Origin of the sequence: Massilia sp. KIM (assembly GCF_002007115.1) — a bacterium.
Lineage (GTDB): Bacteria > Pseudomonadota > Gammaproteobacteria > Burkholderiales > Burkholderiaceae_D > Telluria.
In genome coordinates this window covers 1,188,424-1,236,307 of the sequence record NZ_MVAD01000002.1, presented here as the reverse complement: position 1 = coordinate 1,236,307, position 47,884 = coordinate 1,188,424, and the positions used below count along the sequence as shown (strand labels likewise).

Here is a 47,884-nt window from a genome sequence, read left to right as displayed (position 1 = left end):
AGGATTCGCGATCCTGCCCGCGCCTTTGACCGGTTGGCAGCGCCTCTTGTCGTTTCGCGCTGCCATGGAAAGCATATTACATAGCTCGCGATCTAATTGCAAGCGATTAGTGTAACAAGGTGTAACAAAAGCTTTGCCCTCCCCTGCCTCAATGACCAACTTCGGCGGACGATGGACGAAAAAAAAGCGGAGCCGCAGCTCCGCTTTCCGTTCGTCCGAGGAAGGCGAATCACATGATGTGGGTGCCGATCCACCAGGCCACCGCCGCCATGAAGGCCGACGCGGGAATGGTGAAGATCCAGGCCCAGACGATGTTGCCGGCCACGCCCCAGCGCACCGCCGAGGCCTTCTGCGAGGCGCCCACGCCGACGATCGCGCCGGTGATGGTGTGGGTGGTCGAGACCGGGATGCCGAAGAAGCTCGCCATCAGCAGCGTCATCGCGCCGCCGGTCTCCGCGCAGAAGCCGCCGACCGGCTTGAGCTTGGTGATCTTCTGGCCCATGGTCTTGACGATGCGCCAGCCGCCGAACAGGGTGCCGAAGGCGATCGCCGCGTAGCAGGAAATGATGACCCAGGCCGGCGGCAGCGCGTCGTCCGGGCTGGTCACGCCGGCGGCGATCAGGAGCATCCAGATGATGCCCATAGTCTTCTGCGCGTCATTGCCGCCGTGGCCGAGCGAGTAGCCGGCCGCCGATGCCAGCTGCAGGCGGCGGAACCAGACGTCGACCTTGCGCGGCGTCGACTTCACGAAGATCCAGGACACGATCAGCATGATCGTCGAGCCCAGGATGAAGCCCAGCAGCGGCGCGACCACGATGAACACCACGGTCTTGATCAGGCCACCGGCGATCAGCGCGCCCGTGCCCGACTTGGCGACGGCCGCGCCCACCAGGCCGCCGATCAGGGCGTGCGAGGAGGACGACGGGATGCCGTAGTACCAGGTGATGATGTTCCAGGTGATTGCGCCGACGAGGGCGCCGAAGATCACGTAATGGTCGACCACATGCGGATCGATGGTGCCCTTGCCGATGGTCTGGGCCACCTTCATGCTGACCACGAAGATCGCGATGAAGTTGAAGAAGGCCGCCATCGCCACCGCGGTCTGCGGTTTCAGCACGCCGGTCGAGACCACGGTGGCGATCGAGTTCGCCGAATCGTGGAAGCCGTTCATGAAGTCGAAGACCAGCGCCAGCAGCACCAGCATACCCAGCACGTAAATGCTGATTTGTATGTGTTCCATAATTGTTCTTGTTATGTGGCCGCGTTAGGCGTTTTCGACAATGATGCCTTCGATGATGTTGGCGACGTCTTCGCAGCGGTCGGTCACGGTCTCGAGGATTTCGTAGATGGCCTTCATCTTGATCAGGTTGCGCACGTCCGGTTCGTCGCGGAACAGCTTGGACATGGCGGCGCGCATCACGTGGTCGGCGTCCGACTCGAAGCGGTCGATCTCTTCGCAGATGGCGACGATCTTCTGGGCGTTGTCCATGTTGTGCAGCAGGGCCACGGCTTCCTGCACCTTCAGGCAGCAGGACAGGCACAGCTCGGCCAGGCGCTTGGCTTCCGGGGTCACCGCGTGCAGGTCGTACAGCGAGATGGTCTGGGCCGCGTCTTCCATCATGTCGAGGATGTCGTCCATGCGGGTGATCAGCTTGTGGATGTCGTCGCGGTCGAGCGGGGTGATGAAGGTCTTGTGCAGCAGGTCGACGCAGGCATAGGTGATCTTGTCCGCCTGTTTTTCGATGCTCTCCACAGCGTGGGTGCGGTTTTCCAGGTCGTCGAAGTTGGTCATCAGGCCAACCATTTCTTGCGCACCCTTCACGCACAGCGCGGCGTGCTGGTTGAACAGGTCAAAAAACTTGCCCTCCTGGGGCATGAGGCGTCCAAACATGTTTTTCTCCGTTGTAAATCTCTGGGGACTTCGAAACCGCCGCACCGGACAGGCGGCGGGTAGTGGTGATTGCTGCGCGGTTTAGTCGCCCTGGTAGATGGCGAGGTTACCGCTGTAATTGCCGAATTTGGTGTACTGGCCGATCCAGGTCAGGCGCACCGCGCCGATCGGACCGTTACGCTGCTTGCCGATGATGATCTCGGCGGTTCCCTTGTCGGGCGAGTCCGGGTTATAGACCTCGTCGCGATACAGGAAGATGATGACGTCCGCATCCTGTTCGATAGCGCCGGATTCGCGCAGGTCGGACATGACGGGCCGCTTGTTCGGTCGCTGTTCCAGCGAGCGGTTCAGCTGGGACAGGGCGATGACGGGGCAGTGCAATTCCTTGGCCAGGCCCTTGAGCGAACGCGAGATCTCGGAGATCTCGGCCGCACGGTTGTCGCCCGGCTGGCTGCCCTGCATCAGCTGCAGGTAGTCGACGATGATCAGGCCCAGTTTGCCGCACTGGCGGGCCAGGCGGCGCGCGCGTGCGCGCATCTCGATCGGGTTCAGCGCCGGCGTCTCGTCGATGTAGAGCTGGGCGTCGTTCATCTTCTGGATCGCGTGGGTCAGGCGCGGCCAGTCTTCGTCGTTCAGGCGGCCGGTACGCAGGCGGTGCTGGTCGAGCTGGCCGACCGAGCCGAGCATACGCATGGCCAGCTGGGCGCCGCCCATCTCCATCGAGAACACGGCCACCGGCAGGCCGGCTTCGATCGCGACGTTCTCGCCGATGTTGACCGAGAAGGCGGTCTTGCCCATCGAGGGACGGCCGGCGACGATGACCAGGTCGCCCGGCTGCAGGCCCGAGGTCATGCGGTCGAGGTCGATGAAGCCGGTCGGCACGCCGGTGATCTCGCCCTGGTTCTCGCGCGAATAGAGTTCGTCGATGCGCTCGACCACTTGCGTGAGCAGCGGCTGCACCGGGACCCAGCCCTGGGCGCCGCGGGCGCCCTGCTCGGCGATGGCGAAGATCTTGGATTCGGCTTCGTCGAGGATCTGCTTGACCTCGGCGCCCTGCGGATTGAAGGCCTTGCCCGAGACCTCGTCGGCCACGGTGATGAGCTTGCGCAGGATGCCGCGGTCGCGCACGATCTCGGCGTAGCGGCGGATGTTGGCGGCGGACGGCGTGTTCTGCGCCATCGCGTTCAGGTACTGCAGCCCGCCGACCTCCTCGGCCTTGCCGAGCTGGTTGCAGGCTTCGTAGACGGTGATCACGTCCGCCGGCTTGCCGGCGTTGATCAGGCGGATCATCTGTTCGAAGATGATGCGGTGGTCGTAGCGGTAGAAGTCGTCCGCGTGCATGAAATCGGCGATGCGGTCCCACGCCGCGTTATCGCGCAGCAGGCCGCCGATGACGGACTGTTCTGCTTCGATGGAATGCGGGGGGATGCGCAGGGATTCGAGCTGCGGATCGGCGGGGGCTGCGTTCATGGCGGGCATTATACCTGCTCCTGTCACACGGCTGTAATAATGGGTGAGATTTACAGTAAAAAAGCCGGGCTAGCCCGGCTTTTTCAGGTACTACACGACCAGCTGAAAAACGCTGATTATGCAGCTTCGCCCACGACGGCGACGGTGATTTCCGACACCACGTCGGTGTGCAGCGCGACGGCAACCGGGAATTCGCCGGTCGTCTTCAGCGGGCCGGTCGGCATGCGGACCTGGGCCTTCTCGACCGGGAAGCCTTGCTTGCTCAGGGCTTCGGCGATGTCGAAGTTGGTCACCGAACCGAACAGACGGCCGTCCACGCCCGCCTTCTGGGCGATGGTGACGGTCATGCCGCCCAGCTTGTCGCCTTGCGCCTGGGCTGCGGCCAGCTTCTCGGCAGCAGCTTTTTCCAGTTCAGCGCGCTTGGCTTCGAACTCGGCCACGGCAGCTTGGGTAGCGCGGCGGGCCATCTTTTGCGGGATCAGGAAGTTACGTGCGTAACCGTCCTTGACTTTCACCACGTCGCCCAGGTTGCCGACGTTGACCACTTTTTCCAACAGAATAACTTGCATGTTTTATCTCCAGGATATCTGACTGTGCCGACGATTAGGCGTTGTGCAGGTCGGTGTACGGCAGCAGCGCGAGGTAGCGTGCGCGCTTGATCGCGGTGTCGACCTGGCGCTGGTAGTGCGCCTTGGTGCCGGTCAGGCGTGCCGGCATGATCTTGCCGTTTTCCTGGACGAAGTCCTTCAGGGTGTCGATGTCCTTGTAGTCCACTTGCTCAACGCCGGCGGCGGTGAAGCGGCAGAACTTCTTGCGCTTGAACAGCGGGTTTTGCTGTTTGCGCTTCTCTTTGAGCTTAGCTTTGTTTTTGTCGAACTTTTTACCGAATGCCATTTTGAGGCTCCTGTATCTATCTAGTGCCGACTAGGCGGCTTGGAAATCAATGATGTGAAACACCAGGGCTTTGCTGTTGCGGTTTTTCCGTGCGAGGAATCCGGTGAACTGGTAGCTGGCGCCGAGTTCGGCGCTGCCGAACCTGCCCGAGATCTCCCCCGCGGCGAACGCGGGAATCTCGAACTCCACGAGTCTTGCGACACCGGCTTCTTCCTGCTGCCCCGAGTGCATCAGGATGGCGGACACGATGGGCACGCCGGCCGGGGTGTAACGCAGGACATCACGCTCGGCGATGGTCGCGACGAGCTGGAGCTGGTTCACTACCTGTTACTTCGAATTCCTGGGAAAAACTCAGGCAGCTGCGGCCGGAGCAGCGGCTGCTGCTTCTGCGCGGTGGCTCTTGGCTGCGTCTTCGCGCTGCACCGACTTCATCATCGGCGACGGTGCGGTTTCGGCCTTCTTCATCTTAACGGTCAGATGACGCAGGACGGCATCATTGAATTTGAATGCGGTTTCCAGCTCGACCAGGGTCTCGTTGTCGCACTCGATGTTCATGCAGATGTAGTGTGCCTTCGGCAGCTTCTGGATCTGGTAAGCCATCTGGCGACGGCCCCAGTCTTCCACGCGATGGATGTTACCGCCGCGGCTGGTCACCGTGGTCTTGTAACGCTCGATCATCGCCGGAACTTGCTCGCTCTGGTCCGGGTGGACGATAAAAACGATTTCATAATGACGCATGCAACACTCCTTGAGGACGTTTAAACAAATGCCCACCTCGGCGTCAAGACGAGTGTGGGAAGGGAAAGCCTTCGATTATAGCCTGAAAAATGGGCGAATGGGAAATGGAATCTTGGCCCGGAGGGGCTGGCGGCGGCTTCCGAAGGGCGCGTTTTGCGGGCAAACCACGCCGATCTGGGCTTCCTGGCCGCGATTGCACGGTTTTTTTACACTTTTCGTGCGTTTCCCCTTGCGCATAGCAGAATACTGTACAAAAATACAGTCTACTCCTACAACCATATGCCGTAAGACATCCATGCTCAAGCTCACTGCAAGGCAAGAACAGATCCTTAACCTGATCAAGGAAGCGATCGAGAACACCGGTTTCCCGCCGACACGCGCCGAGATCGCGGCCGAACTGGGCTTCAAGTCGGCCAATGCGGCCGAGGAGCATCTGCAGGCGCTGGCGCGCAAGGGCGCCATCGAAATCTCGCCGGGCACTTCGCGCGGCATCCGCCTGGTCGGCGCGACGGTCGAGCAGATCCCGATGCCGCCGCCGGCCATGATGATGTCCCTGCCCCTGGTCGGCCGCGTGGCCGCCGGCTCGCCTATCCTGGCCCAGGAGCACGTGGAAGCCACCTACAGCGTCGACGCCGCGATGTTCTCGGCCCGGCCTGACTTCCTGCTGAAGGTCAAGGGCTGGTCGATGCGCGACGCGGGCATCTGCGACGGCGACTTCCTGGCGGTGAAGAAGATCGACAGCGCCAAGAACGGGCAGATCGTGGTGGCGCGCCTGGGCGACGAGGTGACGGTCAAGCGTTATCGCAAGACGGGGGATACGGTGGAGCTCTTGCCGGAGAATCCGGACTTCAAGGTGATCCGCGTCGAACCGGGCGACGAGTTCGCGCTCGAGGGGCTGGCGGTGGGCTTGATGCGCAGCTGGCATTGAGCTGCGGCGCGGTGCCGTAACCCTGCGCTGCGAAGGCCGCTGCGGGTTGCTGTAACACTGCGCTGCGAATGCCACTGCGGGTTGCTGTAACACTGCGCTGCGAACTTGGATCCCCGCCTTCGCGGGGATGACGTTGGTTAAGTCAGGGAAGCGTTGGTGTGTGTGTGACTTCGGCCACGTACCCAAACACGTCGTCCCCGCGGAGGCGGGGACCCAAGTTTGCGCGAACCACCCCAAGCGTATTACTTGCCCTTCTCCGCCGCCGCATCCTTGATCATGGCATTGTGCTGCAACATATAGACCCCGGCCGCCGCCTTCCACGCCGCGAAACTTGGGTCCCGGCCTTCGCCGGGACGACGTTGGTTGAGGGTGCGGAGCACTCCGGCGAAGCGACTTCGGCCTCCGGCGCCAGCACGTCGTCCCGGCGCAGGCCGGGACCCAAGTTTGCCTGAACCACCCCCAGCGTATTACTTGCCCTTCTCCGCCGCCGCATTCTTGATCATGGCATTGTGCTGCAGCACGTAGGCCTCGGTCGCCGCCTTCCACGCCGCGAAGTCCGCCAGGATCAGCTTCGAGCTCACTTTCGCCTCCTCCGCGACGTTCTCTCGCACCCGTTCCAGGTGGGCCGCCGAGGCCTCGGTTTCCTGCTTGTTCATGAGCTTGGCGATATCCGCAGGAATCTTCTTGGTCAGCGGCGAATTCGCGTTCAGGTTGGTGACGAACTTGTTGTAGCAGTTCTGCCAGGTATTCACCGCCGCACCCACCCGGTCGATCTCTTCGTTGATCTTGGACATGGCCGGAATGCGCGGCGCCGGGCAACGGAATTCGCCCGACTTCAGGTCGGCGCCGTCATAGCCCTTGACCCAGTAATCGATGTCCGCGCGCCGCTCGACGCGCTGCTTCATCACGTCCAGCGAGGCAGCCGCCACCTTGTTGCCCTTGGCCGCCGCCTTGCGGAACAGCGCCTCGGCCTTGGCCTCGTCCACCTCCCCCGCCTCACCGTACCAGTACATCTGCCCCAGGTGCTGCTGGGCTTCCGGATTGCCCGCGTTGGCCAGCTTGGTGTAGAGCTTGAGCGCGGTCGCGTAATCCTTCTTCTCGAAGGCGGCGTGCGCGTCTTCGAGCTCGCCGGCGAAGGCCTGGGTGGACAGCAGCAGGGACAGGGTCAGGATGGAAAGCGAACGTTTCATGGGGTTGTCGTAAAAGGCCGATCGAACACCCATGATAGCGGTATTCCGCTGCTGCGCTCAACCGCCAAAACACAACGCCGGCATGAAGCCGGCCGCGTATTGACGAAGCGGATACGGCTCAGGCGTCGAGCGCCTGGCGGAAGTCCGCCAGCAGGTCGTCCGTGTCCTCGATCCCGACCGAGACCCGGATCAGGGACTCGGCGATGCCCATGCTGGCGCGGCGCTCCGGTCCCATCTCGAAGAAGATGGTGTGCGCCACCGGAATCACCAGGGTGCGGGTGTCGCCCAGGTTGCTGGCCGGGATGCCGAGCTTGAGCCGGTTCAGGTAATCGAAGCAGTCGATGCCGTCCTTGAGCTCGAAGGACATCAGCGAGCCCGCCGAACGGAACAGCTCCTTCGTGATCCCGTGCTGGGGATGCGAGGCGAGGCCCGGATAATGCACCGCCGCCACCCGCTCGTCGGCTTCCAGCATGGAGGCCAGCGCCAGCGCATTGGCGCTGGTGCGTTCCATGCGCAGGGCCAGGGTCTCGGCGCCGACCGCGATGTGGTGGGCCGCCTCCGGCCCCAGGGCCGCGCCGAAGTCGCGGAGGGCCTTGGCACGCAGCTGGGCCATGCCCTGGGCCTGGGCCGGCTGCTTGCGGAAGTTCGGGGCGATGTTCGGATAGGCGCTCCAGTCGAACAGGCCGGTGTCGGTCAGGGCGCCGCCCAGGGCGATGCCGTGGCCGCCGATCGACTTGGTCAGCGAGTTCACCACCAGGCCCGCGCCGACCGACTTCGGACGGAACAGATAGGGCGTGGTCATGGTGTTGTCCACTACGTAGAGGATGCCGCGCTCGCGGCACAGCTGGCCGATGCGCGCCAGGTCGGCCACCTGGGTGCGCGGGTTGGCGATGGTCTCGACGAACACCAGGCGGGTGTTCGGCGTCAGCGCCGCTTCCACGTTGGCGACCTCGGTCGCGTCCACGAAGGCCACGTCCACGCCCTGCCCCGCCACGGTCTGCCACAGGCTGTTGGTGTTCCCGAACAGGAAGGACGAGGAGACCACGTGGTCGCCCGCCCTGAGCAGCGCCTGGAACAGCGCACCGATGGCGCCCATGCCGGTGGCGAAGCAGAGCGAGGCAACCCCGTCTTCCATCTTCGTGATCTTGTCCTCGAGCGCGCTGACGGTCGGGTTGCCCTGGCGGCCGTAGCGGAAGCCCGGCTCCTTGCCCTGGAAGACGCTGGCCAGCTGGCGCGCGTCGCCGTAGCCGAAGGCCACCGAGGTATGCACCGGCTTGTGCAGCGAGCCCTGCTCGATCGCCTTGCGGCGGTCGTTGTGCAGGATGGTCGTGGTGAAGCCGTAGCTGGAGGACTTGGACGTCTCGCTCATCGGCTTACTCCGCGGCGACAGGCGGGTTCAGGTTGAGCTGGGTGCGCACCGCGTCCTCGGCGCCCTTCTTGCTCGGCTTGTGGCGCGCGGCTTCCAGGCTGTCGAGGTAGGCCGGGGTCACGTCGCCGGTCACGTAGATGCCGTCGAAGCAGGAGGCCTCGAAGCTCTTCAGCGCCGGATTCACGCTCGAGATGGCGCGCTTGAGCGCGTCCACGTCCTGGTAGACCACGCGGTCGGCGGTGATCTCCTTGCACACTTCCTCGACGGTGCGGCCGTGGGCGATCAGCTCGTCGCGGGTCGGCATGTCGATGCCGTACACGTTCGGGTAGAGCACCGGCGGCGCGGCCGAGGCGAAGAAGACCTTGCGGGCGCCGGCTTCGCGCGCCATCTGCACGATCTCGCGGCTGGTGGTGCCGCGCACGATCGAGTCGTCCACCAGCAGCACGTTCTTGTCCTTGAATTCGGAGCTGATCGCGTTGAGCTTCTGGCGCACCGACTTCTTGCGCATGCCCTGGCCCGGCATGATGAAGGTGCGGCCGATGTAGCGGTTCTTGATGAAGCCTTCGCGGTATTCCACGCCCAGCTTGAGGGCCAGCTGGATCGCCGCCGGACGCGAGGAATCGGGGATCGGCATCACGACGTCGATCTCCTCGACCGGGATCTCCTTGCGGATCTTGTCGGCCAGGTACTCGCCCATCTTGAGGCGGGTGGCGTAGACCGAGGCGCCGTCGATCACCGAGTCCGGGCGGGCCAGGTAGACGAATTCGAAGGCGCAGGGATTCAGGCTCGGGTTCTCGGCGCACTGGCGCTCGTGCAGATTGCCGTCGTTGTCGATGAAGACCGCTTCGCCCGGCGCGATGTCGCGCACAAAGCGGAAGCCCAGGCCTTCCAGGGCCACCGATTCGCTGGCCACCAGGTATTCGGTACCCTGCTCGCCTTCGTTGACGCCGATGCACAGCGGACGGATGCCGAAGGGGTCGCGGAAGGCCAGCATGCCGTGGCCGGCGATCTGGGCCACCACCGCATAGGCGCCGCGCACGCGGCGGTGCACCGCGGCGACCGCCTTGAAGATGGCGTCGGTGCTCAGGGTATAGCCGTCGGCCGCTTCCTGGACTTCGTGGGCCAGCACGTTGAGCAGCACTTCGGAGTCGGAATCGGTATTGATGTGGCGGCGGTCCTTGCGGAACAGCTCTTCCTTGAGCTCGGCCTGGTTGGTCAGGTTGCCGTTGTGGGCCAGGGTGATGCCGAAAGGCGCGTTCACGTAGAACGGCTGGGCTTCTTCCTCGCTCGAGGAGCCGGCGGTCGGGTAGCGGCAATGGCCGATACCGGTATTGCCGTGCAGCGAACGCATGTTACGGGTACGGAACACGTCACGTACCAGGCCGTTGGCCTTGAACATGGAAAACATGCTGCTGTGATTGGTCGCAATGCCCGCCGCATCCTGGCCGCGGTGCTGCAAGAGCAGCAAGGCGTCATAGAGAAGCTGGTTGACGGGGGAATGCGAGACGACGCCGACGATGCCACACATGGTGTGCTCCTAAAAGCTGGACTACTTGATTGCTAAAAAGTTCAAAGTTCAGAATTTCACGTGCTGCGCCAACGCAGCAGGAAGGAAGGGCTTGACGGTGCGCGCGCCGGTTTCCGCCATGGGCGAGAGCAGCGCATCTCTCCAGAACGCCTGTTGCGGGATGGACGTCATCCCACACAATATGACGGCGGACAGCACGATTACAATGCCTCGCGCCAAGCCAAACAATCCTCCGAGGCCGCGGTCGGCGAGGCTGAGCCCGGTGGCTTCCACCAGGGCGCCGATCGCCAGCGACAGCAGGCCCATCAATATTCTTACGCCCAGGAACAGCAGCACGAAGGCCACGATCAGGCGGGTCGTGCCGCCGGGCAGCATATCCGGCAACATGGGCGCCAGGGCTGCGCCGTAGGCATTGGCCACCACGAAGGCGACGATCCAGCCCAGCAGCGACAGGATTTCCTTCACCAGCCCGCGCAGGGTGCTGATGACGACGGACGAGACCAGCACGAACAGGACAAGATAATCGAAAATCGTCACGCCTGCTCAACCCTGCTTCAGAGCGGCACCATCGTGCCCGACATGCCGATGCCGCCCAGCTTGGCGCGCACCCTCTCCGCCTCTTCCTTGCTGAAGGGGCCGACGCGCACACGGATCAGCTCGCCGTTCTTCTGGGTGAAGGAGGAAATGCCGGCCGCGCTCAGGCGGCTGCGCAGTTCGGCCACCTTCTCTTCGCTGGCCAGGGCCGCGACCTGGACCACGTAGCGCGGCGCCGGGCCTTCGGCCTTGTCGGCCGCCTTGCCCTCGAGGATGGCCATGGCGCGCGCGCTGTCGTCGGCGCGGGCCGGCTTGGCGGCGGCGGGTTTCTCGTTTTTTTCCTTGTCGGCCGGCTTGGCCTCGGCCAGCTTGGGCTTTTTCTCCGGCTCGGGCTTCTTCTCCGGCTCGGGCTTTTTCTCCGGCTTGGGCGTCTCGTGCTTCGGTTCGGTCACGACCGGCTTGGCCTCGACGCTGCGCACCGGCGGCGGCTCGGCCGCGGGCATGGCAGCGGCGGCCGGCTTGGCGGCGGGCGCGGCAGCAGCGGGCGCCGGGGCGTCGACGATCTCCTCGCCGCTGTCCACGCTGTCCTCCGCCGCCACCGGCGCGGCTGGCGCAGGCGCGGGCTCGGACGGCACCGGCAGCGGCGCGGCCTTGTCCTTGGAAGGGATGTTGATGGCGATGTCGCCGGCCAGCGGCTTGGGCTCGGAGTCGAGCAGCATCGGCAGGCCGACGGCGGCCGCCAGGGCCAGGGCGACGGCGCCGACCAGGCGGCGGCGTGCGCGTTTCTTTTCTGGCAAGACCGGATCCGGTCCGCGCCCGCGGCGCGCGCCCTCGCCGGCGCTGGAAGCGCGCTTGGAGCGGGCGCGCTCGGTGAAGGCGGCATCGTCGTCCTTGACGAAATGCCCGCTGTCCCGGACAGTTTCTTGCTTGTTTTTATTGCCGAACGAGAACAAGCCCATGCGTTTTGTCGATCAGTGAAGAGAAGATTTGCGGGCCGCCATCACGCCTGCGACCGTGTAGAACGAGCCAAAGACCACAATTCTATCATTCTCCCCTGCACGGCTGAGGGCATTCGCATAGGCCTCGGCCGGGTTGGCGAAGGGGGTGACGGAAAAGTCGCCTTCCTTGGCGCCGGCCGGCCTGTGGGCCTGCAGCGTCGCGGCCAGGTCGCCGGCCTTGGCCGAGCGCGGGGAGTCGAGGTCGGCCACGCACCAGTGGTCGACGTACTGCAGCATGGGTGCGATCACGCCTTCGATATCCTTGTCCTGCATGATGCCGAACACCGCATAGGTGTAGCGGTGGAAGCCCATGTTGCCCAGGTTCAGGGCCAGGGTCGCGGCGGCGTGTGGGTTGTGGGCCACGTCCAGCACCTGGGTCGGGCGGCCCGGCAGCACCTGGAAACGGCCCGGCAGCTCGACCATGGCCAGGCCGGCGCGCACTTCCTGGGCGCCGCAGGGCAGTTGCATGCGCAGGGCTTCGAGCGCGGCCAGCGCGGCCGAGGCGTTGAGCAGCTGGTTAGCGCCGCGCAGGGCCGGATAGGCCAGCGAGTTGCGGCGCTGGCTGCGTCCGCCATAGCTCCACTGCTGCTGGTCGCCCTGGTAGTTGAAGTCGCGGCCCAGCAGCCAGAGGTCGGCGCCGATGCTTTCCGCGTGCTGGATCAGGGACTGCGGGGGCACCGGGTCGCTGCAGATCGCGGTCTTGCCCGGGCGGAAGATGCCGGCCTTCTCGAAGCCGATCTGTTCGCGGGTGTCGCCCAGGTAGGCGGCATGGTCGATGTCGATGCTGGTGACGATGGACACGTCGGCGTCGATGACGTTGACCGCGTCCAGGCGTCCGCCCAGGCCCACCTCGAGGATGGCGACGTCGACGCCGGCCTGCGCGATCAGGTGCATGATGGCCAGCGTGGTGAACTCGAAATAGGTCAGCGAGACTTCGCCGCGCGCCGCCTCCACCGCGTTGAAGGCCGCGACCAGGGCTTCGTCGCTAGCCATCTCGCCGTTGATGCGGGCGCGCTCGTTGAAGTCGAGGAAATGGGGCTTGATGTAGAGGCCCACGCGGTAGCCGCATTGCAGCAGCATCGACTCCAGCATGGCGCAGGTCGAGCCCTTGCCATTGGTGCCGGCGACCATGATCACGGGGCAGGAAAAGGCGAGCTGCATGCGTTCCTTGACGGTGCGCACGCGCTCGAGGCCCATGTCGATATGGGTTTCGGCGTGGCGCGACTCGATCAGCGCGAGCCAGTCGGGCAAGGTGGTCGGGAGAGTGGACATAGCGGGACGTTTGGCCGGCGCGTTGTAGAAACGCGATGCGGCGCGCCGGGGCGCACCGCAAGGGGATCAATCAGGCAAGCAGGGTCAGGCAAGTAAAGTCAGGCGATGACTTCGGCGGCCTGGTTCTGCAGCAGGGCCAGCAGGCGCGCGATTTCTTCGCGCATCTTGCGGCGGTCGACGATCATGTCGACGGCGCCCTTCTGGACCAGGAACTCGGCGCGCTGGAAGCCTTCCGGCAGTTTCTCGCGCACGGTGTTCTCGATCACGCGCGGGCCGGCGAAGCCGATCAGGGCCTTGGGTTCGGCGATCACCACGTCGCCCATGAAGGCGAAGGAGGCCGAGACGCCGCCCATGGTCGGGTCGGTCAGCACGCTAATGAAGGGCAGCTTCTTTTCCGACAGCTTGGTCAGCATGGCGGTGGTCTTGGCCATCTGCATCAGCGACAGCAGGCCTTCCTGCATGCGCGCGCCGCCGGTGGCGGTGATGCAGATGAAGGGGACCTTCTGCTCCAGGGCCACCTGGGCGCCGCGCACGAAGCGCTCGCCGACGACCGAGCCCATGGAACCGCCCATGAATTCGAACTCGAAGCAGGCCACCACGACCGGCAGGCTCATGATCGAGCCGCCCTGGACCACGAGGGCATCGGTTTCGCCGGTGGCGTCCATGGCCTGCTTGAGGCGGTCCGGGTACTTCTTGCTGTCCTTGAACTTCAGGGTATCGACCGGCAGGGCTTCCTGGCCGATGTCATAGCGACCGCCTTCGTCGAGCAGGGCATCGAGGCGCTCGCGGGCGCGGATGCGCATGTGGTGGGAGCACTTGGGGCAGACGTGCAGGTTGGACTCGAGGTCCGCGCGGTACAGGACCGACTCACAGGACGGGCACTTGACCCACAGCCCTTCGGGCATCGTCTTGCGGTTGGCGGCGTCGGAGCGCTGGATCCGAGGGGGCAGCAATTTTTCCAACCAACTCATCTTATCTCCTTTGCGGCAAATCTTTCAGGTCGCGGTAGTGTATCCGCTCAAGTGCCGCTTGTCGAATCGTAGCAAGCCGACAATTGCCATTTTGACAGCCCGCCAAAGCCCGCCCTTTCAGGCTCAGGAGCGTTCGCCCACCTCCGCCGTAGTGAACTCGAAACCGCCGATGCGCGCCGCCACGAGGTTATAGATCCAGGCGCCAACCAGGGTGAACACGAAGCCGATGACGCAGTACAGGATCGGCATCAGCACCAGCACGAGAATCGACATCGGCTGCTCTCCCATCAGCATCGGGACCGCCATCAGCAAGCCGAAGGGAATCGACAGCACCAGATAAATTGCGGCCATAACCTTAGCCGACTGCATCGCCGAAATATGCACCACCTGTTTTTTCATGATGAGATAGAGAATGACATGCCACATGGCATTCCCACTCTACTCCACCGACGAAGCGCGGAGAATATCGCGCCCCGACTATATGCACCCCGCCTAAGTGCGAGCCTTCAGCAAAACCAAAACTAGGGTCGGAGTCGAATTTTTTGACAACTTTTCTCAGCCGACACGCGGCCGCTCAGCCGTCACCCGGCCGCGTCACAAAGAAATCACTCAAAAAATCGACTCCGACCCTACTTTTGAAGAAGATCGAGACAATTTCTCCGAAATTCGACTCCGACCCTACTTTTGAATCAATTGATCAGGTAGGACTACAGCGGTGGAGCCTCAGAAGATTTGTCTGAGAAGGGTTGCCAGGGAACGAACAATTTCTTGGCGAGTAAATTTGAAGATCAGGACGAGCTGGCGTCCAAAAAGAGAAATAGGGTCGGAGTCGAATTCTTTGACAACTTTGAGGAATTGCCCAAAAAGTCGACTCCGACCCTATTTTTGTTGAAGGTGGTTTGGTGGCGGGAAATGAGGGTCGGTGTCGAGTTTCTGGCAATTCGGGGGAATTGCTCGAAAAGTCGACTCCGACCCCGGTTTTATTTGCGCTCGTCGAGGGCGCTGCGGATGCCGGACGTGAAGCGGCGGACTGCCTCGACGGCTTGCTCCTTGGGCACGGATTCGAGTTCCTGGATGATGCGGCTGCCGATGACCACGGCGTCGGCGACCTCGGCCACGGCTTTGGCGGTCGCGGCGTCGCGGATGCCGAAGCCGACGCCGATCGGGAGCTTGACGTGCTCGCGGATCGCGCCGACCCGACGCGCCACGTCGGCAGTGTCGATGCTGCCGGCGCCGGTTACGCCCTTGAGCGAGACGTAGTAGCTGAAGCCGCCGCCGTGCTTCGCCACCTGCTTGACCCGCTCCGTGGTCGAGGTCGGGGCCAGCAGGAAGATCAGGTCGAGGCCAGCCTCACGCATGGCGTCGGCGAAGTCGGCGCACTCCTCCGGCGGGTAGTCGACCACGATCGCGCCGTCCGCGCCCGCTTCCTTGGCCTGCTGGATGAAGTTCGCCTGGCCGACGCGCTCGATCGGGTTGGCGTAGCCCATCAGCACCACCGGCGTGTGCGTGTTGGTCTTGCGGAACTCGCGCACGAAGCCGAAGACGTCCTTCAGGCCGATGCCGAAAGTGAGCGCGCGCTCGCAGGCGCGCTGGATCACCGGGCCTTCCGCCATCGGATCGGAAAACGGGACGCCGAGTTCGAGGACGTCGGCGCCGCCCTCCACCAGGGCGTGCATCAGCGGGACGGTGAGTTCGGGCGCCGGGTCGCCCGCGGTGATGAAGGTGACGAGGCCGGTCTTGTGCTGGGACTTCAGCGCGCTGAAAGTCTGTTCGATACGGGACATGCTGTGCTCTTTCTGTTCTGGTTGTCTGGGTGCGAAAGCGTCGGGATCAGCTGAAATCCAGCCCCATGCGCTGCGCCACCGTGTGCATGTCCTTGTCGCCACGGCCCGACAGGTTGACCAGGATGAGCTTGTCCTTGGGCAGCGTCGCCGCCAGCTTGACCGCGTGCGCGATCGCGTGCGAGGACTCCAGCGCCGGAATGATGCCCTCGATGCGGCAGCAGTCGTGGAAGGCGGCCAGCGCCTCCTCGTCCGTGATCGAGACGTATTGCGCCCGCGCGCTGTCCTTCAGCCAGGCGTGTTCCGGCCCCACGCCCGGATAATCCAGGCCCGCCGACACCGAATGGGTCTCGATGATCTGGCCGTTCTCGTCCTGCAGCAGGTAGGTTCGGTTGCCGTGCAGCACGCCCGGGAAGCCGGCCGTGAGCGAGGCCGCATGCTTGCCCGAACCCAGGCCCTCCCCCGCCGCCTCGACCCCGACCAGCTGCACGCCAGGCTCGCCGATGTAGGGATAGAAGATGCCCATGGCGTTCGAGCCGCCGCCGATGCAGGCGACCACGTAGTCGGGCTGGCGCCCCGCCAGTTCCGGCATCTGGACCCGGCATTCCTCGCCGATCACCGACTGGAAGTCGCGCACCATCATCGGATACGGGTGCGGTCCGGCCACCGTGCCGATGATGTAGAAGGTGTTTTCGATGTTGGTGACCCAGTCGCGCATCGCTTCGTTGAGCGCGTCCTTGAGGGTCTTGGAGCCCGATTCCACAGGCACCACGGTCGCGCCGAGGAGCTTCATGCGGTAGACGTTCTGGGCCTGGCGCTTGACGTCCTCGCTGCCCATGTAGACCACGCACTCCAGGCCGAAACGGGCGCAGATGGTGGCCGTGGCCACGCCGTGCTGGCCGGCGCCGGTTTCGGCGATGATGCGCTGCTTGCCCATGCGGCGCGCCAGCAGGGCCTGGCCGATCACGTTGTTGATCTTGTGCGCGCCGGTGTGGTTCAAGTCTTCGCGCTTGAAGTAGATCTGGGCGCCACCCGCCAGCTCGGACCAGCGGCGCGCGTGGTAGACCGGCGAGGGACGGCCGACGAAGTGGGCCAGCTCGTAGCGGAATTCCTCGAGGAAGGCGGGGTCTTGCGAATAGCGCGCATAGGCTTCGTTCAGCTCGGCCAGCGCGTGCGACAGGGTTTCGGCGACGAAACTGCCGCCATAGGGTCCGAAATGGCCGGTGGTGTCCGGCAAGGCGTAATCGGGGGTCTTGAACAATGCGGCGGCGCCGCGGCTAGGGACTTCTTTCATGGTTCGACTCGCTTGCAATGATGGCATCGGCGGCCCGCACCGCGGCCACGAAGCCGGCGATCTTACGGGCATCCTTGATTCCCTTGCTCTCTTCGACACCGCTGCTGATGTCGACGGCGTAGGGACGTACGCGCACCACCGCGTCAGTCGCGTTTTGTACGCTCAAGCCACCACTCAAAACGACCCGAGGCGCGAGTTCTTTTGGAATAAGAGACCAATCGAAGACCTTTCCTGCGCCGCCGTAGGCATCTACCCAGGTATCGAGCAGAAGGCCTGCGAACCAGGGACTGGCGGCGCGGTATGCGAGCTCCCATTCTAGCAAAGCGGCGGGATCCGTGTCCGGTTTTACGCGGTAGGCGCGGATGAAGGGCCGCTCTACGGCGGCCGCGATGCGCGCGCATTCCTCGGCCGTTTCGTCGCCATGGAACTGGATCAGGGCAATCGGCATCGCGCCGGCCGCCGCCCGCACCTCGTCCAGGCTCGGGTTGACGAACAGGGCCACCGACTGCACGAAGGGCGGCAGCGCCCTGCCCAACTGCGCGGCCTGCGCCAGCGTGACGCAGCGCGGGCTCTTGGAATAGAACACGAAGCCGAGGGCGTCGGCGCCGGCATCGACCGCCGCGCGCAGGTCCTGCTCGCGGGTGATGCCGCAGATCTTGATACGGGTGCGTTGCATGCTCGTCCTGACAGACCGGGATTACAGCCAAGGCAGGGGCGGCGCATCCTCCTGCGGCAGCCCCCACTTGGGATCGTACTCGATTTTGGCGAAATACAGCCCGTCCGGCATGAAGGTGGGCGCGGCCACGTCGCGCGAGCGGCTTTCCAGCACCTCGCGCATCCAGCCCGGCTCGTTGCGGCCGGTGCCCACGTAGATGAGCGAGCCGACGATGTTGCGCACCATGTGGTGCAGGAAGGCGCTGGCGCGCACGGTGAACACGATGATGTCGCCGTGGCGCTGGATGCTCACCTCGTGCATCTGCTTGACCGGGGTGTTGGCCTGGCAGCCGGAGGCGCGAAAGGCCGAGAAATCGTGGGTGCCGATCAGGTGCTGGCCGGCTTCGCGCATCCGTTCGACGTCGAGCGGACGGAACACCCACCCGGCGCGCCCGGCCAGCAGGGCCGAGGGGTTCGGGTGGTTGTAGAGCACGTAGTGGTAGGTGCGCGAGCGCGCCGAGAAGCGGGCGTGGAACTCCTGCCCTTCCTCGGCCGGCGCGAGCGCGTGGGCCCAGCGCACCACGATGGAGTCGGGCAGGAAGGCGTTCACGCCGCGCACCCAGGACTGGGGCGCGCGTTCGAGCTCCGTGTCGAAATGGACCACCTGCTCGATCGCGTGCACCCCGGCGTCGGTGCGGCCGGCGCAGGTGGTGTGGATCGGGGTGGTGGCGAAGCGCTCGAGGGCGATCTCGAGCTGGTCCTGGACCGTGTTGCGCGCCGGTTGCTTCTGGTAGCCGTTCCAGCCGGTGCCGACGTACTGGACGCCGAGTGCGATCCGGGTCACGCCAACAGCTCGCGCATTTCCCGCGCCCTGCTCACCTGTTCGATATTGCCGCCTTTGATGACTTCATCGAGCAGCTCGCGCGCGCCTTCCTTGTCGCCGATTTCCTGGTAGGCGATGGCGAGATCGAGCTTGGTTTCCATTTCCATGTGTTCGGGCGAGAGCTCGGCCGGCGCGGCGTCGCTGGAGGCCATGGCGTCGACTTCCGGCAGGCTGGCCGATGCGGACTCGCCCGGCAGGTCGAGGTCGATGTCGCCGAGGTCGAACTGCGGCTCGACCGGCACGCCCGGCGACGGCGCCGCGCTTTCGGCCGGCGCGATGGCCGGGACTTCCGGCAGCGCGAACGGGTCGTCTTCGGGAGCGGCCGTGGAAGCCGCGGCCGGCGCGGCCGGGGTCTCGGGCAGGCCGAAGTCCATGGTGTCGAGGTCGAACAGCGGATCGCCCGAGGCCTCGGCGGCCGGGCGGATCGCCGGCACTTCCTCGGCCACCGGGGCCGGGGTGCTGGCCGCGGTCGGCTCGCCGAAGTCCATGCTGTCGAGGTCGAACAGCGGATCCTTCAGGGCGTCGGCCGGGGCTGCCGGCGCGGCGGCCGGCTCGGAGATCGCGGGCAGCGGCGGCAGGCCGTCGAGTTCGCGCGCCAGGTCCTGCATGGCGGCGGAAGGCTGCTGGGCCTGCGGGCTCAGGTCGAGGGTGAAGGCGTCCTCGTCGTCGAAGGGGTCAGGCGCGGCGGCCGGCGCCGGCACGGGCGTCGGCGCAACGGGCGCCGTGTCGAAGTTCATGTCGAAGGCCAGGTCGATCGGCTCGTCCTTGGCTTGTCCTGCCTCGTTCACCGGTTCGTCGGGCGCGGCGCCGATCGGCTCAAGGCTGAAGTCGAAGTCGGGCACGGCGGTCGCGGTCGCGTCGGCGGAGCTCGCGGCCGGCATGGCGATCGCGTCCTTGCTGGTGACCGGCTCGAAGCTCAAGCCGCCGAGGTCGAAGTCGAGCGCGTTGTCGTCGGCGCGCGCGGTCTCGTCCTGGGCCACCGGCACGGCGGTCAGGTCGGCGTCGTCGCGCTTGTCGAGGGCCACGGCGCCGGCGGCTCCTGCCACGGCGCCGGCGGCCAGCGCGGCGCCTGCGGGCGCGCCGCCGCGGAAGGCGTCCTCGAGCTGCTGCGAGAGCATGGATTGCTGGCTGCGGTCCGGGGCGGCGGGAGCGAGCGGCGCGGCCGGGGCGGCGCCGGCGTAGAGCGGATTGAGCGGGTCGATCGCCTGGCCGAGGGCGGCGGCCTGGGCCCACTCCTCGCCTTCGCCGCGCGTCATCGCATACAGCTCGCTGGCCTGGGTTTCAAACGCGCGCAAGTCCTTGCGGGCGGCGTAGATCTCGAGCAGCTTGAGGCGCACCGGATGGCGTTCCGGATGAGTGCGCAGGGCTTCCTTGAGGATCTCCTCGGCCTGGGCGTCGCGGCCATAGGCGATGTAGACGTCGGCTTCGGCCACCGGGTCGACCTCGTTGGTGTCGAGCTGGCTGGCCGAGGGGGCGAAGCTGGAGTTGAAGACGCTGTTGTTGGTGTCCACGCTCTGGCCGCCGGTCTCGGCGAAGAGCGAATGCGCGGCCTGGGTCGGCACGCCCAGCACCGAGGGCTCGGCGGCGGCGGGCTTGAGCGGGGCATCCTTGCGCTTGCGGCGCTGCGAGATGCCGAGGCCCGCCAGCAGCAGCACGGCGGCGCCGGCGGCGATGTACTGGATGTTATCCATCAGCATATCGGCCAGGGTCGGCTCGGGCGGCGTGTCCTTCTTGGCCTTGGGCTTGGCCGGCTTCTTCGGCGCAGGCTCCTCGGCCGGCTTGGCGGCGGCGCCCGCGGCGGCTGCGGCCGCTGCCGCTTCGGCCTCGGCGCCGGCGCGGTTCTTCACCGTGGCCAGGCTTTCGAGCTCGCCCACGTTCTTCTCGAGCTCCTTGACCCGGGCCTGGGCCTGGGCCAGTTCCTTTTCCTTGGCGATGGTGTCTTCGAGCGTGGCGGCGCCGCCTTCCGGGCCGCTCTTCGCGTTCGGCACCGCCTTCGACAGGCGCAGCTGGTCCTGGGATTCGTTGGCCGCGGTCGGGCGTTCCTCGACCTTGGCGGTGATCTTGCCGGTGGCGCTCTGGCTGGCCTGGGGGGCGCGGGCCGGGGCCGCGTTCTCGACCTGGCCGGCCAGCTTGTTGCGATAGGCGTTGAAGTCCGCCGCATGGGCCACGACCACGCCGCGCGCCTCGCCCTGGTCCACGCCGCGCAGGGTGCCGGCATCCGGCACCGTCAGGATCTGGCCGGACTTCAGGCGGTTCATGTTGTTGCCGATGAAGGCGTCCGGGTTGGCGCGGTACAGGGCCACCAGCATCATGTCGAGCGAGATGTCGGCCGGCTTGGTGCGGGTGGCGATGCGGCCCAGGGTGTCGCCCGGGCGCACGCGGTAGGTACTCGGGGCCTCGCCCGCGTCGGCGGCGGCGGCGCGCTCGGTGCGGCGCGGCGCTTCGGGGCTGCGGGCCGAGGCCGGAGCCGGAGCTGGCGTGGCGGCGGGAGCCGGGGCGGCGCTGGCGACTGGCGCCTGGGCGGCCTGGCTGCGCGGCGCGTCCTGGGCGGCCACCTGGGCCGGCTGGGTGGCGCGCAGTTCGGCCGGGTCGAGCAGGAAGGTGTATTCGCGCACCAGGCGTCCATTGTTCCAGGACAGCTCCAGCAGCATGTCGACGAAGGGCTCGTTCAGCGGCTGGGTCGAGGTAACGCGGATGATCGGCCGGCCGCCGCGCTGCTCGACGTTGAAGCGCAGCGACAGCAGGGCCGGATTGAATTCGATGTTCGCGGTGCGGAAGGCGTCCGGGGAGGCCAGGCGGACCGACATGCTGGACGGGTCTTCACCCGCGCTGGTCGTCAGTTCGATCTCGGCGCGCAGCGGCTGGCCGAGCGCCGACAACACCGTCAGCTTCCCGAGGCCGGCCGCGCTGGCGGCGGACGACAGGAACACTGCACTGGCCACGGCGGCGGTGAGCGATTTCAGCGCAAACGCCATGAGCGGAGGACGGTGAGAAGAATGCATAGTTGGCAGCGAAAGAAAGTTGACCAGGGGAAAGGCGGTTTCCCGGGAGTCTCAACATATCATCATGCTCTAGAGCATGCAAGCTCCCCGCGCACAACTATGGCGCGGCAGAGGGAAAGATGTGGCCGAAATGGCCGGATTGGGGCAGGCGCGATAGCGTTTCATTACTGCCTGTTAGCGCCTTGATATCGGGTGGGCACGCCGATCGGGGTACGCCCAGTGCGGGGCACGCTGAGTGAGGCGCGCCGGGCGGGGAACGCCGGGTGGGCGCAGCGGGTGGACGCCGGCGGCGCCCACCCGTTGGGACTTAGCGGTCGAGAACGATGCGCAGCATGCGGCGCAGCGGCTCGGCGGCGCCCCACAGGAGCTGGTCGCCGACGGTGAAGGCCGACAGGTAATCGCCGCCCATGGACATCTTGCGCAGGCGGCCGACCGGGATGGTCAGGCTGCCGGTGACGGCGGCCGGGGACAGGTCGCGCATCGAGGCTTCACGGGTGTTCGGCACCACCTTCACCCACTGGTTGTGCGAGGCGATGATATCGTTGATCTCGTCCAGCGGCACGTCCTTGGCGAGCTTGATGGTCAGCGCCTGCGAGTGGCAGCGCATCGCGCCGATGCGCACGCACAGGCCGTCCACCGGAATTGCCTTGGTGCCGGCGAAGCCTTCGCCGCGGCCCAGGATCTTGTTGGTCTCGGCGCCGGCCTTCCACTCTTCCTTCGACTGGCCGTTGCCCAGGTCCTTGTCGATCCAGGGGATCAGGTTGCCGGCCAGCGGCACGCCGAACTGCTTGGTCTCCTCGGCCGACAGGCCGTGCTGGGTGGCCAGCACGCCGCGGTCGATTTCCAGGATGGCGGAGGCCGGATCGTCCAGCAGCGGCTTGACGGCCGCGTTGATGGTGCCGAACTGGGTCAGCAGCTCGCGCATGTGCTGGGCGCCGCCGCCCGAGGCAGCCTGGTAGGTCATGGACGTCATCCACTCGACCAGGCCCTGCTCGAACAGGCCGCCCAGGCCCATCAGCATGCAGGACACGGTGCAGTTGCCGCCGATGTAGTTCTTGACGCCGCGGCTCAGGGCGTTCTTGATCACGTCCTTGTTGACCGGATCGAGCACGATGACGGCGTCGTCCTTCATGCGCAGGGTCGACGCGGCGTCGATCCAGTAGCCGTTCCAGCCGGCCGCGCGCAGCTGCGGGAAGACTTCGGTCGTGTAGTCGCCGCCCTGGCACGAGATGATGATCTCGCACTTGGAGAGTTCCGCGATATCGGTCGCGCTCTTCAGGGTGGTTTCGTTCTTCGCCATCTTCGGCGCGGCGCCGCCCGGATTCGAGGTGGTGAAGAACACCGGCTCGATGTGGTCGAAATCGCCCTCTTCCTGCATGCGCTGCATGAGGACGGAGCCGACCATGCCGCGCCAACCTACCAGACCTACTAATTTCATTTTCTTCCCTTGGGTGTTGTGGTTTTATTCGAGCGCCGCGACGACCGCGTTGCCCATCTCTTCGGTGCCGACTTTCGTGGCGCCTGGTTCGTAAATGTCCGGCGTGCGCAGGCCCTGGGCCAGCACGCGCTTGACGGCGTCCTCGATGCGCTCGGCCTGGTCCAGGCGGCCCAGCGAGAAGCGCAGCATCATCGCGGCCGACAGGATGGTGGCCAGCGGATTGGCGACGCCCTTGCCCGCGATGTCGGGCGCCGAGCCGTGCGAAGGCTCGTACAGGCCCTTGTTGTCGGCGTCCAGCGAGGCCGAAGGCAGCATGCCGATCGAACCGGTCAGCATGGCGGCGGCGTCGGACAGGATGTCGCCGAACATGTTGCCGGTGACGATGACGTCGAACTTCTTGGGCGCGCGCACCAGCTGCATGGCCGCGTTGTCGACGTACATATGCTCGAGTTCGACGTCCGGATAATCCTTGTGCACCTCCGTCACGATATCACGCCAGAACTGGAAGGTCTCGAGCACGTTCGCCTTGTCCACGCTGGTGACCCGGCTGCCGCGCTTGCGCGCGGCCTGGAAGGCGACGTGGGCGATGCGGCGGATCTCGCCTTCGGCATAGCGCATGGTGTCGAAACCCTCGCGCTGGCCGGCGAAGGGACCGTCGGGGCATTCGCGCACGCCGCGCGGCTTGCCGAAATAGATGTCGCCGGTCAGTTCGCGGATGATCAGGATGTCCAGGCCCGACACGACTTCGGGCTTGAGCGTGGAGGCGCCCGCCAGCTCCGGATACAGGATGGCCGGACGCAGGTTGGCGAACAGGCCGAGCTCCTTGCGCAGGCCGAGGATGGCCTGCTCGGGGCGCAGCGCGCGCTCCAGCTTGTCGTACTGGTAGTCGCCGACGGCGCCGAACAGGATGGCGTCGGCCTCCTTGGCCAGCTTCAGGGTGCCTTCCGGCAGCGGGTGGCCGTGGGCCGCGTAGCCGGCGCCGCCGACTTCCGCGCTTTCCATCTCGAAGGGTTCGCCGAGGGCGTTCAGGACCTTGACCGCCTGGGCCGTGATCTCCGGGCCGATGCCGTCGCCCGGCAGGATTGCAATTTTCATCCGCTTGCTTTCAATGGTTCAGATGGAGTTCGCCAGCCAGGGCTGGGCCGCGAGGTGGCGCTGCTCGAAGGCGCGGATCTCGTCCGCGTGGCGCAGGGTCAGGCCGATGTCGTCCAGGCCGTTGAGCAGGCAGTACTTGCGGAATTCGTCGATCGCGAAGCCATAGGAGAGCTTGCCGTCCTTGCTGCCAATGCGCTGGTTCGCCAGGTCGACCACCAGGGTGAAGCCCTCCTCGCTCTCGACCGCCTTGAACAGGGCGTCGACGTCCTGCTCCGACAGCACCACCGGCAGCAGGCCGCTCTTGTAGCAGTTGTTGAAGAAGATGTCGGCGAAGCTGGGCGCGACGATGGCGCGAAAGCCGAACTGCTGCAGGGCCCAGGGCGCATGCTCGCGCGAGGAGCCGCAGCCGAAGTTCTTGCGGGTCAGGAGGATGGAGGCGCCCTGGTAGCGCGGCTGGTTCAGCACGAAGTCGGGGTTGACCGGACGGGTGCTGCAATCCTGGCCCGGCTCGCCGTGGTCGAGGTAGCGCCACTCGTCGAACAGGTTGGGGCCGAAGCCGGTGCGCCGGATCGATTTCAGGAACTGCTTGGGAATGATGGCGTCGGTGTCGACGTTGGCGCGGTCGAGCGGCGCCACCAGTCCTTCATGAATAGTGAATTTTTCCATCTGCCTGCCCCGTATGCCCTGTTATTTGCCGCCGGCGCTGGTGACGACCTGGCCGACCTTCTGGACGTCGCGGCCGATGCCGGAAATGGTGTTGCAGCCGGCCAGCAGGACGGCGATGAGCGAGAGGGCGAAAGCTTTTTTCATGATCTTCCTAGTGCAAATACGGTACGAATAAGGTCTGGATACGACGGGGCACTGCTGTTAACGCATCAGAGCGTTCTTACGTCGACAAAGCGGCCCGCGATGCCGGCGGCGGCGGCCATGGCCGGCGACACCAGGTGGGTGCGCCCGCCCTGCCCCTGGCGTCCCTCGAAGTTGCGGTTCGAGGTCGAGGCGCAGCGCTCGCCCGGCTCCAGGCGGTCGGCGTTCATCGCCAGGCACATCGAGCAGCCAGGCTCGCGCCACTCGAAGCCGGCGTCCTTGAACACCCGGTCCAGGCCTTCGCGCTCGGCCTGCTCCTTCACCAGGCCGGAGCCCGGCACCACCATCGCCAGCTTGACGTTGGGGGCGCGCTGGCGGCCCTTGACCACCTCGGCGGCGGCGCGCAGGTCCTCGATGCGCGAATTGGTGCAGGAACCGATGAACACTTTGTCGATGGCGATCTCGCCGATCGGGGTATTCGGCGCCAGGTCCATGTAGGCCAGCGCCTTTTCCATGGCGTTGCGGCGCACCGGGTCGGCTTCCTCGCGCGGATCGGGCACGCGGCCGTCGATCGAGGTCACCATCTCGGGCGAGGTGCCCCAGGTGACCTGGGGCAGGATCTCGGCGGCGTCGAGGCTGACCACGGTGTCGAAACGGGCGTCCGGGTCGGAACGCAGGGTGCGCCAGTAGGCCACGGCCTGCTCCCACTGCGCGCCGGTGGGCGAGAACGGGCGGCCCTTCACGTATTCGATGGTGGTGTCGTCGACCGCGACCATGCCGGCGCGCGCGCCCGCTTCGATCGCCATGTTACAGATCGTCATGCGACCTTCCATCGACAGGCCGCGGATGGTGGAGCCGGCGAATTCGATGGCGTAGCCGGTGCCGCCGGCGGTCCCGATCTTGCCGATCACGGCGAGCACGATGTCCTTGGCGGTCACGCCCGGACCGAGTTCGCCCTCGACCTGCACCAGCATCGCCTTGCTCTTCTTGGCCAGCAGGGTCTGGGTGGCCAGCACGTGCTCGACTTCCGAGGTGCCGATGCCGTGCGCCAGGCAGCCGAAGGCGCCGTGAGTCGAGGTGTGCGAGTCGCCGCAGACCACGGTCATGCCCGGCAGGGTCGCGCCCTGCTCCGGTCCGATCACGTGGACGATGCCCTGGCGCTTGTCGTTCATGTTGAAGTAGGTGAGGCCGAAGCTCCTGGCGTTGGCGTCGAGCGTTTCGACCTGCAGGCGCGAGGTCGGGTCGGCGATGCCCTGGGCGCGGTCGGTGGTCGGGACGTTGTGGTCGGCCACGGCCAGGTTTGCGGAGGTGCGCCATAGTCCGCGGCCGGCTTCGCGCAGGCCCTCGAAGGCTTGCGGGCTGGTGACTTCGTGCACCAGGTGGCGGTCGATGTAGAGGACTGTGGTGCCATCGGCGTCGGCACGCACGACATGGGAATCCCAGAGTTTGTCGTAGAGCGTTTTTTGCATGGTCGATCAGGTGGTCGGCAGGCCTCTTATGCAGGCCCGGTTTTTGATTATGCCATAATTGTGCAGTGCCGCACCAAGAGGGGGCAATGCAATCTTATGCCACAGACCTTACCATGAGGCAAATTAAATTTGCAAGTATTGACGCGCTTGCAAATAAAAAAAGCCTGCGCGGAAAACGCAGGCTTTTCTATGTGCTTTTGTCAGCGAAGCGAACGGCGTGTTCGTTTTGCGGCGCACCGCGCAGGGCGGCTGTCGCCGCCCTGCGCGGTGTCCCTCAGGCTTGCCTCAGGCCGCCAGGCGTACGCTGTTGCGCGCGCCGTCCATCAGGAAGGACAGGCCCACCACCAGCACCAGCTCGCCTTCGGCCGAACGCGCGGTACCCGTGATGCCTTCGACGTGCAGCGCGGTCATCGGCTTGATCACCAGGTCGGCCGTGCCATCCACCGCCTCCACCGCCAGGATGTAGGGCTGGGGCGCGTTGATGACGATGCCGACCCGCTCGGAGCAGGCTTCGTAGCCCAGCGACAGCGCCAGCGAGCGCACCGGCAGCGGGCGGCCCTGGTCCTTCAGCACCGGGGCGCCGCCCACGCACATGAAGTCTTCCGGCAGCTCGACCACGCGCTCGACCACCGCCATCGGCAGCGCCAGCGAGGCGCTGGAGGTCGACACCAGCATGGTCGGCACGATCGACAGTTCGATCGGCAGGCGGATCGCGAAGCGGGTGCCCTTGCCCAGCTGGGACTCGATGCGGATCGCGCCGCGGTTCTTCTCGACCGCGGTCTTGACCACGTCCATGCCGACGCCGCGGCCGGACACCGACGAGGCCACTTCCTTGGTCGAGAAGCCCGGCAGGAAGACCAGCTGGTAGGCTTCGTCGTCGCTCGGGGCGCCGTGCTCGCCGATTAGGCCCTTGTCGATCGCCTTGCGGCGCAGCTTGACCGGATCCATGCCCTTGCCGTCGTCCTGCAGCACGATCATGACGCTGTTGGCTTCCTGCCAGGCTTTCAGCAGGATGAAGGCCTTGGCCGGCTTGCCGGCGGCGACGCGCTCTTCCGGCGACTCGACCCCGTGGTCGAGCGCGTTGCGCAGCATGTGCACCAGCGGGTCGTAGAGGCTGTCCACCACCACGCGGTCGACTTCGGTCTCGGCGCCTTCGATGGTCAGCTCGACGTCCTTGCCCAGGTCCTTGGCCAGCTCGCGCACCAGGCGCGGGAACTTCTGGAACAGGCGGCCGACCGGCTGCATGCGGGTCGCCAAGGTGGCGCGCTGCAGTTCGGCCGAGTAGCGCGAGGCACGCTCCAGGGTCTCGGTCAGGGTCGCCATCAGGGCGGCGGCCTGGCCTTCGAACTTGAACTGCTGCAGGCGTTCGAGCAGCACGGCGGCCTGGTTGGCGGCCTGCACCGACTCGCCCGCCACTTCGAGCAGGGCGTCCAGCTTGACCGCATCGATACGGATGCTTTCGTCCTTGGCCGGGGCCGCGGCTGCGGCCTTGTTCTCGCCGCGGCGCTCGACGCCGTCCCAGCCGCCCTTGCCCGCAGGCGCGGCGGCGGCCGGTGCGGCCTCGGCGGCGGGCGCCGCCGCCGGCGCGGCTGCGGCGGCCACGGCAGGCGCAGCGCCCGGGGCGGCCACGGCCGCGACCGCGATCGCGGCTTCGGCCGGCACCACGGCGTTGTACATCGCGGTCCAGTCCAGGCCGTCTTCACCGGCGGCGGCCGGGGCGGCAGCGGCGACGGGCGCGGCCTCGACCGCTACCGGCGCGGCGGCGGGCGCCGCAGCGGCGGCCGGGGCCGGCTCGCTGGCGCCCTTGCCTTCGATCGCGTCCTTCAGGATGCGCTCGAGGTCGGCCGGCATCTGGGCCAGGCCTTCCGGCGGGGTGCCATTGTTCAGGTCGTTGAGCTGGTCGGCCACGAAGCCGGACGCCTGCAGCGCGGCTTCCACGGCCAGCGGGGTCACCGGCGCGGCGCCGGTGCGCAGCGCATCGAACAGGTTCTCGGTCAGGTGGCAGGCCGCGACCAGGGCCGGCAGGCCCATGAAACCGGCGCCGCCCTTGATCGTGTGGAAGGACCGGAACACCGCGTTCAGCGTTTCCTTGTTATCGGGATCGCGTTCGAGGCGCAGCAGATGCTCTTCTACATTTACTGCAAGATCCATCGCCTCGACGACGAAATCCTTGAGCATATCGTCCATTAGAATCCCAGCTCGGCAAGAAGGTCGTCAACGTTATCTTGATCCAGCGCCGCTTCCGGCACCGACGGGCCCTGCATCAGCTGCACCGGTGCAGCCGCTTCCTGCTCTTTCTTGAGCAGTTTTTCCTTCAGGTCGGCCGGCGCGTTGTCGCGCAGCAGCTGGGCCAGTTCCTGCTCGACGGTCTGGGTGATCTTGACCACTTTCTTGATCAGCTGGCCGGTGATGTCCTGGAAGTCCTGGGCCATCATGATTTCCAGCAGGCGGGCCTTCTCGGCCTCGGTGGCGACCGACACGGTGGCGGCGAAGGAGCGCGAATCGCCGGCCAGGGCCTTGAATTCGTCCAGGCTCAGCTTGCCCGAGAACAGGTCGGCCCAGCGGGTTTCCATGTCCTTGGCCTGCTTTGAGAGCAGGTCCTGGGCCGGCATGCCTTCGTCCAGGGTGTTGAGCACCTTGTTGGCGGCCTGCTCGGTGAGGCTGGCGACGTATTCCAGGCGGTCTTGCGCGTCCACGATCTGGGACGAGGCTTCGGTCAGGGCCTTGTCGTAGCCCAGTTCGCGCAGCGAATCGTGCAGCAGGCGCACGATGCCGCCGAGGCGCTCGTACATGCCGCGGTCGTGCTCGCTCACCTGAACTTCCTCGGCGGCGGCCGGAGCGGCCACCGCCGTCACGACGGCGGCGGCGGCGGGAGCTGCGGCCGGCGCGGTGGCGGCGGATACCTGGTCGAACAGGGATTCGAGGTCATCGTCATCGCCAGCGGCCGAGGCCGCAGCGGGCGCCGGTTCGGCGGCGGGTGCGGGTGTGCTGGCGCGCTGCGCCGCCACTTCCTCGAATAGTGCGTCGAAATCGTCAGCGGCGTCGGTCATAATCCCTGCTTCTCCATAATGTATAAGTTCGCAATGAGCTCTGCAATTCGGGGTGCTGCGTGCATCTTCGCCGGCGACATGCCTTGCTGAATAGATGGTCTGAGTCTGCATGCGAGTGTAGCAGCGTGGTTGCCGTAGGTAAATCTCGGAAACTGGCACGCAACAAAATGGACAAGGAAACTTAATTCCGCGACAATTAAATCGCGTGGTTCCTGAATGTTTACACAAGCTAGGTGTTGTATTTTGTAATCGTAGGGCCTGTTGCCGCACATTGGTTTTGCGCACACCAAGTCGCTGGCGGCTCAACGGGTGGCTCATTTGATCGAACTCAACTGTTTGCGTCTTAGCAATCGCCGCCGCGCCCGCGACACCCCAGAATGGCGTGGCCTTTGGGAGGAGTCATCATGTACCGCAAAATCCTGATCACCACCGACGGCTCGGCCGTGTCCCAGCATACCGCCTGCGCAGGGGTCAAGTTCGCCCAGCAGATGGGGGCCGAGGTGCTGGCCCTGTTCGTCGCGCCCGAGTACCAGTATCCGGTGTATGTGGAAATCATCCCGCCCTCCTACCCCAGCGAGGAAGAATACCTGGCACAGATGCGGCGCATGGGCGAGGAATACATGGGCAGGATCATGCGCTCCTGCGCCGCCGCCAATCTCCAGCACACCTGCATGACCGCGTTCTCCGACACCGCCGCGCTCAAGATCGTCGACGTGGCCGAGCAGGAACACTGCGACCTGATCTTCATGGGCTCGCACGGGCGCAGCGGCTGGGGGCAGTTGTTGCTGGGCAGCGTCACCAACAAGGTACTGTCGCACACCACCAAGCCGGTGCTGGTGCACCGCCTGATCAAGGAACCCGGCACCGGTACCCAACCCGCATAGTATGAAGAGCGACAAGTTCCTGACCTTGGCACTGTGCTAACCTGTTCCTGCTTGCCGACCGCGGCTGAGGGATGAATATGGTACGAATCGTCATTGCCGATGACCACACGATCATGCGTGAAGGGCTCAAGCGCATCCTGGATGGCGCCGCGGACATCGACATCGTCGGCGAGGCGACCAATGGTTTCGAGGTGCTGGCCCAGGTGCGCCAGGGGGGATTCGACCTGCTCCTGCTCGACCTGTCCATGCCGGGCCGGAGCGGCGTCGACCTGATCCGCCAGGTGCGGGCCGAGGCGCCCAAGCTCGCCATCCTGATTCTCACCATGCATGAAGAGGAGCAGTACGCGGTGCGGGCGATCCGCGCCGGGGCCCAGGGCTACCTGACCAAGGAAAGCGCGGGCACCCAGCTGGTGGGGGCGATCCGCAAGGTCGCCTCGGGCCGCCCCTACATCAGCACCGAGGTGGCCGAGCAGCTGGCGCTCAACATCATGGCGCCGAGCGAGCAGTTGTTGCACAAGCAGCTGTCGGACCGCGAATTCGAGGTGTTTTCGCTACTCGTCGGCGGCAAGTCCATCACCGAGATCGCCAACGGACTGCATTTGTCCGTCAAGACCGTCAGCACCCACAAGACCAGGATCATGCAGAAGATGGGCATGAACTCGCTGTCCGAGATGGTCCAGTACGCCGTTGCCCACCGCTTGCTGTCGCCGATGAAGGCTTGATCAAGCAAGATTAGACCCCAGCCTGGTGTTTTCGTGCCACGCCGCGGCTGCCCGCTCCGCGCTTTCCCTTGCCGGCCGCTGCGCCGGCTCCCCTGCCCTGACCTTGGTCTTCCCTCTCGTTCCCGAAGCGGCGGATCAGAATATTCCTACAAGTACGCCATCTCTCCTACCTACATATTCAGGCATCGCTGATATTCGTGCCGGACTCGTGTTGGCATACTGAATTCAAGCGTTTCGACTTGCTTGCGATCCAAGTCACGGTGTCAGCCGTCCGGATCGTTGCGGGAAACCCTGAGTTCCTTCACCTGGAGATGAGCATGCAGTCCCAGCCAACGTCAGAACAACGCAATGTCACCCAGCCGACCCTGCATTCGCCGATGGAAGCCGGCCGCCAGCGCCAGGGACGACTCTGGTCCAACCTGAAAGAAGTCTGCGACCTGCTCCGCATTCCTGCCAGCGTGTCGGTGACCTCCGAAGAACTCCTTTTCCAGCACGTGCAGTTCAAGACCGGCCAGCGCGTCCACACCATCGGCCAGGCCTTCGACACGCTCTACATCGTCAACTCCGGTTTCCTCAAGACCGTCCTGATCGACGAGTTCGGCAACGAACAGGTGCTGAGCTTCCCCATGAAGGGCGACATGCTGGGCGTGGACGGCATCCACACCCGCCACTACGCCTCGGAAGCGGTGGCGCTGTCGGATTGCGACCTGATCCTGCTGCCCTTCAAGAAGCTGACCGCCCTGGGCCGCGTGCACAGCGAGCTCGAGAACATGATGTACGGCGTGATGAGCCGCGAGCTGGTGCGTGAGCAGACCATGATCGGCATGCTGGGCGCGCTGTCGGCCGAGGCGCGGGTGGCGCGCTTCCTGGTGTCGCTGGCGGACCGCTTCGCCGCGATGGGCTATTCGAGCAAGCTGTTCAACCTGCGCATGACCCGCCACGAGATCGGCAGCTACCTGGGCCTGACCCTGGAGACCGTGAGCCGCACGCTGTCGGCCTTCAACGAGATCGGCCTGATTACGGTCGACCAGCGCACGATCGGCATCAAGGACGCCGACGCCCTGAAAACCCTGCGCCGCCTGCCACCCTCGCGCTCGCGCGCCAAGGGCGGGGCCAAGCAGAAGGCCGAGCAGGAGCAGCCTGGGGACGACCAGGTGTTGGCGACGGTTTGAAACACCAGGCCATTTCCGCAACGCTGACAGTCCACGCACACTAAACGTCATCGCCGCAATTGCCGCCATTGGCGGCAATGGCTTCCCGCGAAGGCGGGAGTCCAATAGCCGACGCACACCTAACGTCATTCCCGCCACTGGCGGAAATAACTTCCCGCGAAGGCGGGAGTCCGATGGCCGACGCACAACTAACTAACGTCATTCCCGCGAAGGCGGGAATCCAAGTTTGCCAGCAGGCCCGACACCTCAAACCGGATTGGTCCTGCTGAGAATCCTCCGCCTTAGCGGGAAGTCATTGCAGCGAACGGCGGCAATGACGTGTCGATGGTTGCTGTCAAAATGCAGCGCTAGCGACTTTACCTGCTGGCTACTGATCCCGCGACAACACCCCACCATTCACCCTCACCCGATCCCCCGCCCTATACCCCGGATCGTTATCGAAGGTAATCGCCTGCGTCGCCCCACTATTCGTATACCGCACGACCACCTCGTACTTCTGCGTCTTGCGCATATTCCTCTCCAGCTGCCGCCCCGCGATCGCCCCACCCACTGCGCCCGCCACCGACGCGGCCGTGCGTCCGCTGCCGCTGCCCACCTGGTTCCCCAGCAATCCGCCCACCACCGCGCCGCCGACCGTTCCCAGATAGCTCCCGTCGCCAGCCACCTCGATCACGTTCACCGCCTGCACCACCGCGCAGCTGGTGCAATAACGCGTTTCCTGCGGCGCCGCGCCCCGGTTGGCCAGCAGCGGCTGCCCCAGGTCGCGCGTGGCGTAGCGCCCGTTCGCGCGGATGGTCGCGGTCACCTTGCTGTCCGGCTGGATGCGGTCGTTGTTGCGCACCGTGTACACCGCGCTGTATTCCCCAGGCCTCACCTCCGGCAGGAAGAACACCCCGCGCGCACCGCCGATCGCCACCTCGACCCGCGAACCCTGGGTCCCGAAGACGGTGAAACGCAGCGTGTTGCCCGGCGCCAGGCTCGGACTGCCTTGAACCTCGAAGCGGTCGATCTTCAGCAAGGCCTCCGAGGCCAGTTGCCCGCGCCTGACCTCGGGCGCCGCGGCGCCCGGCCGCATCAGCGACTCGGCCAGCATATTGGTGGCAACCTGATTGCCCAGGCGCAGGTTGGCCGTGACCGGACTCTCGGGCCGGATGCGGTCATGGGTGCCGATCGTATATGTGCCGGTATATTGCCCCGGTTCCACCTCGGTCAGGTTCAGGTTGCGCGTCGCACCCTCGATGCGCAGGGTGGCGATGGCGCCCGGGCTGCCATAGAGGTCGAAGTGCAGCTCGACGCCGGGCGCCAGGCTGCTCACCTCCTCCACATTGAACCCATTGATCACCGGCCCATAGGCGCGGCTCGTTTCGCTTTGCTGCGCGTGGCTCGGGACGGCCACCAGCAGGGTCAGCAGCGGTGCCAGCGCGGCCGCCAAGGTGCAGAACAAAGTACGCAGGAACATGGCATTCCCTCCATTGTTGCAGAGCGTGGTTAGCCAGACCTTACGCGCCGCATTGGAAGGGGTCGGTTCGTTATCGAACGCAGTGGACGGCCTCGCCCGATGTCACCCAGATGGCGTCCCCGGCCTCGGGCCGGATCGCGTGGCCGCCGGTGAATGCCCCGAAGGAAGGCAGGATCATGCGCGTCTTGCCCACCACGAAACACGGCAGGCGCAGCGCGTCGAAGCGGGTAGCCAGCACGTAGACCGGGTGGATGTGCCCGGCCAGGGCGTAGCGGCCGATGTCCAGATCCGGATGGTGGCAGAAGGCGAAGGGCCCGAGCGCATGCGGCTCGTCCACCAGCTCGATGCCGAGCGCCGCGGCCGGGTCGCCGGCGTGCAGGTCGTGGTTGCCGCGCACCAGGGTCAGGCGCAGACCGGACTGGCGGCGGCGCCAGGCCAGCATCGCCGCCTGGGTCGAGCCGGCGTGCGAGGCGCGCGCGTGCAGGAAGTCGCCCAGGAACATGATGTGGCGGACGTCATAGGCCGCGACCAGGGCGTCCAGCCCGGCCAGGTTTTCCGAGGTCGTGCCGCGCGGCACGGGCACGCCCAGCGAGCGGAAGGCCGCCGCCTTGCCGAAATGAATATCGGCGACGACCAGCATCTTCTGCGCCGGCCAGAACACCGCTTTCTCCGGCAACAGCAACAGCGCTTCGCCGCCGACCTCGACCACCGCACCACCCATGCCACCACTCATGCCGCCGCTTTCTCCAGTTCGCGCACCATGCGCGCCACCCGCTCGGACAGCTTCTCGCTGCTGACCTTCTCGCGGTAGCGCGCCACCATCAGCGTAAACCCGAACGGCGTCGGACGCTTCACTTCACAATACGCGATCCGGCGTCCTTGCAGCTTGACGAGCGTGTCACGCAAGCGGGTCAGTTCCAGTTCCTGCTCCATCACCTCGCGCTGGGCCTGGGTCAGCAGCAGGTTGCCCGCATCGTGCTTGCGGAACACCTCGAAGAACAGCGAACTCGATGCCTGCAACTGGCGCGCCGACTTGGGCTGGCCCGGATAGCCCTGGAACACCAGCCCGGCGATGCGCGCCACTTCGCGAAAGCGCTGCTGCGAGAGCTGGGTCGCGTTCAGGCTGTCCAGCACGTCCTCCAGCAGGGTCGTGGTGTCGAACAGCGCCACCTCGGCCCCGACCCCGGGTGCGAACACCCCGGCCCAGTCGACCGGCTCCGGCGCCAGCAGCTCGAAACCGTAGTCGTTGACGGCGATGGAAAAGGTGATCGGCCGGGTGCGCGCGATGCGCCAGGCGAACAGCGAGGCCAGCCCCATGTGCACCGCGCGCCCGCCGAAAGGGTAGACGAACAGGTGATAGCCCTCGCGGCTCTTCAGGCGCTCGACCACCAGCACTTCCGAAGTCGGCACAGCCGACCATTCCTGCTGGACCGCGATCAGCGGGCGCAGCGCCTGCATCTCCGGCCCCTCGAACACGCCGCGCGCCGCCAGCCGCAGTTCCTCCAGCGTGGCGTCGGCCAGCTCGGTGGACATCGGCATCTTGGCGCCCTGCCAGCGCGTGATCGCGCCGCGCGAGGTATTGGCCCGCTTCACGAACGCCGTCATCTCGTGCACCCGCACGAATTCGAGGATGCGCCCGCCGAACAGGAAGTGGTCGCCTTGCTTCAGGCGCGAGATGAAGGATTCCTCGACGCTGCCGATGCGCCCGCCGCTCAGGTATTTCACCTGGATGGTGGAATCGGACACGATGGTGCCGATGCCCATGCGATGGCGGCGCCCGATCGCGGCATCCGGCACGCGGTAGATGCCCTCCTCGTCCGGCAGCACGCGCCGGTATTCGGGATACACGGTCAGGCTCTGGCCGCCGCGCGCGACGAAGTCCAGCGCCCACTGCCATTCCTCCTCGTCGAGCGTGCGGTAGGACCAGGCGCTTCTCACTTCCTCGAACAGGTCCGCGCTGTCGAAGCCGCCGCCCAGGGCCACGGTCACCAGGTGCTGCACCAGCACGTCGAAGGGCTTGTTGGGCACGTAGCGGCCCTCGATGCGGCGCGCCGCCACCGCCTTCCTGGCGGCCGCGGCTTCCAGCAGTTCCAGGCTGTTGGTCGGCACCAGGGTCACGCGCGACACCCGCCCCGGCGCGTGGCCGCTGCGGCCGGCCCGTTGCAGCAGGCGTGCGATGCCCTTGGCGCTGCCGACCTGCAGCACCCGCTCGACCGGCAGGAAGTCCACGCCCAGGTCCAGGCTGGCGGTGCAGATCACGGCCTTGAGCACGCCGTTCTTCAGGCCCAGCTCCACCCATTCGCGCACCTCGCGGTCGAGCGAACCGTGGTGCAGGGCGATCAGGCCGGCCCAGTCGGGCCGCGCCTCCAGCAGGTTCTGGTACCAGATCTCGGACTGGGCGCGGGTATTGGTGAACACCAGGGTGGCCGCGTGCTGCTCGATCTCGCGGATCACCGGCTCCAGCATCTGCATGCCGAGGTGGCCGCCCCAGGGAAAGCGCGACACCGGGTCGGGGATCAGGCAATCGACCACGATCTTCTTGCGCTGGTCGCCCTCGACGATCACGCCGTCGCCGCCGCCCAGCAGCACCTGGCGCGCCAGGTCGAGGTCGCCCATGGTGGCCGAGACACCCCACACCAGCAATCCGGGACGCCAGCGCCGCAGCCGCGCCAGCGCGAGCTGCACCTGCACCCCGCGCTTGGAGCCCATCAGCTCGTGCCACTCGTCGATGATGATCATGTCCAGATGCCTGAAGTGATCGCGCGCCGCCGCGTGGCTGAGCATCAGGGACAGGCTTTCCGGCGTGGTCACGAGCGCCGCCGGCATGCTGCGGGCCTGGCGCGCACGCTCGGCCGAACCGGTGTCGCCGGTGCGCGCGCCGACCCGCCATTCGGGCAGCAGCACGCCCGCCGTATCCTCAAGCGCGCGCTGGGTGTCGGCAGCCAGCGCCCGCATCGGCGTGATCCACAGCACCCGCAGGCCGGCGGCCTTGCGCTGCTCCGGCAGGCCGGCGCGCTGCAGGGCCGCGAACCAGACGGCGAAGGTCTTGCCGGCGCCGGTGTTCGCGTGCAGCAGGCCGGAGCTGCCCTCCAGGGCCGCCTTCCAGACCTCGCGCTGGAAGGGAAAGGGCTTCCAGCCCTTCTCCTCGAACCAGGCCTTGATGCGGCGGGTGATCTCGTTGCCGCTCATGCGCCTGCGGCGGCCAGCAGGCCTTTCAAGGTGTCGAGGGTGTCGGCTTCCTCGACCGGCTTGTCCTCGCGCCGGCGCAGGATGCGCGGAAAACGCACCGCGATGCCGGCCTTGTGGCGCGGCGACAGGGCGATGCCCTCGAAGCCGATCTCGAACACCATGGTCGGCTTCACCGAGCGCACCGGCCCGAACTTCTCGACCGTGGTGCGGCGTATCGCATTGTCGACCTGGGCGATCTCGGCGTCGGTGAGGCCGGAATAGGCTTTTGCGAAGGGCACCAGGCGCCGCTCCCCGCCCTCCCCGTCCCAGACGGCAAAGGTGTAGTCGGTGTAGAGCGAGGCGCGGCGGCCGCTGCCCGGCTGGGCGTAGATCAGCACCGCGTCCACCGTATAGGGGTCGATCTTCCACTTCCACCAGGTGCCGACGTCCTTGGTGCGGCCGACGCCATAGCGCGCCTCGCGCGCCTTGAGCATCATGCCTTCCACCCCGCGTTCGCGCGAGGCTTCGCGCAGCCGGGCCAACTCGTCCCAGCCGTCGGCCCGGACCAGGGGCGACAGGCGCAGCTGGGGCTGGTCGGCGGCGGCCACTTCCTTTTCCAGCAGGGCGCGCCGCTCGTGCTGGGGCAGGCCGCGCAGGTCGACGCCGTCCAGCTCCAGCAGGTCGTAGCAGCACAGCACCGCCGGCAGCTCGGCCAGCAGCTTGGCCGACAGGGTCTTGCGGCCGATGCGCTTCTGCAGGTCGGCGAAGGGCGCCGGTGACTCGCAGCCCGGCTGCCAGATCAGCACCTCGCCGTCGAGCACCGTCCCCTCCGGCAGGCGCACCGCCGCCAGCTCGGGGAAGCGCTCGGTGATCAGGTCCTCGCCGCGCGACCACAAATAGCTCTGGCCGCCGCGCCGCACCAGCTGGGCGCGGATGCCGTCGTACTTCCATTCCACCTGCCAGTCGTCGACCTCGCCCAGCGCCGCCGGCTCGCCTTGCAATTGATGGGCCAGGAAGAAGGGATAGGGCTGGCCGCCGCGCAGCTTGTGCTCGTCCTCGGTCTGCTCGGCGATCAGTTGCAGGAAGCCGGTGGCGGTCGGCTGCACCCGGCCGTCGGTCCAGCCCATCAGGCGCTGGGCGATCAGCTTGCTGTCCACCGCCGCGATGGCGGCCAGCGCGCGCGTCACCAATAGGCGCGACACCCCCACGCGGAAGCCCCCGCCGATCAGCTTGATGAGCAGGAAGCGCTCGCGCCAGTCGAGTTCGTTCCAATAGCTGAACAAGGCCTCGCGGATGCGCGCCGGCTCGGCTCCGCGCAGCGGCGCGATGCGTTCTTCCATCCACACCGCCAGGCCGACGTCGGAACGCTGGGCGGGCGGCGGCAGGATGTGGGCGATGGTCTCGGCGAAGTCGCCAACGGCGTGGTAGGACTCGTCGAACAGCCACTCGTCCAGGCCCGCGTATTCGATCGCATATTGGCGCAGCAGTTTGGTCGGCACCGCCTGGCGCGGCTTGCCGCCGGCCAGGAAGTAGACCGCCCAGGCGGCGTTCTCCGGGGTCGCGTTGGCGAAGTACTGCTGCAGGGCGTCGAGCTTGCGGGCGGTGGACGTGGTCTCGTCCAGTTCGGCGTACAGGCGGGCGAATTCACGCATCAAGCTCTCCTGCGGACGCCTCCTTGCTCGCGGCGCGGCCGGCCGGCGGCGTCGACTCGTCCTCTTCCTCGTCGCCGTATTCGGTGTCGAAGGCCTTGGCGTCCAGGCCGTTCTGGCACAGCCAGCGCACCATCACGGGAATCGAGCCGTGGGTGACGATGACCTGCTGCGCCTCGGTAGCCTTGATGGCGCTCATCAGGCCCGGCCAGTCGGCATGGTCGGAGAGCACGAAGCCGCGGTCGACGCCGCGCCGGCGGCGCGCGCCGCGCAGCAGCATCCAGCCGCTGGCGAAGGAGTCGCTGTAGTCGCCGAAGCGCTTCATCCAGGGCGAGCCGCTGGCAGAGGGCGGCGCCAGCACCAGCGCGCGGCGCAGCGCGGCCTTCTCGACTTCGCTCACCATGACGGTCGGCGGCAGCGCGACGCCCCCTTCGCGGTAGACCTTGTTGAGCGGCTCCACCGCGCCATGGCAGACGATGGGGCCGATCGACGCGTCCAGGCCGGACAGGATGCGCTGGGCCTTGCCGAAGGCGTAGGCGAAGACCACGCTGCAGCGGCCCTCGTCGGCGTTCTTGCGCCACCAGCGGTTGATGTCCTCGATGACCTGGGCTTCGGGCTCCCAGCGGTAGATCGGCAGCCCGAAGGTGGACTCGGTGATGAAGGTGTCGCAGCGCACCGGCTCGAAGGGGGCGCAGGTCTTGTCCGGCTCGACCTTGTAGTCGCCCGAGGCGACCCAGACTTCCCCGCCGCATTCCATCCGCACCTGGGCCGAGCCCAGCACGTGGCCGGCCGGATGCAGGGAGATGGTGACGCCGTTATGCGTGATGCGTTCGCCGTATTCCAGCCCGTCGACCCGGATCTCGCCCAGTCGCGACCTGAGCACGCCCACGCCCGGCGCCGCCGCCAGGTAGTGGCCGTGGCCCACGCGCGCATGGTCGCCGTGGGCGTGGGTGATCACGGCGCGGTCGACCGGCCGCCACGGGTCGATGTAAAACTGTCCCGGTACGCAATAAAGTCCTTCCCTGCGGACGACGACCATGTCACCCATGCGGTCCCTTCCCGGCTCAAGCCGGTTCCAGATACTCGGCCAGGAAGCTACGGTGTTCTTCCTGGTCCGGAAATGCCAGCGTCACCTGCTCGCCCGCCACGGCGACCACCACGCCCTCTCCATACTTCGGCGCCTTCACCCGCATGCCGACCTCGAAGCGTGGCCCGGCTTCCTCTGGCGCATCGTCCTTGGGGCCGAACTCGTCGTCGCGGATCTCGATGTCCTCGGTCAGGCCCAGCGCCGGCGGGTTCAGGCAGTTATCGCAGCGGCAGCACTTCTCGAAGCCCTCGACCTCGTCGCCAAAATAGTCCAGCAGCAATTTCCAGCGGCAGAAGCCGCTTACCGCATAGCCTACCATCTGGTCGAGCGCCACGCGGTCCCTTTCCTGCTTCAGGACATAGACCTGGGCCAGGGCGGCGAAACTGTCCGCCTTCGCTTCCTTGCTCGTCGGCAGGTATTCGAGCTTGCGGTTCTGGCGCAGCAGCTTGCCGTCCTTAAGCAGCTTGAGACAGACCTTGATGTTGGCTTCCGCGATGTCCTCGAGCATGGACTCGATGCGCGCGACGCTCACCGGCCCCTCTTCCGCCAGGCTGCGCACCGCCTCATGGATGGTTTTGAGCTCTTCGGCGCTGGGGTAATGCTTGACCAGGAAAAATTGCTGGATGCGTTTATCGTCTTGCAAGAAGAGCAAGGTGCACTCGGCGTCCAGGCCGTCACGGCCGGCGCGGCCCGACTCCTGGTAATAGGATTCCAGGTTGGCCGGAATCTGAAGGTGGATCACGAAGCGGGTGTCGCTCTTGTCGATGCCCATGCCGAAGGCATTGGTCGCCACCATCACCCGCCGTTCGCCGCGCATGAACAAGTCCTGGTTGAGCTTGCGCTCGGCCGCCGGCAACTTGCCGTGGTAGATCGTGACCGACTCGCCGGCCTCTTCCAGCACCTCGAGCATCTCCTCGGCCGCCTTGACCGTGGCCGCGTAGACGATGCCGACGCCCGCGGTCTCGCGCACCAGGCGCAGGGCCTGCGCATACTTCTCGTCGGCATTGGTCACCTGGAGCACGCGGTAATGCAGGTTCGGGCGGTAGATGCCGGTATTGATGACGTTCATCTTCGGCCGGTTGAGCTGGCTGGCGATATCGGCCACCACCTCGTCGGTGGCGGTGGCGGTCAGCGCCAGCACCGGCGGCTTGCCGAGGGCGTCGATGGCCGCCGCCAGGCCGATGTAGGCCGGCCGGAAATCATGTCCCCATTGGGAAATGCAATGGGCCTCGTCGATCACGACGATGTCCAGGCTCACCTGGCGCAGCACCTCGATGAACTCGGGCGAGACCAGGCGTTCGGGCGTGCAGAACACGATCTCGCAGGTCTCGGCAGCGATGGCCTCGAGCGCGGCGGCTTCTTCCTCGGCGTTCAGGCTGCTGTTGACCTGGACCGAGCGGATGCCGAGCTCCTCCAGCTTCCCGAGCTGGTCCTTCATGAGCGAAATCAGGGGCGAAACGACGACCGTCATCCCCTGCAGCATCTTGGCGGGAATCTGGTAGCACAGCGACTTGCCGCCGCCGGTGGGCATGATGGCCAGGGTGTCCTTGCCGTCAAGAACGCTGTCGATGACGCGCTGCTGGCCTTCGCGCAGGTGGTCGATCCCGAACACGGACGAGAGCAGGCGGCGGATGGTGTTACGGCGCACGGCGAGCAGGCCGCGGTGCAGGAGGGTGGGTTCGTGTCGGGTCATGATGCGGCCCATTCTCCGGCCGTCGCCCGGGCTCGACTATAGGACCGCACCTACCCATTACGTAGGATGCCCCCTTTTGGGCCTTTCCATGGGCTGGGACAAGGTGTATTCCTACAAATTGACGGAGAATCCGCCGATGCCTACTGTCGGGTCAGATGGATAAGATGTCACCATCCATCAAAAGAATCAACGCAATCGGGAGAATCATCATGGCGCGCCATCATCCAATCACGTGGACCGCGGTCCACCTGGCGCTGGCAAGCGCAGCCACCTGGCTGTTGCTGGAGACCGAGGCGTTGCCGGGGGCCTTGCTGGTCTTCTTCCACTGAGGATGGATCGCGGCAGCTCTGCCGCGTGTCGGAGGCCTATTCTAGCGTCTCCCGACAATCCGTGATCTCAATCGTGCGCGGCCCTTGCGGCATGCATGACGCATGCCCTGCCCATGCCGCGCGCATAAAAAAAGCCATCCCCTGCGGGATGGCTTTCTTGCTTGGGTGGGCCGCCGGCCCGCCCTGTTCCTGCCTCAGGCTGCCTCGACCGACACCGGCTTGCGGATGATGTAGTCGAAGGCCGACAGCGCGCTCTTTGCCCCCTCGCCCGCCGCGATCACGATCTGCTTGAACGGCGTGGTGGTCGCGTCACCCGCGGCGAACACACCCGGGATGTTGGTGCGGCCGTGGTCGTCCACGATGATCTCGCCGAAGCGCGACAGTTCCAGCGTGCCTTTCAGCCATTCGGTGTTGGGCACCAGGCCGATCTGCACGAACACGCCTTCCAGTTCCACCAGGTGCTCCTGGCCGCCGATGCGGTCCTTGAAGCGGATGCCGTTGACCTTCTTGCCGTCGCCGGTGATCTCGGTGGTCTGGGCGTTGGTGTGGATGGTCACGTTCTTCAGGCTTTCCAGCTTGGCGACCAGCACCGCGTCCGCCTTGAGCTGGTGGGCGAACTCCAGCAGGGTCACGTGCTCGACGATGCCGGCCAGGTCGATCGCCGCTTCCACGCCCGAGTTGCCGCCGCCGATCACCGCCACGCGCTTGCCCTTGTACAGCGGGCCGTCGCAGTGCGGGCAGTAGTTCACGCCGGCGTTCTTGTATTCCTGCTCGCCCGGCACGTTGACGTTCCTCCAGCGCGCGCCGGTCGACAGGATGATGGTGCTCGACTTGAGCACGCCGCCGTTGGCGAAACGCACCTCGACCAGGCCGTCCGGGGTCGCCGGCGGGATCAGCTGGGCGGCCTGCTGCTGGGTCAGGACTTCCACCCCATAGTGGCGCACCTGGGCTTCCAGCGCGGCGGCGAACTTCGGACCGTCGGTTTCCAGCACCGAGATGTAGTTCTCGATCGACATGGTGTCGTTCACCTGGCCGCCCATGCGCTCGGTGGCGATGCCGGTGCGGATGCCCTTGCGGGCCGCGTACACGGCTGCTGCCGAACCGGCGGGGCCGCCGCCGATGATCAGGACGTCGTACGGATCCTTGGCGTTCAGCTTGGCGGCGTCGCGCTCGCCGGCGCCGGTGTCGAGCTTGGCGACGATTTCCTCGACCGACATGCGGCCCGAGCCGAACACTTCGCCGTTCAGGAAGACCATCGGCACCGCCATCACCTGGCGCTCCTCGACTTCCTTCTGGAAGGCGCCGCCTTCGATGACCACGGTCTTGACCTTCGGGTTCAGGATCGCCATCAGCGACAGGGCCTGCACCACGTCCGGGCAGTTATGGCAGGTCAGCGACATGTAGACTTCGAACTTGTAATCGCCGTCGAGCGCCTTGATGGCGTCGATGGTGTCCTGCTCCACCTTGGGCGGATGGCCGCCGGTCCAGAGCAGCGCCAGCACCAGCGAGGTGAACTCGTGACCCAGGGGCAGGCCGGCGAAACGCAGCGAGGTGTCGCTGCCGGCGCGCGCCAGGGAGAACGAAGGGCGGCGTGCGTCCTGGCCATCCAGGCGCAGCGTGATCTTGTCGCTGCGCAGGCTCTGGATGGTGTCGAGCAGGTCGCGCATCTGCTTGGCGGTGTCGCTGTCGTCCAGCGAGGCGACCAGTTCGAAGGGTTGCTGCACGCGCTGGAGGTAGGCGCCGAGCTGGGTTTTCAGTTCAGGTGTAAGCATGTCGTATCCTTTAAAGTCGGTTTCTGCGGGACCTGAATCCGGTCCAATCGGTTCATGGAGCAAAGTCGTAGATTTGGTGAGATCGCGGCCAGATCGACTACCTTGATCGCCTGGGCATGCCAAGCCGAACCCCGCGAGGTGGGGGTGAAACGAACCGGGCCGCCGCAGCGGCCCGGTGCGACTACAGTGCTACTGGCTTAGATCTTGCCGACCAGGTCCAGCGACGGGGTCAGGGTTTCGGCGCCTTCGGTCCACTTGGCCGGGCACACTTCGCCCGGGTGCGAAGCGACGTACTGGGCAGCCTTGACTTTGCGCATCAGTTCCGATGCGTCGCGGCCGATGCCGTTGTCGTGCACTTCCATGATCTTGATCTGGCCTTCCGGATTGATCACGAAGGTGCCGCGCAGGGCCAGGCCTTCTTCTTCGATCATGACTTCGAAGTTACGCGACAGGACGCCGGTCGGGTCGCCGATCAGCGGGTAGTTGACCTTCTTGATCGCGTCCGAGGTGTCGTGCCATGCCTTGTGGGCGAAGTGGGTGTCGGTCGACACGCCGTACACTTTCACGCCCATCTTCTCGAATTCCGGCTGGAATGCGGCCAGATCTTCCAGTTCGGTCGGGCAAACGAAGGTGAAGTCAGCCGGGTAGAACATCAGGACCGACCAGGTGCCCTTGAAGTTTTCTTCGGTCAGGTCGATGAACTTGCCAGCGTGGTATGCGGTCGCCTTGAACGGTTTGATCTGGGTGTTGATGAGGGACATGGAATCTCCTGTTTGGGGTTAAGTGAAGCAATGACGAACAGTTTACTGACCTGCACGTCGTTTGTGAAATTGATTGAAACGATATTCTTGATTGATTTTACCTATCAGTCAAGTGCTACTCAGCCTTGCTTTGCAAGAAAGGCCAGATTGAAAGCCCGGACAGTGTGGACTAAATGCCTAGCAGGTGCAACCGGGAGCCCGATTGGGATGGCGGCGTGTATGCGTGTCTACGTGTTACCCGTCAGCCCCCAGCGTGTATATGTGTTGCTCGTTAGCCCCCAGCGTGTATATGTGTTACTCGTTAGCTCCCAAACCGTCGTTCCCGCGAAGGCGGGAACCCAAGTTCTACGCCCGCCCTGAACCCGCTGCCTGTGGCCAAGCATACAAACTTGGGTTCCCGCCTGCGCGGGAACGACGTATTCGGCGCTAACTTAGACGCCGGCCGTGCTCTCCGGCTGGAACACCTGCGCCGTGCACGGCAGGTGCAGGCTGAAGGTCGAGCCCTCCCCCGGCGTGCTGGTCACCCGCAGCTCGCCCCCATGCGACACGGCCAGCTGGCGCGAAATGTAGAGCCCCAAGCCCAGCCCCTTCGGCTCGCCGTTGCGCGAACCGCGCTCATAGGGCTCGAAGATGCGCTCGATGTCCCCGGGGGCGATGCCCTTGCCCTGGTCACGCACGTCGACCCGCACCGCGTCCTGGCCTTCCAGGTGCACGCTGACCTCGACCGGCAGCCCGCCGCCGTAGCGCAGCGCGTTGGTCAGCAGGTTGACGATCACCTGCTCGATCCGGAACTCGTCCCAGCAGCCGATCACCGGCGGGTGCGCCGCCAGCGACAGGCTGGCGCCGGTCGATGCCGCCTGCAGCGCCAGGTCGCTCACCACCCGTTCGAGCAGGCTCATGAGCTCCACGTTGCAGGGGCGGATCGACAGCTTCCCGCTGCGCATGCGCGAGACGTCGAGCATGTCGTCGATCAGGCGGATCATGGCCTTGATCTGGCGCTCGTCGCGCTGGACCATGGCGCCCATCTGCTCGGGGCTGAAGGCCGCCGCGTTGCCGCGCCTGAGCTGCAGGCTGCGCATCTGGGTCTCCAGGAACAGGGTGTTGAGCGGCGTGCGCAGCTCGTGGGCCACCAGCGACATGAACTCGTCGCGCATGCGCAGGGAACGCTGGAGCTCTTCCTGGGTCTGGTTCAGCTCGCGCAGCAGCACTTCCTGCTCCTGGCGGCTGCGCTCCAGCGCCGCCATCTGGCGGCGGGTCTCGCGGCGCTGCTGGTCGAGGGCGACGAAGACCTTGACCTTGCCGCGCACCGCGTCCGGATCGAGCGGCTTGTAGAGGAAGTCCACCGCCCCGCTCTCATAGCCCTTGAAGGCGTAATCGAGCTCGCGCCCGGCGGCCGAGACGAACACGATCGGGATGTGGCGGGTGCGCTCGGTCCCGCGCATCAAGGTCGCGAGCTCGAAGCCGTCCATGCCCGGCATCTGGACGTCGAGGATGGCGAGGGCGAATTCGTGGGCCAGCAGCAGGTCCAGCGCCTGCTCGCCGGAACCGGCCTGGTAGACCACGCAGTCTTCGGTGCGCAGCAGGGCTTCGAGCGCCTGCAGGTTTTCCGGCAGGTCGTCGACGATCAGGACTTTGCTTGGGTCTTGGACGCTCATGGTTTCTCCAACAGAGGCAGCAGCGTGCGGATGCCCGCCAGGGGCAGCACGAGGTGCGGGGCGCAGCGCCGGATCGCTTGTTCCGGCATGGTGCTGGCCTGGGCTTCGTTCGGGTCCTGCACGACGGTCAGGCCACCGCAGGCGCGGATGCGGGCCAGGCCGTCGGCGCCGTCGTGGTTGGCGCCGGTCAGCAGGATGCCTGCCAGGGCCGGGCCGTAGACGTCGGCGGCGGACTCCATCAAGACGTCGATCGCCGGCCGCGCGAAGTGCACGGGCGGCTCGCAGCTGAGCGAAAAACTGCGGTCGTTCTCGATCGACAGGTGGTAGCCGGGGCCGGCGAAATACACCGTTCCCGGGGCAATCGTTTCCTTGTCGCGCGCTTCGCGCACCGGCAGCGCGGCGCGCAGGGCGAACAGCTCGGCCAGCCGGCTCTCACGGTCGGCCGGCAGGTGCAGGATGCAGACCACGCCCGGCCCGAAGCTGGCCGGCAGCGCCGGCAGCAGGGCGATCAGGGCGTCCACGCCCCCGGCCGAGCCGCCGATGATTACCAGCTCGAAGCGGCGTCCGTCGAGCGCGGCCGCGATCTGCGCGTCGCTCGTCATGGCGACACCTTGCGGTACAGGCGCTCGCGCCGCGCCAGCACTTCGAAGCGGTTGGCGTAGCTGGAGAAGTCGATCGACTCCTTGCTGCCCAGGCCGAGGAAGCCGCGGTGGCACAGCGACTCGTGGAACAGGCCCAGCACGCGGTCCTGCAGGCGCCGGTTGAAATAGATCAGCACGTTGCGGCAGCTGACGAAATGGGTCTCGGAGAACACGCTGTCGGTCGCCAGGCTGTGGTCGGCGAAGGTCACGTTCTCGACCAGCGAGCGGTCGAACAGCGCGCCGTCGTAGGCCGCGATGTAATAGTCCGAAAAGGCGCGCGTGCCGCCCGACTTCTGGTAGTTCTCGGTGTACAGGCGCATGCGCTCGAGCGGGAACACGCCGCGCCGCGCCGCTTCCAGCGAGGCCGGGTTGATGTCGGTGGCGTAGACGATGCTGCGCTCGAGCAGGCCCTCTTCCTTGAGCAGGATGGCGAGCGAATACACCTCCTCGCCGGTGGAGCAGCCGGCCACCCAGATCTTCAGCGAGGGATAGGTGCTGAGGAAAGGCGCGACCTGCTGGCGCAGCGCCAGGAAGTATTCCGGGTCGCGGAACATCTCGGTGACGGGGATCGTCAGGTATTGCAGCAGCTGGGCGAAGCCGTCCGGCGTGTGCAGCACCCTGGCCTGCAAGGCCGACACGGTCTCGCAGCCCATCTCGCGCATGGCTACCAGCACCCGCCGCTTCTGCGAGGCGCCGGTGTAGTCGCGGAAGTCGTAGTTGTACTTCAGGTAGACCGCCTCGACCAGCATGCGCAGTTCGATGTCGAAATCGCTTGGTGGCTTCGTCAAATCCGCTCCAATGCCGGCATCCACACCCGCAGCAGGGAGTACAGCCGGCTCAGGTCAATCGGCTTGGCCAGGTAGTCGTTGGCGCCGGCCGCCAGGCACTGCTCCTGGTCGTCCTTCATGGCCTTGGCCGTGATGGCGATGATGGGCAGGCGCTCGAAGCGGCCGTCGGCGCGAATGCGGCGGGTCGCTTCCAGGCCGTCCATGCCCGGCATCATCACGTCCATCAGCACCAGGTCGATGCCGGGCGCCGAATCCAGCTTCTCGAGCGCCTCGAAGCCGTTGCGGCCCACCTCGACCTTCGCGCCGCGCTGCTCCAGCGCGCTGGTCAGGGCGAACACGTTGCGCACGTCGTCGTCCACCAGCAGGATGGTGCGCCCCTCGAACACGCGGTCGCGCCCGCGCACCGCCTTGAGCATGGTCTGGCGCTCGGACGAGAGCTCGGACTCGACCTTGTGCAGGAACAGGGTCACCTCGTCCAGCAGGCGCTCGGGCGAGCGCGCGCCCTTGATGATGATCGAGCGCGAGTAGCGCAGCAGCTCGGCTTCCTCGTCGCGGGTCAGGTTGCGGCCGGTGTACACGATCACCGGCGGGAAGGAACACAGCTCCTCGCCCGACATGCGCTCGAGCAGCTCTCGGCCCTGCATGTCGGGCAGCTTGAGGTCGATGATCATGCAGTCGAAGGTCTGGCTGCGCAGCAGGTCCAGGGCTTCGCCGCCGGTGCCGACGGCCGCGATCTCGACGTCGTCGTCGGCGATCAGCCGCACCACGCTCTCGCGCTGGCGCTCGTCGTCCTCGACCAGCAGCACGCGCTTGATCTTCTGCGCCGATTTCTCCTGCAGGCGGCGGAA

General features: G+C 66.0%; 44 protein-coding genes (1 of these 44 cut by a window edge). 5 read left to right on the top strand and 39 right to left on the bottom strand.

Annotation, left to right across the window (positions count from 1 at the left end; translation table 11 throughout):
- Positions 1 to 229: 229 nt before the first annotated feature.
- From B0920_RS20265 to rpsF, 7 genes are all read right to left on the bottom strand, one after another.
- Positions 230 to 1,240, bottom strand: coding sequence for an inorganic phosphate transporter (locus tag B0920_RS20265; protein ID WP_078034430.1), 1,011 nt, complete (start codon positions 1,238 to 1,240; stop codon positions 230 to 232).
- A 24-nt stretch (positions 1,241 to 1,264) separates the two neighbouring features.
- Complete coding sequence (locus tag B0920_RS20260) at positions 1,265 to 1,891, bottom strand: DUF47 domain-containing protein (protein ID WP_078034429.1); 627 nt, start codon at positions 1,889 to 1,891, stop codon at positions 1,265 to 1,267.
- A gap of 81 nt (positions 1,892 to 1,972) precedes the next feature.
- Complete coding sequence (locus B0920_RS20255; RefSeq protein WP_373887906.1) at positions 1,973 to 3,370, bottom strand: replicative DNA helicase; 1,398 nt, start codon at positions 3,368 to 3,370, stop codon at positions 1,973 to 1,975.
- Positions 3,371 to 3,477: 107 nt separating this feature from the next.
- The gene (rplI, locus tag B0920_RS20250) at positions 3,478 to 3,930 is read right to left on the bottom strand and encodes a 50S ribosomal protein L9 (RefSeq protein ID WP_078034428.1); all 453 of its coding nucleotides are present in this window, start codon (positions 3,928 to 3,930) and stop codon (positions 3,478 to 3,480) included.
- 34 nt (positions 3,931 to 3,964) lie between these two features.
- The gene (rpsR, locus tag B0920_RS20245; protein WP_078034427.1) at positions 3,965 to 4,255 is read right to left on the bottom strand and encodes a 30S ribosomal protein S18; all 291 of its coding nucleotides are present in this window, start codon (positions 4,253 to 4,255) and stop codon (positions 3,965 to 3,967) included.
- 30 nt (positions 4,256 to 4,285) lie between these two features.
- Positions 4,286 to 4,576, bottom strand: coding sequence for a primosomal replication protein N (gene priB, locus B0920_RS20240; RefSeq protein WP_078034426.1), 291 nt, complete (start codon positions 4,574 to 4,576; stop codon positions 4,286 to 4,288).
- Between the two features lie 30 nt (positions 4,577 to 4,606).
- On the bottom strand, positions 4,607 to 4,993 hold the full coding sequence (rpsF, locus tag B0920_RS20235; RefSeq protein ID WP_020656856.1) for a 30S ribosomal protein S6: 387 nt from the start codon (positions 4,991 to 4,993) through the stop codon (positions 4,607 to 4,609).
- Between the two features lie 295 nt (positions 4,994 to 5,288).
- Between rpsF and lexA the strand changes: the two genes are divergently transcribed.
- Positions 5,289 to 5,921 (top strand): transcriptional repressor LexA, encoded by a 633-nt coding sequence (gene lexA / locus B0920_RS20230; RefSeq protein ID WP_078034425.1) that lies wholly within the window; start codon positions 5,289 to 5,291, stop codon positions 5,919 to 5,921.
- Between the two features lie 467 nt (positions 5,922 to 6,388).
- Here the strand turns inward: lexA and B0920_RS20225 are convergent, their stop codons facing one another.
- The 20 genes from B0920_RS20225 to B0920_RS20135 form a co-directional block, all read right to left on the bottom strand.
- Positions 6,389 to 7,111, bottom strand: a complete 723-nt coding sequence (locus tag B0920_RS20225; RefSeq protein WP_078034424.1) for a tetratricopeptide repeat protein — start codon at positions 7,109 to 7,111, stop codon at positions 6,389 to 6,391.
- Between the two features lie 118 nt (positions 7,112 to 7,229).
- Positions 7,230 to 8,480, bottom strand: a complete 1,251-nt coding sequence (locus B0920_RS20220) for a cystathionine gamma-synthase family protein (RefSeq protein ID WP_078034423.1) — start codon at positions 8,478 to 8,480, stop codon at positions 7,230 to 7,232.
- 4 nt (positions 8,481 to 8,484) lie between these two features.
- A complete protein-coding gene (gene purF, locus B0920_RS20215) occupies positions 8,485 to 10,008 on the bottom strand; it encodes an amidophosphoribosyltransferase (protein ID WP_078034422.1) in 1,524 nt (507 codons plus the stop codon).
- Positions 10,009 to 10,056: 48 nt separating this feature from the next.
- On the bottom strand, positions 10,057 to 10,545 hold the full coding sequence (locus B0920_RS20210; RefSeq protein WP_078034421.1) for a CvpA family protein: 489 nt from the start codon (positions 10,543 to 10,545) through the stop codon (positions 10,057 to 10,059).
- 17 nt (positions 10,546 to 10,562) lie between these two features.
- Positions 10,563 to 11,501 carry an SPOR domain-containing protein gene (locus B0920_RS20205; protein ID WP_078034420.1) on the bottom strand — a complete coding sequence of 313 codons (939 nt, stop codon included), beginning with the start codon at positions 11,499 to 11,501 and terminating at the stop codon, positions 10,563 to 10,565.
- 12 nt (positions 11,502 to 11,513) lie between these two features.
- A complete protein-coding gene (gene folC, locus B0920_RS20200; protein WP_078034419.1) occupies positions 11,514 to 12,812 on the bottom strand; it encodes a bifunctional tetrahydrofolate synthase/dihydrofolate synthase in 1,299 nt (432 codons plus the stop codon).
- 98 nt (positions 12,813 to 12,910) lie between these two features.
- Complete coding sequence (gene accD, locus B0920_RS20195; RefSeq protein ID WP_078034418.1) at positions 12,911 to 13,783, bottom strand: acetyl-CoA carboxylase, carboxyltransferase subunit beta; 873 nt, start codon at positions 13,781 to 13,783, stop codon at positions 12,911 to 12,913.
- 123 nt (positions 13,784 to 13,906) lie between these two features.
- On the bottom strand, positions 13,907 to 14,209 hold the full coding sequence (locus B0920_RS20190; protein ID WP_078034417.1) for a hypothetical protein: 303 nt from the start codon (positions 14,207 to 14,209) through the stop codon (positions 13,907 to 13,909).
- A gap of 554 nt (positions 14,210 to 14,763) precedes the next feature.
- A complete protein-coding gene (gene trpA / locus B0920_RS20185) occupies positions 14,764 to 15,567 on the bottom strand; it encodes a tryptophan synthase subunit alpha (RefSeq protein ID WP_078034416.1) in 804 nt (267 codons plus the stop codon).
- A gap of 46 nt (positions 15,568 to 15,613) precedes the next feature.
- Positions 15,614 to 16,858: a tryptophan synthase subunit beta gene (gene trpB, locus B0920_RS20180; RefSeq protein ID WP_179119238.1), complete on the bottom strand. Its 1,245-nt coding sequence runs from the start codon at positions 16,856 to 16,858 to the stop codon at positions 15,614 to 15,616.
- The gene (locus B0920_RS20175) at positions 16,842 to 17,534 is read right to left on the bottom strand and encodes a phosphoribosylanthranilate isomerase (RefSeq protein ID WP_078034414.1); all 693 of its coding nucleotides are present in this window, start codon (positions 17,532 to 17,534) and stop codon (positions 16,842 to 16,844) included. Before B0920_RS20175 ends, trpB begins: the two co-directional genes overlap by 17 nt.
- Positions 17,535 to 17,555: 21 nt before the next feature.
- A complete protein-coding gene (gene truA / locus B0920_RS20170) occupies positions 17,556 to 18,356 on the bottom strand; it encodes a tRNA pseudouridine(38-40) synthase TruA (protein ID WP_078034413.1) in 801 nt (266 codons plus the stop codon).
- The gene (locus B0920_RS20165; protein ID WP_229455807.1) at positions 18,353 to 21,370 is read right to left on the bottom strand and encodes a FimV/HubP family polar landmark protein; all 3,018 of its coding nucleotides are present in this window, start codon (positions 21,368 to 21,370) and stop codon (positions 18,353 to 18,355) included. The genes truA and B0920_RS20165 overlap by 4 nt, the downstream gene beginning before the upstream one ends.
- Positions 21,371 to 21,704: 334 nt before the next feature.
- The gene (gene asd, locus B0920_RS20160; protein WP_078034411.1) at positions 21,705 to 22,835 is read right to left on the bottom strand and encodes an aspartate-semialdehyde dehydrogenase; all 1,131 of its coding nucleotides are present in this window, start codon (positions 22,833 to 22,835) and stop codon (positions 21,705 to 21,707) included.
- Positions 22,836 to 22,859: 24 nt separating this feature from the next.
- Entirely contained in the window at positions 22,860 to 23,930 is a 1,071-nt protein-coding gene (gene leuB, locus B0920_RS20155; RefSeq protein WP_078034410.1) for a 3-isopropylmalate dehydrogenase, read from the bottom strand.
- 18 nt (positions 23,931 to 23,948) lie between these two features.
- The gene (leuD, locus tag B0920_RS20150) at positions 23,949 to 24,596 is read right to left on the bottom strand and encodes a 3-isopropylmalate dehydratase small subunit (RefSeq protein WP_078034409.1); all 648 of its coding nucleotides are present in this window, start codon (positions 24,594 to 24,596) and stop codon (positions 23,949 to 23,951) included.
- 21 nt (positions 24,597 to 24,617) lie between these two features.
- Entirely contained in the window at positions 24,618 to 24,740 is a 123-nt protein-coding gene (locus B0920_RS25705) for an entericidin A/B family lipoprotein (RefSeq protein WP_143745844.1), read from the bottom strand.
- 65 nt (positions 24,741 to 24,805) lie between these two features.
- Complete coding sequence (gene leuC / locus B0920_RS20145) at positions 24,806 to 26,206, bottom strand: 3-isopropylmalate dehydratase large subunit (RefSeq protein WP_078034408.1); 1,401 nt, start codon at positions 26,204 to 26,206, stop codon at positions 24,806 to 24,808.
- A 285-nt stretch (positions 26,207 to 26,491) separates the two neighbouring features.
- Positions 26,492 to 28,393, bottom strand: a complete 1,902-nt coding sequence (locus B0920_RS20140) for a chemotaxis protein CheA (RefSeq protein WP_078034407.1) — start codon at positions 28,391 to 28,393, stop codon at positions 26,492 to 26,494.
- Positions 28,393 to 29,256, bottom strand: coding sequence for a protein phosphatase CheZ (locus tag B0920_RS20135; RefSeq protein WP_078034406.1), 864 nt, complete (start codon positions 29,254 to 29,256; stop codon positions 28,393 to 28,395). The genes B0920_RS20140 and B0920_RS20135 overlap by 1 nt, the downstream gene beginning before the upstream one ends.
- A gap of 404 nt (positions 29,257 to 29,660) precedes the next feature.
- On the opposite strand from B0920_RS20135, the gene B0920_RS20130 reads away from it, so the two are divergent.
- From B0920_RS20130 to B0920_RS20120, 3 genes are all read left to right on the top strand, one after another.
- Positions 29,661 to 30,140, top strand: coding sequence for a universal stress protein (locus B0920_RS20130; protein ID WP_078034405.1), 480 nt, complete (start codon positions 29,661 to 29,663; stop codon positions 30,138 to 30,140).
- Positions 30,141 to 30,217: 77 nt separating this feature from the next.
- A complete protein-coding gene (locus B0920_RS20125) occupies positions 30,218 to 30,862 on the top strand; it encodes a response regulator transcription factor (RefSeq protein WP_078034404.1) in 645 nt (214 codons plus the stop codon).
- 377 nt (positions 30,863 to 31,239) lie between these two features.
- Positions 31,240 to 32,034, top strand: coding sequence for a Crp/Fnr family transcriptional regulator (locus B0920_RS20120; protein WP_078034502.1), 795 nt, complete (start codon positions 31,240 to 31,242; stop codon positions 32,032 to 32,034).
- Between the two features lie 367 nt (positions 32,035 to 32,401).
- Here the strand turns inward: B0920_RS20120 and B0920_RS20115 are convergent, their stop codons facing one another.
- From B0920_RS20115 to B0920_RS20090, 6 genes are all read right to left on the bottom strand, one after another.
- Complete coding sequence (locus B0920_RS20115; protein ID WP_078034403.1) at positions 32,402 to 33,493, bottom strand: glycine zipper 2TM domain-containing protein; 1,092 nt, start codon at positions 33,491 to 33,493, stop codon at positions 32,402 to 32,404.
- A 70-nt stretch (positions 33,494 to 33,563) separates the two neighbouring features.
- The gene (gene pdeM / locus B0920_RS20110; RefSeq protein ID WP_229455806.1) at positions 33,564 to 34,226 is read right to left on the bottom strand and encodes a ligase-associated DNA damage response endonuclease PdeM; all 663 of its coding nucleotides are present in this window, start codon (positions 34,224 to 34,226) and stop codon (positions 33,564 to 33,566) included.
- The gene (locus B0920_RS20105; protein ID WP_078034401.1) at positions 34,223 to 36,682 is read right to left on the bottom strand and encodes a ligase-associated DNA damage response DEXH box helicase; all 2,460 of its coding nucleotides are present in this window, start codon (positions 36,680 to 36,682) and stop codon (positions 34,223 to 34,225) included. Before B0920_RS20105 ends, pdeM begins: the two co-directional genes overlap by 4 nt.
- Complete coding sequence (locus B0920_RS20100) at positions 36,679 to 38,313, bottom strand: ATP-dependent DNA ligase (RefSeq protein ID WP_078034400.1); 1,635 nt, start codon at positions 38,311 to 38,313, stop codon at positions 36,679 to 36,681. The genes B0920_RS20105 and B0920_RS20100 overlap by 4 nt, the downstream gene beginning before the upstream one ends.
- Entirely contained in the window at positions 38,306 to 39,358 is a 1,053-nt protein-coding gene (locus tag B0920_RS20095) for a ligase-associated DNA damage response exonuclease (protein WP_078034399.1), read from the bottom strand. The genes B0920_RS20100 and B0920_RS20095 overlap by 8 nt, the downstream gene beginning before the upstream one ends.
- A 16-nt stretch (positions 39,359 to 39,374) precedes the next feature.
- The gene (locus tag B0920_RS20090) at positions 39,375 to 41,090 is read right to left on the bottom strand and encodes an ATP-dependent DNA helicase RecQ (protein WP_078034501.1); all 1,716 of its coding nucleotides are present in this window, start codon (positions 41,088 to 41,090) and stop codon (positions 39,375 to 39,377) included.
- Positions 41,091 to 41,254: 164 nt separating this feature from the next.
- Here B0920_RS20090 and B0920_RS26050 point away from each other — a divergent pair, with 164 nt between their 5' ends.
- Entirely contained in the window at positions 41,255 to 41,419 is a 165-nt protein-coding gene (locus B0920_RS26050; RefSeq protein ID WP_179119191.1) for a hypothetical protein, read from the top strand.
- A gap of 194 nt (positions 41,420 to 41,613) precedes the next feature.
- Here the strand turns inward: B0920_RS26050 and ahpF are convergent, their stop codons facing one another.
- The 6 genes from ahpF to B0920_RS20060 form a co-directional block, all read right to left on the bottom strand.
- The gene (gene ahpF, locus B0920_RS20085; protein WP_078034398.1) at positions 41,614 to 43,191 is read right to left on the bottom strand and encodes an alkyl hydroperoxide reductase subunit F; all 1,578 of its coding nucleotides are present in this window, start codon (positions 43,189 to 43,191) and stop codon (positions 41,614 to 41,616) included.
- Between the two features lie 197 nt (positions 43,192 to 43,388).
- Positions 43,389 to 43,952 (bottom strand): alkyl hydroperoxide reductase subunit C, encoded by a 564-nt coding sequence (ahpC, locus tag B0920_RS20080; RefSeq protein WP_078034397.1) that lies wholly within the window; start codon positions 43,950 to 43,952, stop codon positions 43,389 to 43,391.
- 431 nt (positions 43,953 to 44,383) lie between these two features.
- Complete coding sequence (locus B0920_RS20075; protein WP_078034396.1) at positions 44,384 to 45,607, bottom strand: hybrid sensor histidine kinase/response regulator; 1,224 nt, start codon at positions 45,605 to 45,607, stop codon at positions 44,384 to 44,386.
- Positions 45,604 to 46,209 carry a chemotaxis protein CheB gene (locus B0920_RS20070; protein WP_078034395.1) on the bottom strand — a complete coding sequence of 202 codons (606 nt, stop codon included), beginning with the start codon at positions 46,207 to 46,209 and terminating at the stop codon, positions 45,604 to 45,606. Before B0920_RS20070 ends, B0920_RS20075 begins: the two co-directional genes overlap by 4 nt.
- Positions 46,206 to 46,997 (bottom strand): protein-glutamate O-methyltransferase CheR, encoded by a 792-nt coding sequence (locus tag B0920_RS20065; protein ID WP_078034500.1) that lies wholly within the window; start codon positions 46,995 to 46,997, stop codon positions 46,206 to 46,208. Before B0920_RS20065 ends, B0920_RS20070 begins: the two co-directional genes overlap by 4 nt.
- A gap of 35 nt (positions 46,998 to 47,032) precedes the next feature.
- Positions 47,033 to 47,884: the 3' end of a response regulator gene (locus B0920_RS20060; RefSeq protein ID WP_078034394.1), read on the bottom strand. It continues 2,643 nt past the right edge of the window; the window shows 852 of its 3,495 coding nt (coding positions 2,644-3,495); its start codon lies off the right edge, out of view — the gene reads right to left on this strand; it ends in the stop codon at positions 47,033 to 47,035.

Coding starts and splice junctions, on each gene's coding strand:
- B0920_RS20175 (WP_078034414.1), bottom strand. CDS start 17,534: ATGCAACGCACCCGTATCAAGATCTGCGGCATCACCCGCGAGCAGGAC.
- B0920_RS20205 (WP_078034420.1), bottom strand. CDS start 11,501: ATGGGCTTGTTCTCGTTCGGCAATAAAAACAAGCAAGAAACTGTCCGG.
- B0920_RS20260 (WP_078034429.1), bottom strand. CDS start 1,891: ATGTTTGGACGCCTCATGCCCCAGGAGGGCAAGTTTTTTGACCTGTTC.
- accD (WP_078034418.1), bottom strand. CDS start 13,783: ATGAGTTGGTTGGAAAAATTGCTGCCCCCTCGGATCCAGCGCTCCGAC.
- B0920_RS26050 (WP_179119191.1), top strand. CDS start 41,255: ATGTCACCATCCATCAAAAGAATCAACGCAATCGGGAGAATCATCATG.
- B0920_RS20165 (WP_229455807.1), bottom strand. CDS start 21,370: ATGGCGTTTGCGCTGAAATCGCTCACCGCCGCCGTGGCCAGTGCAGTG.
- asd (WP_078034411.1), bottom strand. CDS start 22,835: ATGAAATTAGTAGGTCTGGTAGGTTGGCGCGGCATGGTCGGCTCCGTC.
- B0920_RS20125 (WP_078034404.1), top strand. CDS start 30,218: ATGGTACGAATCGTCATTGCCGATGACCACACGATCATGCGTGAAGGG.
- purF (WP_078034422.1), bottom strand. CDS start 10,008: ATGTGTGGCATCGTCGGCGTCGTCTCGCATTCCCCCGTCAACCAGCTT.
- ahpF (WP_078034398.1), bottom strand. CDS start 43,191: ATGCTTACACCTGAACTGAAAACCCAGCTCGGCGCCTACCTCCAGCGC.
- B0920_RS20115 (WP_078034403.1), bottom strand. CDS start 33,493: ATGTTCCTGCGTACTTTGTTCTGCACCTTGGCGGCCGCGCTGGCACCG.
- trpA (WP_078034416.1), bottom strand. CDS start 15,567: ATGTCCCGTATCGAACAGACTTTCAGCGCGCTGAAGTCCCAGCACAAG.
- leuD (WP_078034409.1), bottom strand. CDS start 24,596: ATGGAAAAATTCACTATTCATGAAGGACTGGTGGCGCCGCTCGACCGC.
- trpB (WP_179119238.1), bottom strand. CDS start 16,858: ATGAAAGAAGTCCCTAGCCGCGGCGCCGCCGCATTGTTCAAGACCCCC.
- B0920_RS20135 (WP_078034406.1), bottom strand. CDS start 29,256: ATGACCGACGCCGCTGACGATTTCGACGCACTATTCGAGGAAGTGGCG.
- B0920_RS20075 (WP_078034396.1), bottom strand. CDS start 45,607: ATGAGCGTCCAAGACCCAAGCAAAGTCCTGATCGTCGACGACCTGCCG.
- leuC (WP_078034408.1), bottom strand. CDS start 26,206: ATGCAAAAAACGCTCTACGACAAACTCTGGGATTCCCATGTCGTGCGT.
- folC (WP_078034419.1), bottom strand. CDS start 12,812: ATGTCCACTCTCCCGACCACCTTGCCCGACTGGCTCGCGCTGATCGAG.
- B0920_RS20095 (WP_078034399.1), bottom strand. CDS start 39,358: ATGGGTGACATGGTCGTCGTCCGCAGGGAAGGACTTTATTGCGTACCG.
- pdeM (WP_229455806.1), bottom strand. CDS start 34,226: ATGAGTGGTGGCATGGGTGGTGCGGTGGTCGAGGTCGGCGGCGAAGCG.
- B0920_RS20090 (WP_078034501.1), bottom strand. CDS start 41,090: ATGACCCGACACGAACCCACCCTCCTGCACCGCGGCCTGCTCGCCGTG.
- B0920_RS25705 (WP_143745844.1), bottom strand. CDS start 24,740: ATGAAAAAAGCTTTCGCCCTCTCGCTCATCGCCGTCCTGCTGGCCGGC.
- B0920_RS20065 (WP_078034500.1), bottom strand. CDS start 46,997: ATGCTGGTCGAGGCGGTCTACCTGAAGTACAACTACGACTTCCGCGAC.
- B0920_RS20255 (WP_373887906.1), bottom strand. CDS start 3,370: ATGCCCGCCATGAACGCAGCCCCCGCCGATCCGCAGCTCGAATCCCTG.
- B0920_RS20220 (WP_078034423.1), bottom strand. CDS start 8,480: ATGAGCGAGACGTCCAAGTCCTCCAGCTACGGCTTCACCACGACCATC.
- rpsR (WP_078034427.1), bottom strand. CDS start 4,255: ATGGCATTCGGTAAAAAGTTCGACAAAAACAAAGCTAAGCTCAAAGAG.
- B0920_RS20105 (WP_078034401.1), bottom strand. CDS start 36,682: ATGAGCGGCAACGAGATCACCCGCCGCATCAAGGCCTGGTTCGAGGAG.
- lexA (WP_078034425.1), top strand. CDS start 5,289: ATGCTCAAGCTCACTGCAAGGCAAGAACAGATCCTTAACCTGATCAAG.
- B0920_RS20120 (WP_078034502.1), top strand. CDS start 31,240: ATGGAAGCCGGCCGCCAGCGCCAGGGACGACTCTGGTCCAACCTGAAA.
- B0920_RS20100 (WP_078034400.1), bottom strand. CDS start 38,313: ATGCGTGAATTCGCCCGCCTGTACGCCGAACTGGACGAGACCACGTCC.
- B0920_RS20070 (WP_078034395.1), bottom strand. CDS start 46,209: ATGACGAGCGACGCGCAGATCGCGGCCGCGCTCGACGGACGCCGCTTC.
- B0920_RS20190 (WP_078034417.1), bottom strand. CDS start 14,209: ATGTGGCATGTCATTCTCTATCTCATCATGAAAAAACAGGTGGTGCAT.
- B0920_RS20265 (WP_078034430.1), bottom strand. CDS start 1,240: ATGGAACACATACAAATCAGCATTTACGTGCTGGGTATGCTGGTGCTG.
- rpsF (WP_020656856.1), bottom strand. CDS start 4,993: ATGCGTCATTATGAAATCGTTTTTATCGTCCACCCGGACCAGAGCGAG.
- rplI (WP_078034428.1), bottom strand. CDS start 3,930: ATGCAAGTTATTCTGTTGGAAAAAGTGGTCAACGTCGGCAACCTGGGC.
- B0920_RS20140 (WP_078034407.1), bottom strand. CDS start 28,393: ATGGACGATATGCTCAAGGATTTCGTCGTCGAGGCGATGGATCTTGCA.
- B0920_RS20225 (WP_078034424.1), bottom strand. CDS start 7,111: ATGAAACGTTCGCTTTCCATCCTGACCCTGTCCCTGCTGCTGTCCACC.
- ahpC (WP_078034397.1), bottom strand. CDS start 43,952: ATGTCCCTCATCAACACCCAGATCAAACCGTTCAAGGCGACCGCATAC.
- B0920_RS20130 (WP_078034405.1), top strand. CDS start 29,661: ATGTACCGCAAAATCCTGATCACCACCGACGGCTCGGCCGTGTCCCAG.
- leuB (WP_078034410.1), bottom strand. CDS start 23,930: ATGAAAATTGCAATCCTGCCGGGCGACGGCATCGGCCCGGAGATCACG.